Here is a 57,671-nt window from a genome sequence, read left to right on the forward strand (position 1 = left end):
ACAATCCGAAATCATAAATCTAAAATCACAAATCAAAAATCCCACATCAAAATGGATAAAGTAAAAGCCAAGAAACATCTTGGACAGCATTTCCTTACGGACGAAAACATAGCAAAGAAAATCGCAGATACGCTCCATTTTGAAGGCTATGATAATGTTTTGGAAATAGGCCCGGGAATGGGAGTATTGACAAAATACCTGCTTGAAAAACCGGTAAACACTTATGTGATTGAAATCGATACAGAATCGGTGGATTATCTGAATGCAAATTATCCAAAATTGCACGGTCATATCCTGTCACAGGATTTTCTCAAATACGATATCAATAAAACCTTTGAAGGAAAACAGTTCGCCATTATAGGCAACTTTCCCTATAACATATCTTCGCAGATTGTTTTCCGGGCTTTGGAATTGCGAAATCAGGTGGCAGAATTTTCAGGAATGTTCCAGAAAGAAGTAGCCGAAAGAATCTGTGAGAAAAAAGGAACTAAAACCTACGGCATATTATCTGTACTGGCACAGGCGTTTTACGACGCGGAATACCTTTTTACTGTACATGAAAATGTATTCAATCCGCCGCCTAAAGTAAAATCAGGTGTGTTGAGACTTAAAAGAAAAGAAAACTTTACGCTGCCCTGCAATGAAAAGCTCTTTTTTACAGTGGTAAAAACCGCTTTCCAACAACGAAGAAAAACATTGCGAAACAGCTTAAAATCCCTAAATCTTTCGGAAAATTTAAGAGAAGATACTATCTTTGACCTCCGTCCGGAACAGCTGGATGTACAGCAATTCATAGCAATAACCCAAAAAATAGAAGCCGATGCAATTTAAAATCAGTAAGGAGCTTATTCTTCAGATTGAAGAATTAATCTTAAGCAAAAAAGACCAGCAGCTGGAAGCCTTGCTTAACGATATGCACCACGCTGATATTGCCGAAATCCTTGACGAACTGGATTTTGATGAGGCCACCTATATTTTCAAAATCCTTGATAGCGAAAAAACAGCCGAAATTCTTCTTGAATTAGAAGACGACCTTCGTGAAAACATCCTAAGCAGGCTTTCTCCAAAAGAAATTGCAGAAGAGCTGGATGAGTTGGATACGGATGATGCGGCCGACATTATCGCTGAGCTTTCTACCGACATTAAAAATGAGGTAATCTCTGAACTTATTGACGTTGAGCACGCGAAAGACATTGTTGACCTTTTGCGCTATGACGAAGATACTGCCGGAGGTCTTATGGGAAAAGAGCTCGTGAAGGTAAACGAAAACTGGAACGTATTAACCTGCGTGAAAGAAATGAGAATACAGGCGGAAAATGTTTCCAGAGTACACTCTATTTATGTGGTTGATGATGAAAACAGGCTCAAAGGAAGGCTTTCGCTTAAAGATCTTTTGACGACTTCTACCAAAACACCAATCAGTGAAGTATATATCCCGAAAGTTGATTACGTGCGTGTCGATACGGAAGATGTTGAAGTAGCGCGTATCATGCAGAAATATGACCTGGAAGCTATTCCTGTCGTAGATGAATTGGGACGGCTTGTTGGAAGAATTACGATTGACGATATCGTTGACGTTATCAAGGACGAAGCCGACAAAGATTACCAGTTAGCGGCGGGTATCTCACAGGACGTTGAGGCAGATGATAGTATTCTGGAGCTCACAAAAGCACGCTTGCCATGGCTTGTTCTGGCGCTTTTGGGAGGCTTTATATCTGTTCGTGTACTTGGACTTTTTGAAGGAGCAATGACAGAGCATGGAAACCTGTTTTTCTTTACGCCACTAATTGCGGCGATGGCAGGAAACGTTGGAGTGCAATCTTCTGCGATTATTGTACAGGGTCTTGCTAACAATACGTTGAGTGGTTCGCTTTTTAGCCGATTGATTAAAGAGATTTCCCTGAGCCTTTTAAACGGGGTTATTCTCGCTTCCATATTGTTTATTGGTAGCCATTTCCTTCTGAATGTAGAATTCATAATCGGGGTTATTGTGACCAGTGCCTTGATTTCCGTTATCATTATAGCATCGCTTATCGGAACGTTTGTTCCTCTTTTATTGAATAAGTTTGGAATAGACCCGGCCCTGGCAACAGGCCCGTTTATTACGACCAGTAACGACATTTGCGGAATATTAATCTATTTTTCTATCGCAAAACTTATCCTCGGTTTTTAAAAGCAAATCGCTTCGGTATAGGATTGCATAGTATGTAACCATAAAAATTCTATCGAAGAATGGTGCCTGAAGAAATAAAAATACTACACATTGACAGCAATCATCCTCTGTTGCTAAGTCAGTTGCAAGAAGCCGGTTTCACAAACCACGAAGATTTTAAATCTTCAAAAGAAGAAATAGAAGCCAAAATCCACGACTATAACGGAATTGTAATTCGCAGCCGTTTTAAAATTGACAAAACCTTTTTGGATAAGGCAACCAAACTGCAATTTATTGCCAGAGTAGGAGCAGGTCTTGAAAGTATTGATTGCGATTATGCGCTTTTGAAAAAAATAAGCCTGATTGCGGCTCCGGAAGGAAACCGAAATGCGGTTGGTGAACACGCCTTGGGAATGCTGCTGTCACTTTTCAACAAACTGAACCAGGCCGACAGAGAAATCCGTTCCGGACATTGGAACCGTGAGAAAAACCGCGGACACGAACTGGACGGCAAAACGGTAGGTATCATCGGATATGGCAATATGGGAAAATCCTTTGCCAAAAAACTACGCGGATTTGATGTTGAGGTGCTTTGCTATGATATTCTGGAAAATGTTGGCGATGCCAATGCAAAACAGGTGTCATTAGAAGAACTTCAGCAAAAATCAGATGTGTTGAGCCTGCACATTCCGTGGACTCCGGAAACGGACAAACTGGTCAATGCAGACTATATCAATGCTTTTGCTAAACCATTCTGGCTCATCAATACATCAAGAGGCAAAAATGTAGTAACCGCCGATTTGGTACAGGCTTTAGAAACAGGCAAGATTTTAGGAGCCGGATTGGATGTGTTGGAATATGAAAAACTGTCTTTTGAAACGCTGTTTGAAGAAGATAAAATTCCGGAAGCTTTCCAATATCTTCTGGAATCAGACAAAGTCCTGATGTCGCCGCATATTGCCGGTTGGACTTTTGAAAGCCATGAAAAATTAGCGCAGACCATCGCAGATAAAATCAAGGAATTGTATTTTGGTAAAAATGCAGAGGTAAAAACACCAAACCGGGTTACGGGAATTGGAGGCTTCTTCTTTAAATCCGAAGACCCGAAAGCATTGAGAGATTGGTATAAAAAACATTTAGGATTGAATACAGACGACTATGGCTGTACATTCTGGTGGAAAGATAAAGAAGGATATGACTGTGCTACACAATGGTCACCTTTTAAAAGTGACACCAATTATTTCAGTCCGTCCGAAAAACAATTCATGCAGAACTTCAGGGTAGAAAATCTGGAAGAACTGTTGGTCACGCTAAAGCAGGAAGGCGTTCAGATTATTGGGGAAATGGAAAGCTATGATTATGGAAAATTCGGATGGATTCTTGATATAGAAGGGAATAAGATTGAATTATGGGAGCCTGTAGATAAAGTCTTTCTTTAATAATGACATAAAATTCATACAAAGAGATTGTCCATCCAATATTTTTGTTAATTTTAGCAATTATAAACATCAAAAACAAAAATAAAATGGAATTAGAAAGACCAGAAAACTATGGTGTTATCCCTGAATTTAGGGTGGACCCAATCGTAGTTTTGCTTTTAGGATTTATCACCTGTGGATTATATTTGATTTATTGGAATATTAAGGTAGCACAAGTATTAAATGCTGTAGCAGGCAAAGAAGTTATTTCTCAGCCAATTGCTATTTTCTCAGGATGCTGTATGCCGGTAAATCTGTATTTCTACTATTTGGCAGGAAAAGAAGGTTTGCCTAAAGTTTATGAAAGAACTGGTGAAAGGGAAAAAGACCAGTCAACACTATTGTTAATTCTTGGTTTCTTGTTCCCGATGGTAGCCGCAATGATTGTTCAAGGTGATATCAACAAGTTATACAAGTAATAGAAAGATTCAACTGAAAATATTTGGAATTATCGGGGCATTATTGACCCTGATAATTCCATTTTTTTTAATGCTGCACAATCACGATCATCATTTGGAAACAGACCAGTCTTTGTGTCCGTTTAAGATGTTGACAGGTTTTCCGTGTCCGGGATGTGGCATCACCAAATCATTGGTCTATTTGTATGAAGGCGATTTGCAAAAAAGCTTATCCTATCATCTCTTTGGACCTTTTGCTTTTGTTTTCTGCATAGTCGTTATCATAGTATTGACGCTGGAGCTAAAAACACAAAAAGAATACTTCAATTCTGTTTTTTACAGTAAAAAGATAGCCTACTTCTTAGGCGCAGTTCTAATTGTATATCATATAGTCAGATTGGTGTATTTCGTACGTGAAAATACCTTTGATGACATTTTAAGACAGTCTATCTGGAAGTAGATACCAATAAAAAAGCCTGAGAATTTCTCAGGCTTTTCTTTTATATTGAATTTTTTGTGTCCATGCTTTGCGACTCTGTGCCTTTGCGTGAAATACAGCTCGCAAAGATGCTAAGCCGCAAAGTTTTATGCTTGTTTAAGTTTCAGAACTATAATTTTTCTCCTTTTTCGGCCAGTTTTCGTTCCAACTCTGCCTGGAATTCTTCCATTACCGGTTTCATCGTACTCTCCGGAATGTCCGCAATTCGAATGTACATCAATCCGTCAACCGCATTGTTAAAGAGCGGGTCCACATTAAATGCCACAACCTTGGCGTTCTGCTTGATGTATTTTTTAATCAATACCGGAAGACGCAGGTTGCCCGGTTCCAGCTCATCGATAAGCTTGTCAAATTTGACAAGGTCGGCTTCGGCTTCATCAAAAATAAAATCCTTATCTGCATCTTTCAGTTTTACCTTGAATTCCTTTTTAGGATGCACATATTGTGCAATATAAGGATCGTAATAATGCGATTTCATAAACTCAATCATCAGCGACTTCGTAAAATCAGAAAACTGATTGCTGATACTTACACCGCCAATCAGGAATTTATGTTCCGGATAGCGCAGTGTCGTATGCACGATTCCTTTCCAAAGCAGGAACAACGGCATTGGTTTTTGCTGGTATTCTTTGGTGATAAAAGCACGGCCCATTTCTATGGACTTGCTCATCATATCATACAATTCCGGCTCAAATCGGAAAAGCTCCTGAAGGTAAAATCCGTCAATTCCATATTTAGGGAAAATCTCCGCACCAAGTCCCATACGGTAGGCACCTGCAATTTCTTTGGTATCATCGTCCCATAAAAACATATGGTGGTAGTATTGGTCGAATTGGTCCAAATCAAGTGACTGGTTGGTTCCTTCGCCCACTTCCCTGAAGGTAATCTCCCTCAAACGTCCCAGTTCATGCAGGATGTTTGGAATGTGATTCGCTTCCGTGAAAAACACTTCGTAGTTTTTGCTTTGCAGCAATCGGCAGTCAGTTTGTCTCAAAGCATTCACCTCGTTAACAATCTGCTCATGATTGGCTGGCATGGCAATCTGTTTCGGACTTCTCGGGATTTTTAAGTTTGATGTGTCCAGTAGCTTGGTTTCCTTCTCAAAAGGATTAGCCAGCATATAGGTCTTTTTTCTAAGAAATTCAGAGTATTCTTCGATTTTGTCGTATTCATTCTGTTCGTTTACAGAAATCGGTTTTCCAATTCGTACTTTGATAACACGGTCTTTCTGTGTCAGCAATTCCGAAGGTAGTTTTGCAGTTCTTAACGTATCGTCAAGTTTGGAAAGAAAATAAAAAAGCTTGCTGTTTTTAGCGTGGAAATAAATGGGTATTACAGGAACTTTAGCTTTTTTAATCAGCTTAATAGCACCTTCTTCCCAAGGCTTGTCTACCACCAGTTTTCCATCTTTATAGGTAGAAACTTCACCGGCAGGAAACATTCCCAAAGGCTTTCCGTCGCTTAAATGGCGCAGTGTTTCTTTAATTCCGATTACGCTCGATTTGGCATCCTTATGATTCTCAAAAGGATTTACGGGCATGATATACGGTTTCATAGGGTCAATCCTATGCAAAAGAAAATTGGCAATAATCTTGAAGTTAGGCTCCCTTTCCAGCATAAGCTTTAAAAGCAGGATACCGTCAATTCCGCCTAGCGGATGGTTTGAAATGGTAATATAGGCGCCATCTTTTGGGAGGCGTTTTAAATCTTCTTCCGGGATTTCAAATTTAATTTGGAATTCGTCCAATATAGCATTGAGGAATTCGACATTTTGTAGATGTTTGTTCCGGTCGTAGATTTTATTCAGTGTGGAAATTTTAAGTATTTTCATTAGCAGCCAGCCTGAAAAAGTTCCCAAAACTCCGTATTTATCTGTGTTTATTGCTTTTGCAACTTCTTTAGCGGTAACTAACCCCATCTATCATCTGTTTTGTGCGAAAAAAACAAAGATAGCAAAATTGAGTTAACACATCCATTTTTTTCATCCTATCAGACCAGAGATTTTGCCTGTAGAAATTATCTTTTTTTACTTACTTTTGAAAAAGTCAAAATCTACAGCAACTATGAGAATTATCTCCTACAATGTCAATGGAATAAGAGCCGCCATTACGAAAGGCTTCCTGGAATGGCTTCAACATGCCAATCCGGACATTATCTGTCTTCAGGAAATCAAAGCAACGCCAGACCAGATTCCGCTGGATGAATTTGAAAAAGCAGGCTATCCTTATAATTATTGGTTTCCGGCGCAAAAAAAAGGCTACAGCGGAGTGGCTGTTTTGTGCAAGACAAAACCCAATAATGTGGTTTTTGGTACCGGAATAGAACACATGGATGCGGAAGGAAGAAACCTTAGGGTTGATTATGACGACTTTTCGGTGATGAGCCTTTACCTGCCTTCAGGAACCAATATCCTCAGATTGGACCATAAGTTTATGTATATGGACGATTTCCAGAACTACATCAACGAACTTAAAAAAGAGATTCCTAACCTTTTGATTTGTGGCGATTATAATATCTGTCACGAAGCTATCGATATCCACGACCCGATTCGAAATGCCAAAGTATCCGGATTCCTTCCGGAAGAAAGAAGCTGGCTGGACCTTTTTATGAAAAGCGGCTTTATCGATTCTTTCAGGCATTTTAACAAAGACCCGCACCATTATACGTGGTGGAGCTACAGAGCCAATGCCCGAAACAATAACAAAGGCTGGAGAATCGATTACATCCTGGCAAGCCGTCCTATCGAAAACAGATTGAAAAGAGCTGTAATATTGCCGGATGCCAAACATTCTGACCACTGCCCGGTTCTGGTAGAAATTGATTAAATAAGCTAAAAACGAGTAAGAATAAATAAAACCAATTCAAAATCATGATTAAAAAAGTATCGCTTGGAGTATTAGCCCTGGCATTGACTACTTCCTGTGTTTCGTCAAAAGTTTATAAAGAACTCGAAGACAAATACGCTAACCTGAAAAAAGAAAACAGAAGTCTTTCTGATGAAAACCAGAACCTGACAAAAGCGAAAAACCAGCTCGACCTTGAAAGCAAGGATTTGAAATCGCAGCTCGAAAAACTAAAAGCAGAAAGAGATAAGCTTGCGGCAGACTATGCAGCAGCAAGTGCCAACCTGAATACGTTAAAATCATCATATGCCGCACTGGAGAAAAACAGTGGTGATGCTTTAGATACCAATATGAAGAAAAACCGTGAACTGTTGGCGCAGCTTGAAGCAAAAGAAAAAGCCCTGGCGGCAGAACAGGAGCGCTTGAACAAATTGCAGGCAGAATTAAAAGAGCGTTCTTCAAGAGTTGATGAATTGGAAGGAATGATTGCTGCAAAAGAAGAAAGCATGAGAAAGCTAAAAGAAACGCTTTCCAAAGCCTTAAACAGTTTTGAAGGAAAAGGTCTTACAGTAGAGCAGAAAAACGGAAAAGTATATGTTTCTATGGAAAACAAATTGCTTTTTGGTTCAGGAAGCTGGTCTGTTGGAGCAGAAGGAAGAAGAGCCGTTGTAGAAGTAGGGAAAGTATTGGGTGTAAATCCTGATATTTCTGTACTTATTGAAGGACATACAGACAATGTGCCTTATGGCGGAACCGGACAAATCACAGACAACTGGGATTTATCTACCAAACGTGCTACGGCTATCGTAAATATCCTTGCAGAAAACAAAGCCATTGACAAAAAGAACCTTACTGCTGCAGGACGCGGAGAATATGCTCCTTTGGCTTCTAACGAAACAGCAGAAGGGAAAGCCAAAAACAGAAGAATTGAGATTATCCTAACTCCTAAATTGGATGAAATCTCTAAGATGCTGAATGAATTGTAGTAAAAGAGGCTAAGTTGCAGAGGTACTGAGGCGCTAAGGTTTTATGTGTCTGGGCGATAAAGCTTTTTATTTATAATATAAAGACTCAGGACATTTGTCCTGGGTCTTTTTTATTTAAAAACTGCCAAACCTTAGTACCTCAATTTTCCAATCCCTTAAAAACTTAGTACCTTAGCGCCTTAAAAGAACCTTAGCAACTTAGCGACTCAGTCACTTAGTACCTTAAAAAAATGAACTATAATACACTTCCAAACACCAACCTTAAAGTTAGTGAACTATGTCTCGGAACCATGACTTTCGGACAGCAAAATACCGAAGCAGAAGGACATGCTCAGATTGATTTTGCGTTGGATAAAGGAATCAATTTTATCGATACGGCAGAAATGTATCCTGTTCCGGCACGCGAAAAAACAACAGGCGAAACCGAAAGAATTATAGGGAGCTGGCTCCGTAAATCAGGAAAAAGAAACGATATTATCCTGGCTTCCAAAATTGCAGGACCAAACCGCGGGATGCAATATATAAGAGAAGATTTGGCATTCAACAAAGAAACCATAAAAGCCTCTGTTGAAAAAAGCCTGAAGCGACTTCAGACAGATTATATCGACCTGTACCAACTGCATTGGCCGGAACGAAAATCGAATATGTTTGGGCAACGAGGTTTCAAAATTCAGGAAGATGCCTGGGAAGATAACATGAAAGCTATTCTGGAAGTATTTCAGGAACTCATCCAGGAAGGGAAAATCCGTGCCATAGGTGTTTCCAATGAAACACCCTGGGGAGTAATGCGCTTTTTGGAAGAAAGCAAAAAACACAATCTGCCCAGAATAGCAACCATCCAAAATCCTTACTCTTTGCTCAACCGTACTTTTGAAGTAGGGCTTTCAGAAACAGCCTATCGTGAAAATGTAGGTTTATTGGCCTATTCGCCATTGGCATTTGGCGTATTGTCAGGTAAATTCCTGACCGGAGAAAAACATCCCGATGCAAGATTAAACCTGTTCCCAAACTTTACAAGATACAATTCGCAACAGACCAAAGAAGCGACGGCTTTATATCAGGAAACAGCAACCAGATTCGGACTCACGCTAACAGAAATGTCTTTGGCGTTTATCCGTCAACAGCAGTTTGTGACGGCAACTATAATAGGAGCGACAAACCTGAAGCAGTTGGAAGAGAATATCAATTCAAGACATACGGTTCTTTCAGAAGAAGTGCTAAAAGCCATTGATGAGATTCAGTCCATACGTCCTAATCCCGCTCCATAAAATAAGAAAGCCTGTTTTTAAAACAGGCTTTCTTTTTTATATAATCCGGTGTTTTATTTTTTCCCCAGTTTTGATGTAAACGTATTTCCGGATGTGTCTTCTATTGTAACAACATAAATTCCTGTTTGCAGCGAACTGATGTTGATGGTGTTGACAGGTGTGTTTTCCAGTCTTTGTTCTATCAGGAGCTTACCGGATAAATCAACAATAGAAACTTTTTGAAGTACAATTCCGGTAGTGCTTGATAAGAAAAGTTCAGAATCTGCCGGATTAGGATACATAGAGAATCCATTTTTTGTAAAATCGTCATTGCTCAATGCCGTATCAATAACCCTGTAGACAATGTCCTGAGAAGTTCCGGTAACGAACAGTTCACCGCTGGAGTTTTCTCCAAACGAAGTAAAGGAGTTAGAACCGGAGAAATTGGCAGAATAGGTGATGTTGCCAGACGTATCAACCATTCCTATACGATTGACGCAATAGTCAGCAAAGAAATATTTGTTCTGCATGGCCGGGTAAGTGCTGCCTGTATAAACATAGCCCCCGGTAATAGAACAGCCGCCTGTTGAAGCATGTGTATATTGTGCAACGGGAAAAGTCATGGTTGACATAGCGGCGCAGCCAGTTGTATTGTATGCGGCATTGCCTTCATAACATCTCCAGCCATAGTTTAGTCCGGCTGCAGTTGAACTGACCTTGTTGATTTCTTCAATCTGGTCCTGACCTACATCTGCAATCCATAAATCGCCATTAAGTCGGTTAAAAGAAAACTTCCATGGATTTCGTAATCCAATAGCCCATATTTCATCGGCTCCCGGTGTAGCACCCGCATAAGGATTGGTTGGCGGAATTCCATAAGGAGAACCGGAGTTTACATCAATACGCAACATTTTACCCAAAAGCTCATTGATATTTTGAGCCCTGTTTCCCGGGTCACCACCGCTTCCGCCATCACCCATTCCGATATACAGATAACCGTCAGGACCAAATTTTATGGTTCCGCCATTATGGTTGGAAAAAGGCTGGTTAATTGTCATTAGGATAGTACCGGTTGTATTGGCAACATCAGGATTACTACTTACAGAATAGCGTGCGATTACAGTATTCCCTGCCGTATTGGTGTAATTAACGTAAAAGAAACCGTTAGTGGCATAATTAGGATGGAATGCCAGCCCCAAAAGTCCTCTTTCGCCACAGCAGCTTACAAGGCTTGTGATGTTAAGAAAAGGTGTGGCATTTGTAGTACCATTCGAATTCAAAACTTTGATGACTCCGCTTTGTTCCACAATAAACAATCTCGTGTCACCTGCGTTGGCAATTTCAATAGGATTGTTGAATCCTGTAGCAAAAGGCACTATTCCGATTGTCTGCGAAAACGCAAAGGTTGAGAATAGTAATACTAATAATCGTAGTGTTGTTTTCATTTTATAGCAATTAGGGTTAGGAAGTAAATTTATAAAATAAAATTTGAAATTATTCATAATGAAACGTTTACATTTTTAAAATATAAGTATTTTTTTAATAAAAAAGCCCCGTTATTGTAACGGGGCTCTCTTGTTTTAAAGATTGTCAATAATCTTGTTTTTTGGATATTTGACCGTATAGCTAATACGTATTTTCCTGGTTTCATTTGGTTTCAGGTTCAAATCCCAGGTCAGGATTCCTGTTTCGGCATTGACTTTTGCATTGTCGCTTTGCTTCAGTTCGATTTCAATTTCTTTATCGGAACTCAACGGATATTGGTCTTTGAGTGTTAGTTGTATAGCCTCTTTTTTGTTGTTTCGCACAGTGGTTTCAAAAGTAAATGTCTGGACTTTGTTGGCTGACAGGAACTTTGTACCCGATTTGTCGACTACCTTTTCACGTTTGATGGAAATTTTCTTATCTCTTCCCATGCTCAGGTTCAGGGTGTCCGAAGTCTGGTTCGGGTCCACAAACGTTTTGCCTACATACATTCCTTCAAAAATAATATTGGCTTCGCCTTTTAGCAGGTTGTATTTAGAATAGTCACTGATTTCCGCGAGAAGAAATGCTTCCTTGTCGGCTGTTGGTGCGGCATAATATTTATAGGTGGCCGGCAGTTTTATTTCTTTTAAAGCAACACTGTGTTTTTTGCCGTTAGACAAAATATCATACGGAATATCAATATCAAAGGAAATGTTCAATTGGTTTTCTGTGATAGCGGTAAAGTTGGAAACGGAACCTCTAATCATCACTTTGTCTTTTTTGGTAGCGATGCCCTGAACTACCACTTCCTGCAATTCATTGATTGGAGCAGCATTTTGTCTATAATCCTGTACATATCCATATCTTAAAAACCAGGCCTGTAGCAATGGAGCCTGATTATTTTGGTTAGGAAGGCCGGAGGACAAAGTCAGTTTCACATTTTTCCAGTCAATTCCGGTGCTTTGTGTGACTTGTGCCTTATACATCATGTCGATTGGCGAGGCTATGCTGTTGGCCCTCAAATCATAAAATGGCGCCCAGGTTGCACTGTTGGTCAGATACGAAATTTCTAATGGCACATTTCCGGCCACTTCATTCATAACCTGAAGGATTAATTTTCCGGACGAAATTTTTTCTTCGTTTTTGTTGTTGACTTCCAATCTGTCATTTAATTTTTTAAGTACCTCGGCGAGTTTCTGTTCTTTTTCAGCCAAGGCATTTATATTGTTGCTTAATTCTGCCCTTTTTGTCTTGTAGTACTCTACCATTTTCATCAATTCAGTGACATTCAATCCAGAGTTTTGTCCGGAAACCTGTTGGTTTTTATCCAACAGTTCGATGGTTTTTCCTTCAGAAATTCTGGAATTGGAAAGTTTAGCAATTTCTTTCTGGACAATAAGAATACTGTCTTTCACTTTTTTTACCGAAGGAGAATTGGTGTCAACCTCATATTCAGAAATATAATTGTCTGTGAATTGTACAGACAGTACAGTTAATGTAGGTGATGTCCCAATTTGTATTGAATTTTCGTTGACCCAGTTGGCTACATTTTTGACTACAATTTCGTGGGTTCCTGCTGGAAGGTTTACACTGGCGGTTTGTGAAATTTCTGCCGCATTGAAATAAACAGTTGCCGCTTTTACTTTGGCTGTCGTAAAAACAGGTTTTTGGGCATATAAGGTTGCCTGAAAGAATAAGAATAGTATAAGAAACTTTTTCATAATTGAATTTTAAGGATTAGTCTTTTCTAAGTAAGAGAGCAAAAAGACGGAAAAGGTTGGGACGAAAGGAAAATAAATTTCTTTTTCTGCTTTGCGGCTCTGCAGCTTTGCGTGAAATAGTTGCTCGCAAAGCCGCAGAGCCGCAAAAATTCCTAATAATGGAAATAGTGAAGGTTACCTGTCAGGAATAACTTTCCGATATTATTAAAAAATATGCCCCATGAAACGGATGAGGCATATTTCGAGTTAAAAGTTACTTTTCAGCAGTATAGCCTTTAATTTTTGCAAAGCCTAAAATGGACGACGCAATAGCATTTCCTAAATCATCCTGTTTTTTGCCTTTTTTATTTTCAGTATCAATATAATCCTGACGCTGTTTTGCCAACTGTGCCATTTCTTTTTGTATCGCTTCTCTTTCCTGTGTTTTTTGGTCTACAATCGCTTTGATTTCCTGTGTAGATTTATTCTGCAGTTCTTTCGGAAGTTCTTCTTTTTTGATTTTTTGCAAAGCCGATTTGTCTTCTTTTACACGGTCAACCAAATCCCAGGATTCGTTTTTATACACGGCTTTTGATTTGCTCACGGCGCGTTCTGCATAGTTGGAAGAAGAAACAGATTCTGCATTTTTGTCCTGTGCTGCCTGCATGGCTTTCTTCTCATAACCTTGCGCTCCGTAACCCATATAAGTGGAATTCAGTCTTTCATTGCATTTACTGATTCTTTCATCATAAGGTGTCACGATATAGCGTACTTTTTCATCCGAGTTGATGTTGAAGTATTTTCCCTGACCTTTGTCCGCGCCATCTTTCCAGAAAGTATCAATACCTTCCATAGCACTGCCACAAAAAATCGTATTGACATAAATATCGTTTTTCAAAGCATCGCTTATAGCTTCTTTATAGTTGATGCTTCCCTGGTTGAAAGGTTCGTTTCCTGCAATGTATAGCAATTTCATATTCGTTTTGTCTTTTCCCCAGGAAAGTTGTTTTGTAGCGTCCTGGATTACGGCACCACAATATTCCGAGCCTCCGTTGGTTCGAAGTGAAAATAACTTTTCAGAAATGAGGTCCAAATCAGTTGTGAGCGGTGCTACCTGACGGATATAATTTGAAGTGGCGGACAAGCCGTCGTTTCCATATTCATAGAGTGCAATTTCTATTTTCGGATTTTTTCCTTCATATTTTAAGGTTGTCAAGGTGTTTACAATATTCCAAAGCCTTGATTTTGCCTGGTCAATCAGTCCGTCCATGCTGTTGGAGGTGTCTAATAACAAGGCTACCTGGATTTTTGTATTATCATCAGCAGTAGTTGTATTCAGAGCCAGTTCAGGACCCGGATTGTTTTCCGGATTGGGATTTTCTTTCGGTTCTTTTTTGAAGAAATCGCAGCTGCCAAAGCAGAAGGTTGTGCCTAATAATAAGGAAGCAAAAATGATTTTCGTTTTCATGATTTGTGTGTTTTTAAGATTATTGCAGTTTTTTAATGTCGTTTTCAACCGTTAAAATCATCAGGCAGGTTGCAGTGCAAAACACCGGACTTGTAATGCAATGGTGTCCGTTCCAGCTTCCGTCATTGTTCTGGATGCTCATGATTCTGCCGCTCACATCGTCATACCATTTTTTCCATTCCTCATCCTGATTGACAATCATGGATTCTCCGGTTTGCAGGAAGCTTAAAAATTCTTCACCGCCGTTATTGCCGAAACCGCTGATTACTTCCTTGTTCATGGCTTTTACTTTTGCAGAATTATACACCTTATCGGCAACATCATAAATTTCAGCCTGTTCTTCTGAAACACCTGCCTTTTTTAAGTTCTCTTTATTTAAGACAGCATTCTTGTCTAGTTTGCCCTCGCGTTTTGCCTGATTGATAATGGCTTTCGCTTCCTGAGATTCTTTGGCGCTACCGCGTACGGAACTGCTCACGGCATACAATACGATTCCGGCTCCGTCTTCCGCTTTTACACTTTCACTTTCAGCATTGTAGTTGCTTTTCTGATATTCGCGGGATTTTTGAAGTTTTTCTTTATTGACTTTAATATCCTTGTTTTTTGCAGCAGTTTCCAAACTTGAACTGGCAAAAGACGATTGCAGTACTCCGGCCCATCCGGCACCTTTTACCTTTCCGGTTTCATCATACGACTTCTCAATTTTATTGACGCAAATTTGTATAGCTTCCTTCACTTTTGTTTTTAAGGAGGCATCTTTCAACATTGGATAGACCTGATTCAGAAATTGAAGTGTGAGTACGGCGTCAATGTTTTCACCTAATTTGCTTTGTATTTGTGTACCGCGGACTTCAGTAATGAAATTCGGATTGTTTTTTGTCTTTTCGATTTCTGTCAAAAGATAATTCAGGCTTTTTTTCAGGACATCGCTGTATTTTCCGGATTCCAGATTGTAGCCACAACGGTATAACGCCATGGCTGTCATTGCGGTAGTGGCCGGGTCAGAACTAACTGCATGTGGGTCCATAACATTTTGACGTGCATGCGAACCGGCTCCCCATCCGCCATCTTTATTTTGGGCTTTAATAAGCCAAAGCTCACCCTGCATAATTTTGTCGTCAATTTTGGCATCTCTTTTGGCGGCTGCAAACCCTTCAGAAGGCTGTTCGCCCATGACTGTCATAAAAACGCAAGGTTTTTCTTCTTCTTCAATTTTTTCTTTAGGTAAAGAAGCCAAATCTTTTCCTTTTGAAACCTCGTTGTCCTGCAGTATGGAACGATTGTTTATGATTCCTACAGAGACGCAGCATGCTGCCAGAAATACTGCTGCTGAAATAATTCTTGTTTTCATAATTATAAGGTTTTAATTGATTTCTAGAGTAAAATTATGGTTCATCAGGATTGGAATTTTCTACACATGGTGAAACCGCTTTTTCAATTGGTGAAAGGAATAGGATAAGAAGCCAGAATTATTTTACTTTACATTGCAGAAAATTCGCAGAAGCGGCAAGTGATTCTGTAATAGGATAGTTATATGATGAAAACAAAATGGACCTTCTTCTTTTTTCTTTTGCTGTTCGGTATGAAAACCGTTATGGCACAGGACACTATTAAGAAAAAAAGTAAGCAGAGCCAGAAAGAGTATAATTTGAATCAGGCAGCGGCTGAATTAAAGAAATCATTGTCAGAAGATGAAAATGATTTACAGACTGCCCAAAAATATGAAGCACTGGCGAAACAGCTTTCGGCAAAAGGACAGTATGCGAAAGCAGAAGAATATTTAAAAAAAGCCCGTGACATCTATGCAAAGCGGAACAAGAAAAAAGAGGCTGCCATTACGAATCGTGGGATTGCTAAAGTACAGGAGTCACAAAATAAAACACAGGATGCCATTGTGAGTTATGAAATGGCGAGCCAGACTGCAACGGATAAGGTTGCGGAAAAAATTAATTATAATGATGCCGAGCGTTTGAAAAACAGCGCACCGGAACAAAAGAAGGATTATATTTCTTCTAATATTCAAATTCTGGAAAAAGAAGGCGAAAAAGAAGAAGCGGCAGATGCCTATCAGCAAATGGCAAAGGCAAATATTGATAGGAATGACGCTAAAGCGGCTATTGAAAATTATAAAAAGGCATTGGAAAATGTAAAGCACAAACCGGAAGAAGCTATTAAGATTAAAAACGAAATAGCAAAAGTTTATGCTTCAGAGAATGAGTTTGACAAGGCCATCGAGATTAATAAAAAGCTGATTAACGAAGCCAAAGAAAAAAATGATTCCGAAACCCAGATTGTGCAGATGCAGGAATTGGCTGCAATTTATTTTAAGCAGCAGGAGGCAGAAAAAGGAATCTCTGTTTTGAAAAAGGCCTATGAACTTGCCATACAAAACGGAAAGACAATTTTGGCAAAAAATAGCTTAGACCAGCTTATCAGCGAATATAATGCGAAAGGCAACGGCGAAAAAAGCATTGAACTGTATGAAAATTTCTTTGAGAATTTTGAAAGTCTTATCAAGTCTGATAATTCTCTGGTTGACTCAAAAGTCTTTCAGGTAACGGAAGACCGAATCAAACATTTGGAAAAAGAGCGTGCCTTAAAAGACGAACTGATTAGCAAAAAAAACACGTTTAATTATTTTCTTTTAGGTTCTGTCGTATTGATGGTACTGCTTTTTGTTTTTATTGTCAAAGCATTGTATTCGATTAAAACCAAGAACAAAAAAATTGCCCTGCAGTCGTTGAGAAGAGAAATGAATCCACATTTCATCTTTAACAGCCTGAATTCTGTGAACCAGTTCATTTCAGAAAATAAAGAACTGGAAGCCAATAAATACCTGACTTCCTATTCGAACCTGATGCGAAACATGATGGAAAATTCCAACAAAGATTTTGTTACGTTGAATAATGAAGTAGAGCAGCTCAAAAAATACCTGGATTTGGAACATCTGCGTTTTAATGAAAAATTTGACTACGAAATAACCATAGATGACGCTTTGGATGGTGATGCCGTTTTAGTTCCAAATATGCTTTTGCAACCGCATCTTGAAAATGCAATCTGGCATGGGCTCCGTTACAAAGAAGGCAAAGGATTTTTGAAATTGGATTTCAAGCTTAAAAACAATATCGTAAAGGTAATTGTTGACGATAACGGAATAGGGCTCGCCAAAAGCAAGGAATTGAAAACTACCAATCAAAAAGTACATGAATCACGTGGAATGACCAATACGCGCGAAAGGATTAGCCTGTTGAACGAGCTTTATAAAAAGAATATTTCTCTGAAGATTTCAGAAAAAGAAAACCCCGAAACGGGCACGCGAATTGAAATTAGCTTTCCATTAATTGACCGGATTTGATGATGATGTTGCAAAAAATACGAAGTGTTATAGTAGAAGATGAAACGGCAGCCCGTGAGGTCTTAAAAAATTATGTGCAGAAATATTGTCCGCAGATAGAAATTATAGGCGAAGCACAGAATTTTAAGGAAGCGGTTCCATTGCTTCATGAGCTGAAGCCGCAACTGGTTTTTCTTGATGTGGAAATGCCTTTTGGAAATGCTTTTGATGTTTTGGAAGCCTGTAAGGACCTGCAATTTGAAACAATTTTTGTAACGGCCTTTTCAGAATACTCGCTTAAAGCATTAAATCAGAGTGCGGCATATTATTTGCTAAAACCAATCAGCATTGAAGAACTCATTACGGCGGTAAACAAAGTACAACAGCATCTACTGAACCACGAAATTTTTAACAGAAACAGAATCATTGTAGAAAATTTCAGGGAAACGAAGCCGGAAAAACAACAGGTCATTCTTCCTACTTTAGAAGGTTTTGAAGTCGTAAAGATGGAAGAAATCGTCAGGCTTAGGGGGAATGGAAATTTTACCGACCTTTATCTGGCCGGCGGGCAGAAAAAAATGGTCTGCCGGTTTTTAAAGCATTTTACTGAAATTCTTCCTTTTCCGTTTGTACGCGTACATAAGTCGCATATTATCAATGTTAATTCCGTAAAGTCTTACCATAAAGGAGCAGGCGGTTATGTAACGCTGACAGATGGTTCAGAAATAGAAATTTCTCCGAGTTATAAAGAAGAATTTTTGAAAGTATTTAAATAATTTCTTTATCACCCTGCCAGGGTTCCAAACCCTGGCAGGGTGATAAAACTAAAAATCAAACTCTTCATCAATCGCAATTGTATCTACCGCAGTAGAATCCGGAGCTTTTATTCGTAAGAAGGAACGGGCAGGGCCTGTAATTTCTACAGGAAAATGTTTCTGTAACGTATCGTCCTGAGTAAGCAAACCACGTCGAATCATCAGGTTGGTCATGTATTCGTTTCGCTTTTCGGCAAAAGATTTTAATTTCCCCTGATTGTCAAACTGCCACATAAAACCCCGTGGTCTTGGAACGATACTGGCCAAAAATAAAGATTCGTTCAGGTTTAGCTGTGACGGATGTTTTCCAAAATAGAAATAAGCTGCTTCTCCAATTCCGTAAACATTAGGTCCCCATTCAATAATATTGAAATAAACCTCCAGCATTCTTTCCTTACTGGCGATTCTGTTATTTTCCAGGATATAAACCAAGAGAATTTCTTCAAGCTTGCGCGAAAGTGTTTTTTCTCTTGTAAGGAAAACATTCTTGATTAATTGCATGCTGATAGTACTGGCCCCGCGCGAAAAACGTTTGGTTTTGATATTTTTGATGATAGACTGCTTGAAAGCCTCATTGATAAAACCGCGATGTGAGAAGAAAGACGGGTCTTCAGAAGTCAGTACCGCTTTGCGGATGTATGGTGAAATCTGGTCTAAAGGCGTATAATTCGGATTTGACATCCCAACTTCTATCTGTCTTTGGCGAACGCCATTTATGATGGCCCTGTAGGCAAAGTTACCGTTGAGTTTGCTGAGGTTGGCCTCGCCATATTTGGTGATTTTTAGGTTTTCCTTATTCAGTTTGCTGTCAAAAACCAATTCACCAGGCTTGTTTTTATTGTAAAGGAAGTCCAGGTCATAGCTAAAGTTTCCTTCTGCTTCCATGCCTTCAAAATTGGTAAAGAGTCCTTCCGGAAGCGAAACAATAAAGTCCTGTGCTTTCATTTTCGGAATCTTGACCTTTAGCGCATAAATCTGGTTTTTATCTTCTTTGGTTTTCTGATAGAATACATACGGAGAAAACTTCATCTTGTTTAACGTAACCGAAGAAGTGCTGTCTACTGCTACAAAATCTTCACCAAAGAGCAGGTTATAATCGAATTTTGCCTGTTTTATGACCACATCTTTGTTGGCGATTTTCGGATGGTTCACGGTGAAGTTTACAATAGAAGTAAAACCGTCTATATGCAGCTCGCCACCATCCATTTCAATGTTTGAAACATTCAGGCGGATGGAATCAAACCCGGCTTTCATGTTAAACCGCTCATCAATATAGGGAATGCGGATTTTTCCGGTATCAAGATTAAAGAAGCGAAGGTCTGTTTTTTTACGCCTTGGGTCGGCAAAACCTTTTATTTTCCAATGCTGCTGAAAGTTATCTGCCGTAACGCCAATAGAAGTTTCAAGTTCTTTGTCTTCCAGTCGGAGCTTTTTCAAATCCAGATTTACTTTCCTTCCCATATCGTCCATCCGGAGCGAAACGTTTTCCAGATTCATGTCGGTTGGAACCAGATTTAAAGCCTGGTTCAGCAGGCGGTAAGCTCTTTTGGCGTAATTGGTTTCAATATTGGTAGTGTCTTCGTTGGATTTTCTTTTTAAAAACGCATCGAAGTTGCGTCCGTTTTCGTCTTTTACCAGTTTTACAAATCCGTTTTTGACATGAAGTGTTCCTAATTGTACATCACCGGTAAGCAATTTCCAGAAATTGATATTGGTCTGTATACTTTCCACATTAAGAAGTGTGTCGGCATGTTTTGGAACCAGCAGGACATTTTCTAAGGAAATTCCCGAAAAACCCTGAAATGAGGCTTTTTTTATAGAAAAATTACTGTCGTAATCGTGTTCCATCTTATCAGAAACCTTAGCAATTGCCTTTTGCAATATGGAATTTCTGAAAATAAAGAATGTGCCTATGGAAAGCACAAAAAGCACGCCGACTATTTTTGCGGCCAGTATTGCTTTTTGTTTTCTGGATCTCATTTAAGATTTCTTGGTTTATTTAAAAAACAAATATAGCGGATTAATAGAAAACCAAAAGTCAGTTAAAGACTAATTAACAGTGGTAAAGTGGAAAAAACCAAAGTGTAAAAATTCGTCTAAAACAATTTTTGTGTTTTGAAACAGTTTATTAAATTCTATAAGTGTTTGAAAAACAAGACAATATTAGAATTTAATCAACTTAATTATTAACAAATTTAATGTCACAGCATAGAGGCGAAGGAAATTTGTCCTCTTTTTCTAGGAAGTTCATCCCTAATTGTCATAAATATTTTCTATAATTTAGTTTGTGTTTAAAATTCCACTTTTTTATTCACTATCATTTAACCATTCTTGCGTGCTTCTATTTTCTCCAAGCCCAACTGTGTCAAACTCGTCTTTTCCATCTTTTCTAATTACGCCAAAGTCTTTTAAAACTTTGTTGATTTCCCAATCTCCCCATTCAGACAAATAAATCCTTTTTTGTTCTTCCCAAATTAAAGCTATTTGTCCTCCTTCACCACCAAAATAATCTGCTTCAATATAGGCAATTTTAATGTCACCAACCTGCTTTAATAATTCTACTTCAATATTTTCAGCCAGGTATTCAAATTTTCCAATCGGCTTTGATTTTGTCAGTTTGTTTATTTCATCAAATAATTCTTTTGTAAAAGGAATTAAGCACAATTCCTGACCAATATCCACCATAGTTGCATTTGTGTAAAAATCTGTCAAATTTTTATGATTAGATTTTTTTGTTATAAATGCTTGTAAAGTATATCCCATAAGTAAAGATGTTAGTTATAGTTATTCTTTTGTGAGTTCAAAACTCCATTTTAATTCATCTTTTGGGTCATCAAATTCGTCCATAAAACACCAATTGTCGCCCAGTTCGCTTATATCTGTTATACAGTCAAAAGTATACCCTTTCTTTAAATCGGGTGTGTCTTCTATGGCTGATTTAATAAAATTGCATTTAAAAAAAATGGAAAATCGCCCTATATTAACTGCAAAAATTTCTGCTGTATTAGTGTTTAACATAAGGCTATAACCACTTAATGTAAACTTATTTTCCTCAGGAATAAAGGCTCCATAATCTTCAAATAAAATACAGCCACCTTCGTTATAAACGGAATAGGAATCTGCCCATGTTTTAAAAGATTGAATTAAATTATCTTCAATCTTAAGTTTTAAAAATTTTATTAAAGTATAGTTTTTGGGATTTTTTAAAACCTTGTCTAATAGTTCTTTCATACAAGTATTTGCGTGTAAATCTTCTTTTTTGATGAAAATTTTTGTGTTAAAAAAAGTTTTCTTTTGTCAATCAAGTTTAAGGTTGCCAAGCAATATGGAATTTAAAACACTCATCAATGGTTTAAAAATTCGTGTCATTTATGTTGCAACAGTTGTTTAATGTTATTGGTTGTCTTGTGTTTACGGTTGGTTCGTTAAAATTGCCACTAACATAATTATTCCCGGAGCATTTTAAGAGAATAAAACGCCAAGGCCACAATAATAATTCCCATCAAGACCCAAAGCCAGATTTTATTTTCAAATAAGGGAGATTTTGTTTCGGTTTTAAATTCCGGATTTTGTTCTTCTTTTGAAACTGTAATTACAGATGGATTTTTTGGAATGTTTTCTTCAAAATTTTCAATATCATATTGCGGCTTTTCCGCTTTTTTATTCCCGTAAAACAAGCTGTAATTTCCTTTTTCCGTAAAACGGGCAATCAGGAAATAAATAGCGTTTTTAACTTCGACTCCTTGAATATCTAAGGGTTGGTTGTTATTATTTTCTATCGTGATTCTTAGTTTTTTTGCAAGAGTGTTGTCTGTAGAAAATCCTTTTTTCTCTAAAGAACTCAATGTTCCTTGCGTAAGGATGTCGTAATTGTAATGCCATTTATCCTCGATTTTTACACTGTCGCGTAAAATTTCAATAGTGACCGGTCTGTAATAGTCAAAAGTGGCTCCTATGTTGATTTTTATTGACGAAACAGGAACTTTATGGGCTAATTCTACTTCAATTACAGACGTTTTTTTCTTTACATCTATGGTTTTTTTAAGGGTTTTGATAGTAGCAGTTTTAAAGCTGCCTTCTTCTTTTTGTTGTTCCCAGATTTTTGCTTCGGTTAGTTTTGGCTGTTCCGAAGCTTTTATTTTTATTCGGTAGAATTTATATTTTGAATCCGGAAAATCAACTTGGGTGAATTTATAATCGGTCTGGCTGTTTTTTATGGATAGAATACGGTAATCTTTTTGGATTAAAAACCATTCCGTTTGGTTGTTGCTTGCTTCCAAATCTAATTTCCAGTCAAAATTTTCCTGTTCAAAACCCAGTTTAATCTGGTTGATCTCTTTGGCCTGTAATAGTTCAAATGTATAGAAATAGTCAGCATTTTTATTGGAAACATTGATTGTTTTAAATTGAATTGCAGTTTCAGAAATTCTGTCTGATGCTGTTTTTAAAATATAAGGTGTTTCCGTTTTATTATTTCCGAAGATTCTCACGTCAGAAAAATCAGGATTGAATTTATCAAAAGATTCTTCCGGCAGTATGATTTTATGCCAGGTTTCCGAAACATTTTCAAGTGTCCTCCTGTACTGAAAATCTTGTGTTTGCGAGAAAGATTTCAGGCATAAAAAAAGCATCAGGACCAATCCTATTTTATTTTTTGTCATCATCGAGAATCAGATGTTTGTATTTGTTATATAAAAACGAGATAATCAGAAGCAGAATACCAAGCGATACAAAAACAATTGTTTTTCGGATAGTATTTAGATGTACGATGTCATAGAAGAACAATTTTAATAATGTAATTCCAAAAAGAACGATGGCCAGAATCCGAAGGTGCTTTTTACTTTTCCAGATTCCGTAGCTGATAAGAATCAGTGAATAGCTTCCCCACAAAATGCTCAATCCAAGTTTGTTGTTTTCGTATATATTGAAAGCATTTAGCCAGATTAGCATTTCGGCACTTAAAATCCAGATTACTAAAATAGAAAAGAAGATGTCGAAAAGCATCCTGTTTTTTTCCTGCCTGTTTATAAAATAGATGTAGATTCGGTAGACAAAAATTGCCAGAACCAATAACGAAATATAATGCGCGATTACGCCAAAAAATCCTGTGGAGGCGTAGTCTGCCGGATTCATATAACTATGTATGAGACTCGCCTGTGCGAATAGTCCTGTGGAAATAAAAAGGAACAATGTAAGGCCCGAAATCACCAATGTTGTGATTTCCAAAGCAGTATTTCTGATTTTCTTTTCAATTGCAAAGAAGATAGCTGAAAGGTATAAAAGCGTGAAATTTAAGACCCAGACAGTTTTATAATCCATGAATTTCTCATTATAGAGCGTATATCTCTCCGCATAGCCATTTCCACTTGTGTCTGCTTTTGATGTCAGGTATTGCAATTCCCAGTAGTTGCTGATTTCCATTTGAATTGCCTTATAAAGCACAAACAGGAAAACGCCAGGCACAAAATAATTCATGAGCAATACGTCAAACTTTAGTTTGGTATTTTCTTCTTCTCTGAATTTTCTTTGGAAGTAGAAGATAAATCCAAATGCTACAACAAATAAAAGGGAGTTCAGGAAGTCCGCATTGAAAACAGGCGTTGCATTCCTGTAATTCCACCAATCTTCTACCAGGCTGAAAAAAGCCAGAACCATTACCACATAAGAGAGTTTTTCGTAAAGCGGTACTTTTTTACTTCTTCCGAGCCAGAAGAGTAAGGTTGCCTGAAATGCCCAGGCCAAGGTGACCCACTGTCCGTTTAACTGGATTGGAACTGCTATGGTAATGAATGTCAAGACCAGACCCAATATCAAATAAAAGAGACTTTTGTCGCCTAATTTTTTCTTATAGATTAGTATACTCACTCCAAAATGGATGATGGCATTCAGAAGTGTAAATACTCCCAAATAATTTGTGGCAACCGGATGTTCATTTAAGATTGCAATACCGATACCGTAGAATACAAAAGAGTTTGAAAGAACAGAAAAGATGTCTTTTGCTTCGTAGATTTCTTTTTTTATCAGTTTGTAAGATAAAAATGCGGTATAGAAAATAACAAAGAAAATGAACAGGAAAGTCAGCCCGATATTGAAGTGTAAACTGACATAGAAGCTCGAAAAATACCAGCTTGTAAAAATCAGCCAGGTGGCAAAAAAGGAAGTCAGGTTAAGCAATCGCCAATATTTTTTGAAAGCTATAATCAGTATTCCGATGTTGATTAGCGTCATGTACGAAAACAGAATCAATACCTTTCCGGAACCGTCACTTAATAAAAATGGTACGGAATAGGCACCCACTAGTCCAATAATGGCAATGACCTGCTGGTCGTATTTCAGGGCCGCAAAGACAGTGAAAATGGTAAAGATTACCATGACTATGAAAGCCAGCGATTGGGGTATTAAGCCATATAAACTATAGGCAAGAAACGTAATAAAATACATGATTGCCATAGAGCCGCTTAGCAAGACAGCGCTAAAGCTTTCAAATTTCTTTTTTAATTTCAGGGCAAAGCCCAATAATCCGAGTCCCATGAGGTAACCCAAAATGATTCGGGTCAGTGGACTTATCAATTCGTTGTCGATGGCATATTTGGCACCAATTCCAACTCCAATTATCAGGACAAGAACCCCGATTTTATTAATCAGATTCTCGCCAATAAATTTTTCCCAGTTGGATGGTTTTTTGATTTTTGGCTCCGGTCTTGCGGCAATTGGTTTTGGAGCAACACGGATATCCTGCTGTACTCTTGGCTTTTCAGGAATTGGTTTTTCTTCAGTATAGGAAACTCTTTCGACTTTAGGAGCAGAAAAAGTTTCCGGCTGTAGTAATTCTATTTCTTTTTTCAGGTCTGAAATTTCCTTTTGAAAGCTGTCCTGTCTTTTGATTAGAAAATCCAGTTTCTGATGAAGCAGGTTGATTCTGTCTTGATTGTCGCTCATAAGTTTCGGATTATATCTTTTAAAGATATATAAAAAATGATAACATTTTGTTGTTATCCAAACAATTCGCTTACGACATCTTCAATTTTTGAAACGAGACGGATTTTTATAAAAGTATTTTTAAGGGTGATTTTATTGTATTTTGAAACAAATATGGTTGAAAATCCTAGTTTTTCAGCCTCCTGAATTCTTTGGTCAACGCGATTAACCGGACGTATTTCACCAGAAAGGCCCACTTCGCCTGCAAAACAAAAATCTTTTCCAACAGGAATGTCTTCGTTAGAGGAAAGTATGGAAGCTACAACGGCCAGGTCAATAGCCGGGTCGTCTACGGAGATTCCTCCCGTGACGTTCAGGAATACATCTTTGGCGCCGAGTCGAAATCCGGCCCTTTTTTCCAGTACGGCCAAAATCATGTTGAGTCGTTTGGCATTATATCCTGTAGTACTGCGCTGCGGTGTTCCATAAACTGCAGTGCTTACCAATGCCTGAATTTCTATCATTAAAGGACGCATTCCCTCCAGCGTGGTTGCAATTGCGGTTCCGGAAAGTTCTTCTTCTTTGTGGGAAATTAAAATTTCGGACGGATTTGAAACTTCTCTCAATCCGGTGCCTTGCATTTCATAGATTCCCAATTCGGCGGTTGAGCCAAAACGATTTTTCAGTGAACGCAATATTCTGTAGATATGATTCCTGTCACCTTCAAACTGCAGGACGGTATCCACCATGTGCTCCAGGATTTTTGGACCGGCAATATTTCCGTCTTTTGTAATATGTCCAATCAGAATAACCGGAACATTTGATTCTTTGGCAAACTTTATCAGTTCTGCCGTAGTCTCGCGAATTTGTGAAATGCTTCCTGCAGAAGATTCGATGTAATCTGTATGAAGCGTTTGTATGGAATCGATGATTACGATTTCCGGTTCAATGGCTTCAATCTGTTTGAAAATATTCTGCGTTTTTGTTTCGGTAAGGATATAGCAGTTGTCATTTAAAGGATTAATCCTTTCTGCCCGCATTTTTATCTGCTTCTGGCTTTCTTCTCCGGAAACGTATAAGGTTTTGTAAGGCAGTTTTAGAGAAATTTGCAACAACAGCGTGCTTTTCCCTATTCCGGGTTCGCCACCTAAAAGAATCAGCGACCCGGGAACAATTCCACCGCCCAGAACGCGGTTTAGTTCGCCGTCTCTGGTGTCAAGTCGTATTTCTTCGGCACTGTCAATTTCATGGATTAATAAAGGTTTTGACACTCTTTTTGAATCCGCTGAAACCGTACTTCTCCAATCCTTTTTGTCTTCTTTCTGTATTATTTCTTCGGCAATAGTATTCCATTCCTTGCAGGAATTGCATTGGCCCTGCCATTTAGAATATTGGGCACCGCAGTTTTGGCAGAAAAAAGTCGTTTTTGTTTTTGACATAGAATTATTTGCTCTTCATTTCGTCTGCTTTTTCAAGCATCATATCTTTTGTTAGGTCGCCAATTTCATTTTTAGTATAGGCATTTTGATACGATTTGAATGCCTTCTTGAAATCTCCCGTATGTTCATACATCATTCCCAGTTCATAATCTGCCAGCATGGATTTTGGATAGCTCTTTTTGGCAAGTCCGGATAATTTTTCAAATTCGGCATAAGCCTTGTTTTTTAAGATGGCTGCTTCAATCGCTTTAAAATCATTGACGCGGATAGGCATTTTTATTCCTAATGATTTTTCAATAATCTCATATTTGTTTGCCAGATAATCTACATAGCCGCCAGGAAGTGTTGCAATTTTTTCCTGAAATTCGGTAGTAGAAATAGGCTGGTATGCCGAGAAAATCTGGTACAGGGCATTCGGAATAGCATAAGGCACCAGTGAATAGTGTGTTGCATTTTTGAACTCGTCAAAACGGTAGTTAAGATTAGGATTGCCAACCTTTTTTATGTTTTCATCGAGGTCTTTGATTCTTTTCTGCATTTTTTTCAAATCACCGTCGGCAGTAGCCAGATAATAAAAAATAGGCTGTTTGAAAAAGGCCAGTCTTTCCGCAATTCGGGTTTCCATTTCCGGAGCAAATTCCGGGCTAAGGGAAATATAGGCGTTAAACAGCGGTTGGTCTTTATAAAGGTAAAAGTTTAAAAAACCGGCAGTAGTATCATGTCCTGCAATAACTCTAAAAGGGGCGATTCGGTATTTTTTCTCCAGGGCAGGAATAAGTTCAGAACCTATGAACTCATAGAAACGGGAACCGCCTTCTTCCGGAAGTCCGCTTTCTTTGTCGAACTGGCTGTCAACAAATCGTTCTCCTTTTTTATTCTGGCTGATACCAACCATTATGACAGGTGGCAGGTCGTCCCAATAATTAGAGTAGGATAAAGTACCGTTAAAAGCGTCAAAAAGATATTCGCCATCCAAAAGAATCACAAGTGGAAATTTTCTATCCGGTTCTTTTTCATAGGCTGGAGGAAGTGAAATAGTAATCTGACGTGTACCGTTGAGTTTTTCTGATTTTACTTCTTCAATGCTTTTTTGCGCAAACAAGCTAAAAGAAAAAATACAAAAAGCAGTGGTAATGAAATTCTTCATTCGTAAGAGTTTTAGGGTTTCGTTAGTTGAGACGGAAGAGCCTCTAATAGGAAAGCAAGATAGTAATTTATTTTTTCCTATTCAGAATAGGCAAAAGCAAAAAAGAAAGCCCTCCTAAAATAATTATCTGAACGGTTTGTGAGGTCCATATAATCCAGCCAAAAGCAGTTCCTGCCTCTTTTGGTACGCCATATAAGGCTAAAATACCGGCAATTAGTACCGGAAAAACACCAAACCCGCCGTTTGAAAATGAAATAGCCAGACTTCCTATTACGAAAGCTGTTACGACCACCCCAAAGCTAATACCGCTTGTTTCTTCCAAAGCAAAAATGGCCGTGTAAAAAGTCAAAACGTAGGCCAGCCATATAATGGCAGTATAGAACAAGAAAGGCCATTTTTTTTCCATTTTCCATACGCTGAAAAGCCCTTCTGTTAATCCGGAAATTTTTCCTTTAATCATCAGAATCCATTTTGATTTTGAATAGATAAAAAGAAGGATGGCTGAAAGGAAAACTACAAAGGCGACAATTCCGTAAACTAATAATTTTTCTACCGGAATGGTGTTCAGAAGGAAAGTCTTTAATATGTCAAACTGCAACAGGACGGCTGTTGCAATAAACAGCAAAAGAATTATAAAATCGATAACCCTTTCGGCAATAATACTGCCAAATGCCTTGTCAAAAGGAATATCTTCATATTTTTTCAAAACCAGAGCTCTTGAAACTTCTCCGGACCTCGGGATTGTCATATTCATAAAATAAGCAACCCAGACAGCCATGAAGTTATTTTTAAACGGAGAATGGTATCCCATGTGTTCCAGCATGAATTTCCATCTGTAGGCTCTTGCTGCGTGGCTGATGAATCCGAAAATTAAGGCAATAAAAATATAAGTGTAATCAGCATTCCTGAAATAGCTTTTCATTTCTTCCAGCTGTTCAGGAGTAAACGAATTATAGGTATATATAGTCAAAAAAACTCCCAATAAAATTGGGAGAAGTATGGATAATGTTTTGCTGATTTTTTTTCTCAAAAGTTTTCTAAGTTAAGGAGTTGTCCTTTTCGTTAGGGAAAACCAGTGTAGGCTTAAAGGTTTTTGCTTCCTCAAAATCTAAAATTCCGTAAGAAATAATGATGATGATGTCACCTTTTTGTACCATTCTTGCCGCAGGGCCGTTTAGGGTGATTTCGCCGCTGTTTCTGTTTCCTTTAATGGCATAAGTTTCTAATCGGGCGCCATTATTAATATTGACGATAGAAACCTTTTCTCCTTCAATAATATTAGAAGCTTCCATCAACGCTTCGTCGATTGTAATGCTTCCTATGTAGTTTAAATCTGCTCCAGTCACCATAACACGGTGAATCTTGGACTTAACAACTTGAATTTGCATGATGCAAAGGTAATTATTTTTTAATTCAATGAAATATTATCTATCAGACGGATACTGTTAATGAAAACAGCAATGAAAGCGCGGTATTTTTTAGCATTGTCTTTTTTGTCTATTGGCAATAATTGCTCCTCGTCAGCAATCTGGAAATATTCCAGTCGGAATTCCGGATTTTTTTCAAAAACGCTTTCTACCCAATCGGTAATTTCTTTTGCACTTTCCGTGCCAAACTTTTCTTTGGCAGTTTTTAAGGTCTTGTATATCAGGGAAGAATCTTCTTTTTGTTGGGAGGTAAGTCTTTCATTTCTGGAGCTCATGGCAAGTCCGTTAGACTCTCTGTATATAGGGCATCCAATAACATTTACCGGCATTTGGTGTTTTTCGACCATTTTTTTTACAATCTGAAGCTGTTGGAAATCTTTTTCTCCAAAATAGGCATTGGTCGGGTTTACGATTTCGAAAAGTCGCTTCACAATTGTGCCGACACCGTCAAAATGTCCGGGCCTGTGCTTGCCTTCCATCTGGTTTTCGAGTCCATCGAAATCAAAAGCTTTTGCTGTGGTATTGCCTTCGTAGATGTCCTCTACGCTTGGGGCAAAAATGATGACATCCTTACTGACAGTTTCAATTTTTTGGGTGTCCTTTTCCAGAGTTCTTGGATATTTTTCAAGGTCTTCAGGGTTGTTAAATTGTGTCGGATTTACAAAAATACTGACAACCGTTACCTGATTTTCTGTAAGTGATTTTTCAATCAGTGACAAATGTCCTTGGTGTAGCGCACCCATTGTCGGGACAAATCCAATAGTCGTATTTTCTTTAGTAACCGACCTTAAATGTTTTTTGAGATCTTCCTGTCTGTTGAAAATGAGCATCAGCTTAAGATTAAATTGAATGCAAACTTACCATTTTTGTTAATAACTGCATAAATTTTTGTAATTTTGCATGTTTTTATATGCTATAAATAAAAGTTCAAAACAATATGGAGGATAAGAGGATATTGTATGTATCATCTGAGGTAGTGCCTTATTTGGCTGAAAATGAAGTGTCTATAATGTCGTATGACGTTCCGAAAATGATTAATGATCAGGGAGGACAGATTAGGATTTTTATGCCACGTTATGGAAACATAAACGAAAGAAGGCACCAACTGCATGAAGTTATAAGACTTTCAGGAATGAATCTGGTAGTGAATGATTTAGACATGCCATTGATTATTAAGGTAGCCTCTATACCAAAAGAAAGAATCCAGGTTTATTTCATCGATAATGATGAATATTTCAAACGCAAGGCAACTTTTACAGACGAAGAAGGTGTTTTATATCCTGACAATGATGAAAGAGCTATCTTTTTTGCAAAAGGAGTCGTGGAAACAGTAAAAAAACTCAACTGGGTGCCGGATATTATCCATGTGCATGGCTGGTTGGCCGGAATGCTTCCAATCTACATGAAGCATTATTATAAAGATGAGGCCCTGTTTTCTGAAACAAAAATAGTAACCTCTGTTTACAGTCAGGGTTTTGAAGGGAATCTGGATATGGAGATGATGAAAAAAGTGGCCTTTGATGGGATTCCAAACGAGTCCATTGAATATCTGGCAGAACCTAACTATGAGAATGTACTTAAGGCATCTATAATGCACTCAGATGCAGTGATAATAGCCTCTGAGGACCTTTCTTCAAGTTTAACAAAATTTATAGAATCATCGGGAAAACCTTTTTTACCTTTCGCCACGAAAGATAAGTTTGCAGAAGCTTATACTAATTTCTATAGAAATCAAGTTTTATAAAAAACATTCAAAAAAAATATGCTTAATAATTCGACTTATAAGAAGCTTCTTTTTCTTATCGTGGGTACCGGTTTTCTGATTTCGTGTGATAGCGAATACAATTCTATAGGTGCTGATATTGTAGACGACAACGATCATTTTGGATTTATAAAAAATGATGGAGCGTCAATTGTGGCTTTTAACCAAAAAACAAATGCCGTACAATCCAATAACCTTCCTGTTAATCCTTTAGGGGTTTTTAACAATGGTATTTTTGGAAAAACCACTGCCAATTTTGTGACACAGGTAGAATTAAAAAGCGAAAATCCGACTTTTAGAGAAGTGCCTAGTGTAGAAAAGATAAAATCTGTCGTTTTAAATGTTCCTTATTTCGCGACTTATCTTGAAACCGGAACCGATGGAAGTAATAAGTATGAGTTGGATTCGATATATGGAAATATTGAGAATAAATTAAAGCTTAAAGTTTATGAAAACGGATACTACTTAAGGGATTTTGACCCGAATGGAGGTTTTGTTGAGGGTCAGAAATTCTATTCCGATCAAAATGCGGTTTTTAATAATGCGAAAGGACAACAATTGAACGATTCAGAGCTTGTTGAGCAAAATGATCTTTTTGCTTTCAGTCCGGATGAACATGTGACCCGTCAGGAAGGCGGAAAGATTTTGAGAGAAGCGCCTAGTATGAAACTGGATCTGAACAAACAGTTTTTTTATAATAAGCTTATTGCCGGAAGTAGTAATCTGGTTAATAACAACGTTTTTAAAAACTATTTTAGAGGATTGTATTTCCAGGTAGAAGAAATTAATGGAAGCGCGATGTCAATGCTGGATTTTTCCAAAGGAACAATCACCATGACTTATGAAGATAAGAAAATAAAAATCGTAAATGGAGAAGAAGTCGATGATGGGGTTCAGGAAAAGACAATTATTCTTAATTTAAAAGGGAATACGGTAAGTTTATTAGATTATACTGCTACGGGCGCGAGCCAGACTTATGATAATGTGGTGGCGAATCCTGTTACAGGCGACCAAAAGCTTTATTTAAAAGGAGGTAATGGATCTGTAGCAATGATTGATTTGTTTGGAGGAGGAAACTCGGCCGAGTTGGAAGCATTGCGTGCAGAGGCAATTTCAGGTAACTGGTTAATTAATGAAGCGAACCTGGTGTTTTATGTTGACCAACCTACCATGCTGAATAATTCTGAGCCCAATAGGATTTACGTCTATAACGCAAAGGATAACCGTCCATTAACAGATTATCTTTTTGATGTTACGATCAACGGAGCGAAACCTAAATATGCAAAAAGAGTTTTTGGCGGAACGGCAAAACTAACCGGTGTCATAGGAGACGATGTTAGAAAAGCTATACAATATAAGGTAAGGATTACGGAACATATCAAAAATGTTCTGTTTAAAGACTCAACAAATGTACGTCTGGGTGTTGCAGTTACAGAAGATATTTCAAAATCGACAAGCTTATCATTAAGAACGCCACAAACTGCCTTTACTAAAGTGCCACTTTCTTCAGTGATGAATCCGCTTGGAACTGTGCTTTACGGAAGTGTACCGGTACCTTCAAATGAGAACAAGCGACTAAAGCTTGAAATTTATTATACCAAGCCTAACTAATAATAAGATAGAACTATGTGTGGAATTGTTGGATATATAGGTCATAGGGATGCCTATCCTATAATTATTAAAGGATTAAAGAGATTAGAATACAGAGGTTACGATAGTGCGGGGATTATGCTTTATGATGGCGAATCAATGAAAGTAGCTAAAACCAAAGGTAAAGTTTCTGATTTGGAAGAAAAAGCCAAAGAAATTTCTATCAATGGAAATATAGGAATAGGACACACACGATGGGCAACTCACGGTGTTCCAAATGATGTAAACTCTCACCCGCATCTTTCTAATTCAGGAGATTTGGTAATCATCCATAATGGAATTATAGAAAATTATGAGCCTTTAAAAAAGGAGTTAATCAACAGAGGATATGTTTTTAAATCAGATACAGATACGGAAGTATTGGTTAATCTTATTGAAGACGTACAGAAAAAAGACAATCTTAAATTAGGAAAAGCAGTTCAGATTGCTTTGAATCAGGTAGTAGGGGCTTATGCTATTGCTGTTTTTGATGTTAAAAAACCGGATGAAATTGTGGTTGCCCGTTTGGGAAGTCCTTTGGCGGTTGGTATTGGCGAAGATGAGTATTTCATTGCTTCAGATGCTTCTCCGTTTATCGAATATACCTCCAACGCGATTTATCTTGAAGATGAAGAAATGGCCATCGTCAGAAAAAATAAATCAATTAAGGTAAGAAAAATTAAAGACGATTCATTGGTAGATCCTTATATTCAGGAATTACAGATGAACCTTGAGCAAATAGAAAAAGGAGGCTATGAGCATTTTATGCTTAAAGAAATTTATGAGCAGCCAAGTGTAATTAAGGATACTTACAGAGGAAGGCTTTTGGCAAACAAGGGAATCGTTCAGATGGCCGGTGTCGAAGACAATATTGAAAAATTCCTCAATGCAGAAAGAATCATTATTGTAGCCTGCGGAACTTCATGGCATGCAGGATTGGTTGCTGAATATATTTTTGAGGAATTTGCAAGAATCCCGGTTGAAGTGGAATATGCTTCTGAATTCAGATACAGAAACCCAATCATCAATCCTAAAGATGTGGTCATTGCTATTTCCCAATCTGGTGAGACGGCAGATACGCTAGCGGCAATCAAGCTGGCAAAAGAAAAAGGAGCATTTGTCTTTGGAGTATGCAACGTAGTAGGTTCGTCTATTTCGCGTGAAACGCATGCAGGTGCTTATACCCATGCCGGACCGGAAATTGGGGTGGCTTCTACAAAAGCATTTACAACCCAGATTACAATCCTTACATTAATATCGCTTCGTCTTGCTAAGGCAAAAGGAACGATGTCTAATTCGGATTTTCACAGATATCTTCAGGAATTGGAAGCGATTCCTGAAAAGGTAGCGGAAGCATTGACAACAAATGATATTGCTAAAACTATTGCGTCAATTTATAAAGATGCTCCAAACTGCCTTTATCTGGGAAGAGGTTATAATTTCCCGGTGGCATTAGAAGGTGCCTTAAAGCTGAAAGAGATATCTTACATTCATGCAGAAGGCTATCCGGCTGCAGAAATGAAACACGGCCCAATTGCTTTGATTGATGAAAAAATGCCGGTTATTATTGTAGCTCCAAAACAAGGGCATTATGATAAAGTGGTGAGCAATATTCAGGAAATCAAATCACGAAGCGGAAAGATTATAGCGGTAGTTACAAAAGGAGACACTCAGGTGAAGGAATTGGCAGATCACGTTATCGAAATACCGGATACTGCAGAGGCTTTAACTCCTTTGTTGACAACAATTCCTTTGCAGCTTTTATCTTACCATATTGCCGTAATGAGAGGCTGTAATGTAGACCAACCACGAAACTTAGCGAAATCAGTAACTGTGGAATAGTCAATTTTTTGTATAAAAAATTATCAAAAGCGAGAAATTTTCTCGCTTTTTTTATTGATACCATGCATGCATATTAAATTTATTTGTAATTTGGCGATATAAACTAACAAATTCAAACCATGAGAGTGTATCTTATTATTTTGTCATTGCTTTTCTGCGGAGTAGCCTTTGCCCAGAATTCAATTTCAGGAGTTGTTACTGATGAGACCAATCAGCCACTTCCCGGAGTAAGCGTTAAGGTAGTTGGAGAGTCAACAGCCTCAATTACGGATGTTGAGGGGAAGTTCCTGCTCAAGCCAACAAAACAGCCCCCGTATATGGTTGAGATTTCGAGTGTTGGCTATGCCACACAAACTATCGAAGTCAAGACATCAGGACAAAAATTAGAAGTGCAGCTTTTGAGTCAGGATATCAATCTTGATGAAATAGTAGTGTCGGCTTCCAGAACACCGGAAAGAATCTTGGAATCGCCTGTAACCATTGAAAGAATGGGTATCAAGGATGTCAAGAATACTTCTTCGGCAACTTTCTATGATGGTTTGGAAAACCTGAAAGAGGTTCATTTTAACACCAGTAGTTTGTCATTCAAATCAATCAACACCAGAGGATTTGCCACAGTTGCCAACACCCGTTTCATGCAGTTGGTTGATGGAATGGATAACTCTTCACCGGCTTTGAACTTTGTTTTAGGAAACCTGATTGGTCTTTCTGAGCTTGATGTGCAAAGCGTTGAATTACTTCCAGGAGCTTCTTCAGCTTTATATGGAGCAAATGCTTTTAACGGAATCTTGTTTATGAATAGCAAAAGCCCATTTGATTACGAGGGAATAAGCGTTTATGCGAGATATGGTAAAACCAACCAAAAACTGGCAGGAACAAACGATTACTATGACTTTGGTATTCGTGCTGCCCATAAGTTTTCAGATTATTTTGCAGCCAAAGCCAATTTCACTTACCTAAAAGCTACCGAGTGGATTGCAGGTGATGAAAGAAGTATGACAAATGGTGGTCTTGGTCATGGAATCAACCAAAACTATGACGGTTTGAATATTTATGGTGATGAGGTAACTACGTTTATTCCAAACGTAGGGCAAGTGAGCAGGACAGGTTATTATGAAGAAGATATTAATGATAACTCTATTGAAAGCGTAAAAGCGGATTTCTCATTGCATGTAAAACCGATGAAAGATGACTTCGAGATAATCCTGCAACATAAAGTGGGTATCGGAAGTACTATTTATCAGGGAGCTAACAGATACAGGCTTGAAGATTTTATCATGCAGCAGAGTAAACTGGAAGTTAAAAACAGAAATTTCTTTGTTAGGGCTTATATGACTACAGAAGATGCCGGTAACTCATATGATATGCGTTTTGCAGCATGGAACGTAAACAGGGCATGGAAAACAGACCAGGAGTGGTTTACTAATTATGCAACGGCATATCAATTGTCAAGTGCTGTTATGGGTGCAAGTACAACCCAGGCTGCCGGAATTGCAAGACAATATGCAGATTATAACCAATTGCCTGCGGCGTTAGTTGGCTTGCCTCAGTTTGCTACACAGCCAACAGGAGGTCCAAGATATATGCCGGGATCGCCTGAGTTCAATAATGCATTGGCAACCGTAATCCAAAATCCGGATCTTACAAAAGGAGCGAAATTTATTGACCAGTCACAATTGTACCATGTAGATGGAAACTACAATTTCAAAGAAATTATACAATTTGCGGAAATTCAGGTAGGGGGTTCTTTCAGAAAATATAAATTGGATTCTCAGGGAACTATCTTTACGGATTTTGACGGGCCAATCAAATATGATGAATACGGTATCTATACGCAGGTTCAGAAGAAATTTATGGATGACCGTTTGAAATTTACAGGGTCAATCCGTTACGATAAATCACAGAACTTTGACGGACAGTATTCTCCAAGGATCTCTTTCGTATATTCTGCAGGAGAAAGAAAAAATCACAATTTCAGAGTGTCTTTCCAGACAGGTTTCAGAAACCCGACAACTCAGGATCAATACATCGGATTGGATTTAGGGCCATTTGCATTGGTGGGTTCTGCTGAGGATAACTTAGACCGTTATGTGGAAACTATGAATGTAAGTGCTGCGGGTCAGGCTTTAGGAGCTCCGGCTACCGTTACTTTGTCTGGTAGAGATGCCTACAATTCAAATGTATATTCAGTGCCTTCAGTTCAGGCATTTGCATTATCGCAAAATCCTGCAGATTTGGAGATTGTAAATATTAAGTTAGTAAAACCTGAGCAGGTAAAAGCATTTGAAGTAGGATATAAGTCGGTTACAGATAATGGTATTGCTGTTGATTTGAATGCTTACTACAATATTTATAATGATTTCATGAGTACTTCCCGTGTTATCCGTCCTTATTACGGAACAGTTGGTTCTGATTTGTCAGACCAGAATGTTCTTCTAGGTTTGCAGGCATTGTCTAATGGTGACCGTAGAGTATACCAGGTCTATACAAATACTACAGAAAATGTAACTTCTTTTGGTTTTGGTGTAGGGTTATCTAAGAAAATCTACAAAGATTTTGAATTTGGAATCAACTACAACCATGCTCAGTTTGATTTCGACCAGGCAAAAGACCCTTCTTTTATAGCAGGTTTCAACACGCCTAGACATAGAGTAAAGGCTTCTCTTGGAAATCAGAACCTGTTCAAGAATTTCGGATTCAATCTGAATGCAAGATGGAGTGACGAATATCTTTGGCAATCTTCTTTTGCTGACGGTATGATTCCGGCGGTAACGGTGTTTGATGCTCAGATGAACTATGCGGTTCCGTCTATGAAATCAGTATTTAAAATAAGTGCGTCGAACCTTTTCGGAAATGATTACCTACAGGTAATTGGAGCCGGAAGAATCGGACAACAGTATTTAGTTTCTTGGATTATCAATCCATAAAAATCAAGGCTAACGTTATAAAAATACAATTATGATAAAAAATTTTAAATGGCTGCTTTTAGTTTCATTAAGCTTAAGCATTGCCTGTTCAGATGACGACTCGGATTCTACAGGAGAAGTTCCTGTTTCGCCCGGATCAGCCGATTTTTCAAAATATATTGCTTTAGGAGATTCCTTTGCGGCTGGATATAGTGATAATGCACTGTTTAAAAAAGGTCAGGAAAATGCATACACGACCATACTGGCACAGCAATTTCAATTAGTTGGCGGAGGTGCATTTGCAGTTCCTTATATGAATGATAATATTGGTGGATTGCTATTTGGAGGAACTCCAAATCCTTCCTTTGGCCCAAGAATTTATCTTCGAGGGTTTTTGAATGCTTCTACGCCAAATGTTCAGCCTGTAGCTGGACCTCCAACAACAGAAGTTTTTTCACATTTAACAGGACCATTCAATAATTTGGGTGTTCCGGGGGCAAAAAGTTTCCATTTGATAACTCCTGGCTATGGAAATCCTGGAGGTTTGGCAACAACCCCGCCTACTTCAAATCCGTATTTTGTAAGATTTGCATCTACACCAGGGACATCGGTTATTGCTGATGCTGTTGCTCAAAGTCCTACATTTTTCTCGTTATGGATTGGAGGAAATGACGTATTGGGTTATGCCAGTTCAGGAGGAGCTGGGGTTAACCAAACCGGAAATCCAAATCCAGCAACTTATGGGGCTAATGATATTACTGATCCGGCAGTTTTTGAAAATGTGTACAATAATTTAGTAAATGCATTAACTGCTAATGGAGCAAAAGGAGTGGTGGCAAACCTTCCTTACATCAATACGCTTCCTTATTTTACTACAGTTCCTTATAACCCGGTTCCGGCTTTGCCGCCGGCTAGTGCAGCGCAACTAAATCAGATTTTTGCAGTAATCAACCAGATTGCGGGTAGTAATGCGCCTAGATTTAGTGTCTTGACTGCGGATGATGGTAATCCTGCGACTGTAGAAGCTACAAACCCATTGCTTATTATTGATGAAACTTTGCCAAATCTAGCTCCACAAATAACAGCTGCCCTAACTCCGGTATTCGGAGCGCAAACAGCAGGTTTTGTAGGGAATTTATATGGAAGAGCACGTCATGCGAAAAAGATAGTGCCAACGCCGCAGAATCCTGATGTAGTGCCTTTTGTTGATTATGTGCTTTTGCCAACAAGAGCTCTTATAGGAACTACCCAGGCTGGAGTGCCGGCTCCTTTCAATACTGTAGGTGTGACATACCCTTTACAGGATGGAGCAGTTTTGACAAATGCGGAAGTCAAAGATGTTAAAGATGCAACAGATGCTTACAATGCTACTATTGCAAGTGTAGCTGCTGCCAAAGGTCTGGCGCTTGTAGATACAAAGGCGATAATGACACAACTGCTTAACGGAGGAATCCGTTTTGGTAACTATCATATGACAGCTAGCTATATCACGGGAGGGACTTTTTCTTTAGATGGAATCCATCCATCAGCCAGAGGTTATGCCTATATAGCTAATGAGTTTCTTAAGGCTATTGGGGTTACATACGGTTCTTCTATACCGGCGGTAAGTCCGGGCAATTATCAAATTCAATATCCTGAATCTTTGAATTAAAATAAATTTCCAGATATAAAAGCCATTATGTGAAAGCATAATGGCTTTTTTTCGTTTTTGGAATTCTGCATAGTTGTTGTCTTAATATTCGTTAAACAGACAATCCTGTATTTTTTTCGTATTTTTTTATAAAAACATTATTAAATTTTCATTTTTAAAACTATCTTTGCGCTCTGAAAAAAGAGGTGTTTTTCATAAACCTAAATAGCTATTTAATAAATACATAAGTAATGTCAAAAGTAATAGGAAAAGTTGCTCAAATCATTGGTCCGGTAGTTGACGTAGTTTTCAACGGAAAGGATGTTGAACTTCCAAAAATTTATGATTCGTTAGAAATCACTAAAAAAGACGGTACACTACTAGTACTTGAAGTGCAGTCTCACATTGGAGAAAACACTGTTCGTACAATCTCTATGGACTCTACAGATGGTTTAAGCAGAGGCTATGAGGTTGTTGGTACAGGAAACCCAATCAAAATGCCGGTAGGTCCGGACGTTTACGGACGTTTATTCAACGTAATCGGTGACGCTATCGACGGTTTGGGAGATTTGCCAAAAGATGGCGATAACGGATTGTCAATCCACCGTCAGGCACCAAAATTTGAAGATTTATCTACATCTTCTGAAGTTTTATTCACAGGTATCAAAGTAATCGATTTGATTGAGCCTTATGCAAAAGGAGGGAAAATTGGATTGTTTGGTGGTGCCGGTGTTGGTAAAACAGTATTGATTCAGGAGCTGATTAACAATATTGCAAAAGGTCACGGTGGACTTTCAGTATTCGCTGGAGTAGGTGAAAGAACACGTGAAGGAAATGACTTACTTCGTGAGATGTTGGAGTCAGGAATTATCAAGTATGGTGAGGAATTCATGCACTCTATGGAAAATGGAGGATGGGACTTGTCTAAAGTTGATAAAGTAGGGATGAGAGAATCGAAAGCAACTTTCGTTTTCGGTCAGATGAATGAGCCACCAGGAGCTCGTGCACGTGTGGCACTTTCTGGTCTTTCTATCGCTGAGTATTTCCGTGACGGTGCTGGTTCAGATCAAGGAAAAGACGTTCTTTTCTTCGTGGACAACATCTTCCGTTTTACACAAGCAGGTTCTGAGGTATCAGCACTTTTAGGGCGTATGCCATCAGCGGTAGGTTACCAACCAACATTAGCAACAGAAATGGGTGCGATGCAAGAGCGTATCACCTCTACAAATAAAGGATCTATTACATCTGTACAGGCGGTTTACGTTCCTGCGGATGACTTAACTGACCCGGCTCCGGCAACAACATTTGCCCACTTGGATGCAACAACAGTATTGTCTCGTAAGATTGCCGAGTTAGGTATTTACCCTGCTGTGGACCCGTTGGATTCTACTTCAAGAATCCTGACACCACACATCTTGGGTGATGAGCACTACAACTGTGCACAGAGAGTAAAAGAGATTCTTCAAAAATACAAGCAGTTGCAGGATATTATCGCGATTCTTGGTATGGAAGAACTTTCTGAAGAAGATAAACTTGCAGTATCAAGAGCTCGTCGTGTTCAACGTTTCTTGTCTCAGCCTTTCCACGTAGCGGAACAGTTTACAGGTATTCCTGGAGTTTTGGTTGATATTAAAGATACTATCAAAGGATTCAACATGATCATTGATGGAGAATTGGATCACCTTCCGGAAGCAGCTTTCAACTTGAAAGGAACTATCGAAGATGTTATCGAAGCTGGACAAAAAATGTTAGCTGAAGCTTAATTTTAATTGCTTCAAGCCTAAAGCTTAAAGCCTAAAGCAAAGAAAAATGTATTTAGAAATTATATCGCCAGAAGCAAAATTATTTTCAGGAACAGTAACTTCTGTTACGGTTCCGGGAGTTGATGGAGAATTCCAAATGCTGAACCATCACGCTGCAATTATTTCTATCCTGACAAAAGGAGATATCAAGATTGCTGCTGACAGCTTTGAATTTTCAAAAGAAGCAGAAGGCAAGTTTTTTTTAGGAGACGATAAAAAATATCATTTATCTATCGAATCCGGAACATTAGAAATGAATGACAATAAAATCAATATTCTTGTAGAGTAGTCTGATTTTATTCCAAGATAAAAGCCTGGCATAGCCGGGCTTTTTTGTTTTAAATGGTTATGGAGTTTATATTAAAATAAAGCCAATAAGTTTATATATTTTCAGTTTGCGTCTCTGCGCCTTTGCGTGAGATAGTTGCTCGCAAAGGCGCAGAGGCGCAAAGAGATTTTTAGTGAAAGGATTTCTTTTTTTTTATTGTTTGGTATAAAACTTCTTTACGCTATGTATTAAAATGTACAACTTTCAAACAGCATAAAAGTTGCTTACATTTGCTACTATGAAACGTTTTCCAAAATCCTTGCAGCAAAAAATCGAACAAAGAAAACAGGGCAACTCGTTCAGGGTTTTGCCTGAACCCAATAACCTGATTGATTTTGCTTCCAATGATTATCTGGGATTTTCAAAGTCTGAAGCTATCTTCCAACAGACACATCAGTATCTTTTACACCAAGGCATAATTCAAAATGGGGCAACCGGCTCAAGGCTTTTGTCAGGAAACCATGCTCTATATAAGGAATTGGAAGAACATATAGCCCGTTTCCATGATACAGAAATGGCTTTGGTGTTTAATTCTGGTTATGATGCCAATTTGGGGTTTTTCAGCTCCGTTCCGCAACGCAATGATTTCATACTGTATGATGAATACAGTCATGCATCAATACGGGATGGTATCCGGCTTTCTAATGCCAGGTCGTTTAAATTTGAACATAACAATCTTGACGAACTGGAAGCCTTGGTTTTAAAATACAAATCCGAAAATTCAGATATCTATATCGTTACGGAATCTGTTTTTTCCATGGATGGTGATTCGCCTGATTTAGAAAGGCTCACTATTATTTCAGAACAACACGGTTGCTTTTTGGTTATTGATGAAGCCCATGCCTTAGGCGTTTTTGGAGAATCAGGCCAGGGATTAGTACAGGATTTGGGTGTGCAGGACAAGATTTTTGCAAGGATAGTCACTTTTGGAAAAGGTTTGGGAGCACATGGTGCGGCCATTTTAGGTTCGAAACAACTCAAGGATTTTCTGGTGAATTTTGCCCGTAGCTTTATCTATACTACGGCATTACCGCCGCATTCTGTAGCCGGAATTTTAATTGCCTATAAAAATCTGGAAATCCAAAAGGCAGCAATCGAAAAATTGCGGAATAATATCCTGCATTTTAATCAGGAGAAACAGCGATTAGGATTAAAGCCGGTTTTTGTCCGAAATAAATCAGCCATACAGTCGGCTATAATACCCGGCAATGACAAAGTAAAAGCGATAGCCGGCAAATTACAGCAAAACGGATTTGATGTAAAGGCAATCCTTTCGCCTACAGTTCCTGAAAATCAGGAAAGGCTCCGGTTTTGCCTCCATAGTTTTAATTCCGGAGAAGAAATCACCAAGGTTTTGGAAACACTTGCTAACTATCTGTTTTAGGCTTTCGGCGTTTAAACCATTGTGCATCTTCCTCGCCAAACAGGTAGGCATAAGGTTCTGTGTCCGGACTTAGCTCAAACAGCTTTTTTAATATGGCAATTGTGGGTATAATCAAAATCATTCCCACTACTCCCCAAATAGCTCCTCCTATCAACAGTCCTAAAAAAGTAATAAACGCATTCAGGTTTACATTCGCACCAGTAATTTTAGGTGTCAGGAAACTGCCTTCCATAAACTGAATCAGCGTAAAAGAGACAATAACGGCAAAAGGATAAAACAAGCTGTCTTTGGTTATCAAAGCGTAGGCAAACGGCATTAAGGCACCCATAAAAGGCCCTACATAGGGTATAATGTTCAACAACCCGGCAATCATCCCAAAAAAGATGGCATGTTTGATTCCCAAAGCAAATAAAACAGCCGTATTTACGATTCCCAAAATAATCATCACTTTTCCTGCGCCTACAATATAGGCATGGACAATTTTTCGCATAGAAACCATATGTTCCATAAGTACTTTGTTGCGCTGTTTGTCAAATACTTTCGTAACAAAAACGGCAAGATGGTCTCTGTAAATCAATAAGAAAAAGATAAAAACCGGTAAAAGGATGATGTTGGATAAGGTTCCTATTGTTGTAAAAAGCAGTTCGGAAATATTGGTATTCCCGGATTGGATAAGCTCCATGACTTTTTTAATCTTGAAACCGTCGCCCATACCAATATCATAGCCAATAAAATTCTCAATACTTGTATTGATTTTTATAGCAAAATTATTCAGGCTTTCTTCCATATTCATTTCCACGTCATTTGTAAAACTTTGCAATTGGGAAACAATAAAGAAAATTAATCCCAAAGCCAGCAGAATGATGAGAAGCAGTGCAATAAAGGCACTTAGTGACCTGGGTATTTTCCATCCTTCAAGACGATTGCAGAATGAAGTCATGAGCATGGCTATATAGCCGGAAACAAGCAAAGGAACTAATATTGCTTTCGCCATTATCATAAAAAAAATAATTATGATGATAAGCAAGGAAATATAAACGGCTTTCATGTAAGACGGTACTTTTGCTATGGGCATACTTTTGCAGATTATGAGGTTATTTCTTTCAAATTTAGCAATTAAAAAAGCGGTTGTTTTCAAAAACTATAATAAAATCTTACGGGATTCACATGTTTTGAGGTTAAAATGGCGTAGAAAAACTATAAATTGTCTGTTTGTCGCGGAAATTAATCTCAAGTCGTACCTTTGAAATATTCAATCTGCATTAGGCATAGAACCATCAAACATGAAAATTTTTGTCACAGGAATAGGAACCGATGTAGGCAAGACCATTGCTTCAGCAATTATTACAGAAAGTCTGGAGGCCGATTATTGGAAGCCGATTCAGGCCGGCGATGCCGATAATTCTGATAGCCATAAATTAGAAAGGCTGTTAACCAATTCAAAAACAAAAATCCATCCCAACAGCTATTTGTTGCAGACGCCTGCCAGTCCGCATTTTGCAGCGGAAAAGGAAGGTATAACCATCGAACTGGAAAAGATAAAAGAACCAAAAACAAAGAACAGTCTTGTAATTGAAGGTGCCGGAGGTGTATTTGTGCCTTTAAATGAAAAAGATACTGTTATAAATTTGATTCAGAAAGATTACAAAGTTATTGTTGTTTCGAGGCATTATCTGGGAAGTATTAACCATACGCTATTGACTATTGCTGCATTGAGAGATAAAAAACTTGATATTGCCGGAATCGTATTCAATGGAAACGAAAACAAAGCCACAGAAGAAATAATACTAAGTAAAACCGGATTAAAATGCATTGGCAGAATTGAGGATGAGCCTTATTTTGATAAAAATGTAATTCGCGAATATGCCGATTTATTTGCCAATAATTTGAAAGCCTTATAATAAGATAGCGTATGACCCTTTCAGAAAGAGACCAACAGCATAACTGGCATCCTTATACACAACATAAGCTGGCAAAGCCTGCTATTGCAATTACAAGAGGCGAAGGCGCTTTGTTATGGGATGAAAACGGAAAAGAATATATTGATGCGATTGCCTCATGGTGGGTGAACCCTTATGGACATAGCAACCGGTTTATAGCCGATGCTATCCACAAACAGCTTACATCCCTGGAACATGTTTTGTTTGGCGGATTTACGCATGAGCCAGCAGTTCTGCTTTCGGAAAAACTTATGGAAATTTTGCCGGACAACCAGAAGAAAATATTTTATTCTGATAATGGCTCGACTGCCGTTGAAGTCGCATTAAAAGTAGCGTTGCAATATTTTTACAATAAGGGAGAGAAACGAACAAAAATTATTGCTTTTGAGAATGCCTTCCATGGTGACACATTTGCGGCAATGGCGGCTAGTGGGATATCTTTTTTTACGGAAGCTTTCCGTGGTTCGCTTATTGAAGTAGTCCGTATTCCCGTTCCCGTAAAAGGAAAGGAGCAGGAATCGTTTAAGGCTTTGGAAAAGCTGGTTAAAACAAATGAATATGCCGCGTTTATTTTTGAGCCACTGGTTCAGGGTGCGGCAGGAATGGTAATGTATGAAACTTTTGCTTTGGATAAATTAATGGCTATCTGTAGGGAGAATTCGGTTTTTACCATTGCAGATGAAGTCATGACCGGATTTGGGAAAACCGGACAAAATTTTGCCTGTAATTATCTTGAAAATGCTCCGGATATGATGTGTCTTTCTAAAGCTTTGACCGGAGGCACAATTCCAATGGCCATAACAACTTTTACTCAAGAATTGTTTGATGGGTTTTATAATGACGATGTTAACAAAGCATTGTTTCACGGACATACTTTTACTGCGAATCCTACAGGCTGTGCTGCTGCTTTGGCAAGTCTGGAATTGTTGCAGAGTAAAGAAATGCAGGACAATATCCGGCGGGTACATCAGAAACATACAGAATTTCAGAAAAAAATCAGCAGCCATCCAAGAGTAAAGGAAACGAGAACTCTGGGAGTGATTTTTGCATTGAAAATTAAAACGGAAACATCAGAAAGCTATTATGGCGACTTCCGGAACAAACTATATGATTTTTTTATAAATCAGGGTATCGTCTTGCGTCCTGTTGGCAATATTGTCTATATCCTGCCGCCCTATATAATTTCGGATAAGCAATTGGAAAAAGTATATGCTGTTGTGGAAGAAGCCTTAGAAATAGTTTAAATTTGTTCCGAAAACATTCCGGCAAGATTTGCTTTGCCTTAAAATAATGATTCTGTTTTGTCTCAAAAAATAGCCATTACGTCCCTGTCTTCGATTTCGCCTTTAGGGAATTCTCCGGAACAAATCTGGCAGAATTATCTAAACGGAGCAACTTCAATTTCAGAATACCCGATAGGGAATACAAAGGCTTTGGCTGCCATGCTTCCCATATATCTCAAGAATGAAATCGCAAAGTTGAGGGATTCTGAAAGTAAGTATAAAAATTTGGACGAATCTGTTTTATATGCAATACTGGCTTCCCGAAAAGCTATAGAAAATGCAGGATGGAAACAGGGGGATGATTTTGGTATCAATATTGGCTCATCGCGTGGCGCCACCCAACTATTTGAAAAACATTTTCAGGAATTTCTGGAAACCGGAAAAACCCATACTCTGGCATCGCCAACTACTACTCTGGGAAACATTTCTTCCTGGATAGCCCATGACCTCAATAGTAAAGGTCCGGAAATATCTCATTCCATAACCTGTTCAACAGCCTTACATGCCGTGCTTAACGGAATAGCATGGTTGCGTTCAGGTATGGCAGACAAGTTTTTGGTAGGCGGTAGCGAGGCTCCCCTTACGCCATTTACTATCGCCCAGATGAATGCCCTGAAAATCTATTCTAAAAGCCATGATGAATTTCCATGCCGTGCTTTTGATAGGGAAAAGAACCAAAATTCAATGGTGTTGGGAGAAGGAGCATCGGTAGCCTGTCTGGAAACAGGAGAAAGGCAAAATGCACTTGCTTATATTGAAGGCGTTGGCTATGCGACAGAAATTTTAGAACATAGCATTTCTATTTCTGCCGAAGCCCAATGCTTCCAGAAATCGATGGCCATGGCTTTAGGAACGACAGCTATCAAAGATGTAGATGCGATAGTCATGCATGCCCCCGGAACAATTAAGGGTGATTCTTCTGAGCTAAAAGCAATTGAACTGTTGTTTGGAGACCATCTGCCAATGCTAACCACTAACAAATGGAAGATTGGGCATACTTTTGGCGCTTCAGGAATGTTGAGTATTGAAATGGCCTTATTGATGATGCAGCACCAAAAATTTATTGCCGTGCCCTTTGCAGAAAACCAAAAAGAAAAGAAAGCAATACGTAAAGTTTTAGTCAATGCTGTTGGCTTTGGCGGTAACGCGGTCAGCATCTTGTTGGCAAAGCCTTAAACAAAAAAATCCCATAAACAAGACGATTGCTTATGGGATTCTGAAGTGAATTATCTAGTCTTAATTCATGATGACTTTTTTGGAAACTGTTTGGTTGTCATCCAAAGTTATTTTTGCTACAACTACCTGTGTTCCTACATTTATTCCTGTAGTTGTGAACTCATTATTGTTAACTCCTTTTTTGAAGAAGATTTCTTTACCTGTCAAATCAAGAACCTGAACAGTATCGATTGTGAAATTATCTGCTTTGATAGCAATCTGGTCTCCTTTTTTGTAAACGATGATATCATTTGCATTTATTTTAGGAGTATCAATCCCAAGAGCTTCATTTACATAACGGATTTCAAATCTTGAATTGAAAGTACCGGCTGTAGTTGAGAAATAGTATCTGTCATTCTTAATGTTGTGTACTGTTCCAGTCAATCTGTCTACAAGGAAAACTTTCTGGTCTTCAAATAAACCGTCAACGCTTTCAATCCCGATGCTGTAATCACCGGCAGTAGCAGCCATATATCCTAAAGGAACAACATCTGCAGTGCTGAAAGGCAATGATCTTCCCTGAATAACCAATTTGTTGGCATCAAGCAATGAGTAAAGAGCAGTTCCGGAAGCATATGTTATTCCGTCGTAATCATCATCCATACTGTTTGTAGCTCCTGTAACATAACCTACAAGAATTTCATTGTAAGCCCCGGCAGCATTAGTGATATTCAACCACAATCTGTTCTTTTCAATAACAGTTTCTTCTTCTCCGTTTCCGTTTTCGCTGCTTTGAATAGCGTTAGGGTTGGTTCTGTAGAATTGCCCGTTACCTGTAGATTCCGTAACTCTCATAGCGTTGTTGAAAACGATATTACCGCTGTTTTTTGCCTCTACAAAGAATCCCTGACCTGAAGCAATGTTTCCTTTGAACTTGTTTGAAGGATTATTTCCACAAGTTGTACAGTTGCTTGTATCACCATTACCTGTTGCTCCTGTTGCATTGTAAGAAATGTAGCTGGCAGGATTGTAGTTGTATACTCCGTTAGCATCCGGAGTTGAGCTTACCGCAATATTGTGTGTCCAGAAATAGAATGTACCTTTAATTGTTCCTTTGTTTGCTTCATAGAACTTATCTGCACTGATAGCGGAAGGATATGGATTTCCAATCAGGTTTGATTTTAATGTAGTTCCAACCTTAGCATCGATTTTTTTAACTCCGTTATTTGGAGCTCCAATGAATTTTGTTTCAAAGATAACCGGAGCTGTAAGTGAATACTGTTGAGGAGCTCTTACAATATATCCTTTTCCTGTTTGCATAGCTGCGGCTCCGTTCATTTCTGTAACCCATCCGTTTCCGGCAGCATTGTAGCTTAGGTATTTGTCTGCTAATGTGTTTGGAGACAAATCACGTAATGTCCAGTCAGCAGCTGCTACAGGTGAAGACCAGTAAGTAAAGTCATAACGGGTAACAGGAGTTGTATTTCTTCTTACAGTTACTTTTCCGCTGTTTGATGCATTATCATTAACCTGAATAAGGCTTGCATTATTTTCTACTATAAAGTTTGCAGTTGGAGCAACAACTACTTCATTTTGTACAAGCAGGTTTACACCAGGATTTACTTTTAGAGTCTTATTTGGGTTTACTTTACAAGAACAAACATTCAAATTGCTGTTTAGTTGCAAATCACCATCTATTACAATTGAAGCTCCTTCAGGAGAAGTACTCCATGAAGTTCCGTTATAAGTAGCATTAATTGCTGTCAAAGATAATTTCACGTTAGCATATCCACCTACTTCTCTGGTAACTACTTCAATAGTTGAATTGCTGTCAAGAGCATAAGTTCCCACTACTGTTGGCGTTGGATTGCTTCCGCTCCATCCGCTATTGTAAAATACAACTGTTCCGTTAACATAAACTCTTGTCTCATCATCCCAGTTGTCCATAGAAAGCTGGTATTTTCCACATGGGAATCCTTTTCTTTTGTGAACCATTGTAAAATCGTCAACACGAACAGGGCATCCAATCCATCCGGCAGAGTAAGATGGAGAAGTTTCATTGTTCCATCCGTTGTTTGCCATATCCTGAGTGTTTAACCCTAAAGTGTTTTGTGTATAATATCCGGCATAATTTGCAAGAGCAGGAGTCATACTTCCAACATTATAACCGTAAACATTCCATGCATTGTTTCCAAAAGCTGTTGGGTCTCCGGAAGGTGTTGTTACATTTACAGCTACTGTTACACCGCTTGTTGGTGTAGAACATGGTGTAGAGTTGATTCTTCTAACCCAGTAAGTTGTTGTAGCAGCAGGAGAAACAGTGATTGAAGCACCAGAACCTGAAATAACGTTAGAACCTATTACAGTTCCTGTTCCCCATTCGTATGTTGAACCTGAACCTCCGTTAGCAGTCAACGTAGTTGAACCTCCGGCACACAATGTAGTAACTCCTGTGATTGATGTTGGTGCAGTTGCAGTTGGCGCAGCCACTGTAATTTGCAATGTCAATCCTGTAGTTGTAAAATTACACGGAGCAGCACCTTTTCTTCTAACCCAGTATGTAGTTGTAGTTGAAGGAGAAACAGTGATTGAAGCTCCAGTACCGGAAATAACATTTGAACCTACAGTTGTTCCAGTTCCCCACTCATAAGTACTTGTATTTACACTTCCACCACCAGCAGTCAAAGTAACCGAGTTACCGGCACAAATCGTGTTGTTTGTAGCGTTTGAAGTCAATGTTGTTGGAGCTGTTGGTGAATTGCCACAAGTATAGCTGAAAGATACCTGAGAATCACCATTTTTTTCATAATACTCCAAAACAAAATTTACAGTTGTTGAAGTTGCAAATGTTTTTGTAGTTGAACCTGATGTATATCCGTGGTCAGTCCAGTCACTAATAGAATATCCTGACTCTCCGTTGATTTTTAATCTATATCCGTCATCTCCGCCCACTGTAAAAGTATAAGTTCCGGCAGGGAAGGTTTTGGTCATTTTGTATACAGTATAGAAATTATCCGTTGGCTGTTGGCAAAGAACTGTTGTCTGTCCTGCTACTGCTCCTGAACCTACGTTTCTATCGAAAGTTTCGTTTTCTGTAACATATCCTAAATATGTTGTAGCTGCCGGAGTTCCAGAGTAAGAGTAAACATAACCATTCCATGAACCGTTAGGAGAAACAGAAGGATTTCCTTGTGGTGTACAAGCTGTTGTTACAGTTCCCGTAATTGTTGGTCCTGAAGCATTGTGAGAAGAAGGAGCACTGTCATTATAACCATGTCTTATTCTGATTCTTGGACCAGACCATCCGTTAGTTCTTCCGTAAAATGTTATTCTAATGTAAACTGTTTCACCAGACTGTACAGTGATACCAGTTAATGGAACAGATACTACATTAAAGTTTGTATTTGTAGTAACTAAGCTGTTGTTGGTAGTTAATACGGTTCCGTTTGATGGAAAACTTGCATCTTTTGAATAGTATACCTGCATTCTGCTAGGACCATTGCTATCATAGTTTTGGTATTCAAAATTGAATTGGTTCAAGTCGATTTTGTTTCCACTGTTAGCAGAAATTGATACTTGAACGTATTTTGAATAATCTGGAGTTGTTCCAGAAGGCCATTGAGCCGTATTGAATGCATTTCCGTTGTTATTCCAGTTGTCAACCATAAAATCTACATTCGATCCTGTGATGTTTCCAGCAGAAATATTTGAAGCTATTATGTATGGTGAAGCAGTTTTATTGGCTCCATCCCAACGTACTAAAGTTGTCTGTGAAAAACCAAAAAGTGGTAGTAAAAAAACGAATAACAAAAACAATTTTTTCATAGGTCAAGGGGTGTTTGTTCTGATAGGGTAGGGCAAATGTATGTCCGGGATATCTATCAAAAGAAGCTTTCAAAGGCCTATTTTTCAGGTTTTCGATGACGTGTATTTTTTCATCGTCGAAATGCAGAAATCAACGAAAACGTTTTCGTAAAAAATGTAAGAAAAAACCCAGTTTTTTGAAAAATGAGTGTAAAAATGAAGGAAAAGAGGGTCAGTCCAGTTTCTCTAATTCGATGGCTTTTTCGTAAATCAGATTGCTTTCGAATCCTTTTCGGAGGAAAAAATCGCAGAATTTTTTCCGCTTTTTCAAGCTGTTTTTTTCCAGAATCGTATCCCAGAATTTTTCTGTGGAAGAATGAAAAGTATCCAGATACTCGTCTGCTATTTCTTTTAGGGCAGTTTCAATGTTGTATTTGGATATGTTTCTTGCTTTCAGCTCATTAATGATTCGTAATCTTCCCCAATGTTTGATTCGGTGTTTGCCACGGGCAAAACTACACGCAAAGCGTTCCTCGTTTAGGTAATTATTCTCAATCAGATGCACGATTACAGCATCTATAATGGATTGGGAAGAAGTAAGTGTTCGTAGTTTTTGCAGGATTTCCTCATGACAGCGCTCCTGATAGGCACAATAGGTTTCTGCCTTTTTGGTGATTTCTTCAGGAGTATAGTTTTTCTGTTCGGGTTTTTGGCGCATGAGAAATTGTTTAACGGTTATAAAAGTATAAAAGATATTGTTCGGCGTAAAATTTAAGCATATAAATAATCCGGTTGTCAGGTTGAAGGTAGACTGATATTTTATTCTAATACAGAAATATGATGGAAAAGATATTTGTTTATATTTAACAAGTATTTCATCTATACAGTTTTGATACACAATGATATATTGTGTGGTAACACACCTTTATCCCTTTTAAAAACACTATGCGTATGAAACATTTCTACTTTTTATTCTTCCCTTTTTTGTGCATGGCACAAGCACCTGTTATTGAGTGGCAAAAATCATTGGGCGGTACCGGTAATGATTATGCCAACTCCGTTCAGCAAACGGCAGACGGAGGTTATATTGTGGCCGGATATACTTCTTCCAATGATGGAGATGTTTCGGGCAACCACGGAGGAGACGATATCTGGGTGGTTAAACTGACGGCAACAGGAGCAGTGGCCTGGAGTAGAACATTAGGTGGCTCCGGAAACGATGTGGCCAGTTATGTCCAGCAAACGGCTGATTTAGGATATGTCATTGCAGCAACTACTTATTCCAATGATGGAGATGTTACAAGAAACCAGGGCAATAGTGATGCCTGGGTAATAAAGCTGGATAATGCAGGGGCTATCCAATGGCAGAAAACATTTGGAGGAGCTCATATTGATGCCGCTACTTCCATCAGGCAAATTGCAGATGGGAGTTATATTGTAGGATGTTATACGTTATCTGAAAATACTGGTGATATCCTTGGAAACAGAGGAGGGGCCGATTACTGGATAGTGAAGCTGACTTCGTCCGGCAATATAGAATGGAGCCGATGTTTGGGAGGACAAAGCTCTGAATACATGCGTGCTGTGCAACCAACTGTGGATGGAGGTTATATTATGGGCGGATATACCTCGTCAATCGATGGTGATGTTTCCGGAAATCATGGAAATGTTGACTATTGGGTGGTAAAACTGGACAACATACAGGAAATCCAATGGAAAAAAACATACGGAGGAACCGGTACAGATATACTTACTTCTATTGTTCAAACCACAGATGGAGGATATATTGTTGCCGGACATGTGTATTCACAAGATGGAGATATTGCGGGTTCCGGTTTCCACGGCCCTCTATACAATGATTATTGGGTAGTGAAGTTGAGCAGTACAGGCGCAATACAATGGAAAAAAGCATTAGGGGGTTATGGCAACGACCTTGCCCAATCTGTCCAGCAAACAGCAGATGGAGGATACATCGTATTTGGATATGTCACAAGTAACGACGGCGATGTTTCTGGAAATAACGGATATATGAATTATTGGATTGTAAAACTTAGCAGCCAGGGAGTCATCCAGTGGCAAAAAGCCTTAGGAGGAAGTAATCAGGAAGGATTTAATGCCATTCCCAATGCGGCAGATGGCACGCATTCTATACAGCAAACCACAGATTTGGGATATATATTGGCAGGATATTCAAAATCGAATGATGGTGATGTTTCCGGAAATCACGGCGGTTTTGATTATTGGGTGGTAAAACTTGCCAATCCTTTGGGAACAGACGATTTTTTATCAGAAAGCATCAGTGTCTATCCCAATCCCGCTTCAGAACGCGTCTTTGTCCATACAGGCGCGAGTTCTCAATTAAGTCAACTATCGCTTTACGATTTGCTTGGACAACATTTACGTACCACAAAAGAAAATTCAATTTCGGTTTCCGGACTTTCTCAAGGTGTTTATTTACTTCAGATAAAAACAGATAAGGGAGAAGTTACTAAAAAGATGGTGGTGGAATAAAAGTTGCGATAATCCAAACAATTCCCTAGAACTTTTTAAAAAGGCAGTTTTGCCAAGTGCTGCCAAGAAATTAAAATATGAAAAGAAATTTTGTCTTACTATTAATAGCGATTGTCTTGATTTCTTGTTCTGTAAACAAGCAAAATGTTATTCATTATCGGTCAGAAAGATTGTGTGGAGGTATTAAAAATATGTATGAATATATCAAAAACTCAAATGAAATAAAAGATTACTTTTTTGAAAACCCATTAAGTCCAATACAACTGAATTGTGAAATTGATACCTTAGTAACCGAGGGAATTCCTTTTCCTTTTCTGCAATCTGAAGTTGCGAAAATCATAGAGAAAGAAGAGAAAGTTTCTTTTGCTGAAGCATATAGAAGACTTGAGTTTAAATTTTTGTCAAAACCAACTATAAAACTAAATCCAGCCTGTATAGAACAAATCAATGCTAACAAACCACAAGTCAAAATACAATATTATTATTATCCGGAGTATGCATTATTGACAGCTCAAATTTCAAAAATAAAATATATAGAAGAATATGGAATAGGATACCTAATTTTAGCGAAAATTGACTTGAATGGAGAAATAGCAATACTAAAGACAAGTTCATGGCAAGAATAATACAGAATATACATTAATTTGTGCCGGCAAATGAAGTTGGCTACTATACTTACCTTACTTTAAGATGAAAAACTTTTACTTGTCAATTTTTATGTTTTTAAGCACATTCTATTCATCTGCTCAAACGACAGAAGAAATTGAAAATGATTTTCGTTTTTTATTAACCAGAAACTTTATTTTAAATCATGGGAGTGACCTCTTTGATGAATACCCTTTATTAAAGGGTGAAGCGTGGTATTCAATAACTGGATGTATTTGTCTTTTATATATAAAAGAAGATACAGTTAAAAAAGTGGCTATAGAAAGGCTAACGGGAATTTCTACCCAATTATTCAATGAAGGAAAACCGGTTTTGTTGACCTATGGAATGGATAGTGCTTATTCTGCTATGAAAAAAAATAAAAACGTAGATGATGATAATAATATAATATATCTAAGCATTGCCGATTGCGTTATCTCAGAAGCTGAAAGCATAGCAAGCGATATATTCAATGCACAAACAATAAAGTTACTAGCTCAAAAAAAAGAATGATAAGAGTTGTCTGGTACTATTGCCAACCTAGTTTGAAATCTTTAAATTTTTATGTGTTCTGACAATTGCCTGTTCATTTTTATAATCAATCCAGGCCTGACCTTTCCATTTTCGCATCAGGTTGTCAAAGTTCCTCATGATAAAGATATTGTATACTGCTTTTCCCAGATTGCTTATTTTTCTTGGAAACGCACGAAGACTCATAGAGAATCCCGGCGTTACATATTTCATATAATGCCAATAACCTTCAGGCATATAAAGCATTTCACCATGTTCCAGATTGCATATTAATCCTTTGGCTTTTTTTAATGCCGGCCATTTTTCCAGATCCGGATTGTCAAAATCGATGTCTTCTCTGGAGATTAAGGCGTGGGGTACCTTATACAGATAGGGCGTTTGGTCCGGAGCAAAAAGGATACATTGCTTTTTTCCGTGAAAGTGGAAGTGAAGGATATTTGAATAGTCGATATCGTAATGTATGAATACTTTTGAGTTCTCTCCTCCAAAGAAAAGCATTGGAAGCTGCTTGACGAGTTTCAGCCCGATGTCCGGCCATTTAAAGTCTGATTTAAGGGAAGGCACTTCCTTCATCAGGTTATAAAGAAAAATTCTGTAATTGGTAGGCTTGGTTTGCAGCAGGTCAATATAGTCTGCCATTTTCATTTTGGCATGGGCCTCATTAAAACCATCTTTGTGTGTTACCGGACGGTCGTCATACAAAGGAACGGTTTTATCGCCGGCAATTTCTTTAATATAATTAAGCTTCCATTTTTCGTATGCCGGCCAGTCTTCTGTCAGCTTTTCGATGACCAATGGCTTTTGTTTTTTTACATAATTAGTATAAAAATCTTCTTTTGAGATAGTTTTTACGCGCTCAATTTCAGTCAAATGCAACGGCATACAATACATAGTTTGATAAAAACAAAGTTAATAAAGGATTATCAAAATGTAAAATGCAAGGACTTAAATTTTTCCCATAAAAATACCGCATATCTGATTTTGACATGCGGTACTTTCAAATTTAAAAAACTGAAAAACTAATTTTTAATCAGCTTTTGGGAAAACTGTTTGTCGTTTTGTGTCGTACTATTTACGATATAAATCCCACTGCTTAGTTTTGAAATATTAATCGTATTGCTGGTACTTTCCATCACTTTTTGCCCCGTAATGGAATAGATAGCCGTATTTTTTATTTCGAACTGATTGCCTGAAACACCAACGTTCAGAATGTCATTGGCCGGATTCGGATAGATAAAAACAGGATTAGATGCTGTTTCCGGATTATGGATTCCCAATTGCAGATTCAGAATTTGATATTTCATCACGCCTAAATCTGTTGTTGCTATATAGGCATTGATTGTCGTGCCGTCAAAATCATAGTCCATGGCACCTGATTGAATGTAGTTGAGCTGTTGCGGACTAACATAAGTCCAGTTGGCACCACCGTCTGTAGTGTAATAAATTGCAGCGTCGATATTAAGTGCACTGTGAACAGAAGCCACCATAACCCCGTTGTTTACGGGAGAATATTTGATTCTTTTTGCATTGACACCGTCTAAAATTGCTGTCCAGTTTTCACCGGCATCAGAAGTGGAATAAATACCGGAACTGGTTATGGCAGTGAAATGATTTGCATCCAATGGATTTCTTGCCATATCCCAGATCAGGTCTGCCTCATGGTCGATTGTAAGTCCGTTTATTTTTTCAACCCACGTAAGACCGCCGTCTGTAGATTTGAAAACCTTGGATGATTTTGCAATAAAAATTTCATTTGGATTGGTCGCAGAAACAGAAATTCCTGTCACAACTCCATAACCAAATTCGCTTGTTTCCGGAGTTGTAATTTCGTCCGTAATGATTTCTTCCGGATTAGTAAAATTGATTTTGTAAAGATTACCGCCTTCTCCGGTTCTTAATGAAACATAAATAATGTTGGAGTTGTTTGGGTCTACAATCAATTCCTGCATATCATCAGCAAAAGCATCCATTAAAACAGTTGTTGATGCTCCATAATCAGTGCTCATGTTAAGGGTGCTTCCAAAGAAACCCATTGAAGCATATGTGAAAACACGCCCGGCAACTACAGGATCAGCTACCATATAGTTTCTTTTCGGATTGAAAGAAGTTGGTGGTTCAATATCGTGAATGGAAGTTACTCCTGTAGTAAGGTTTTTACGCAGACGGCCTCCCTGACTACCATAATATAGATGTTTTTCCGATTGATATTTCGCATGGGAAATACTTACAACATTATAAAAAGGAGCCTTGATTTGTGTTAGTGTAGTGCCGCCATCGTTGGAAAATTGCGGGAATAAATCGGTTGCAATGGCTATCTGATTTGGGTTGGACGGGTTATATGAAGCATTCAATCCGTAATAATAGGATGTAGAACCTTCAGGATAAGGTATGTTAGTCCAGGTCAATCCGCCGTCATTGGTTTTTGCAATTTCATTTTCTTCAAGTGCAATGATGTGGTTTGGATTTGTTGGATGGAAAACAATTTTGGTAATATTGTTCAGGGTTTGGTCTGTCCAGGTAATTGGAATAATGGTCCATGTTTCTCCCGCATCGGTTGAGCGATAGATGCGTTCCGGATGAATTCCAAATCCGATGCTGGTTCCAATCAACATATCATTACTGTTTAGAGGATTAAAAGCTATGGCGCTGAATGTAAATCCGGGTAGTTTTTCAGTCCATGTAGTCCCGTTATTTTCAGAAATTAATAGTCCGCCATTAATTCCATTAGGGCCCAATGACCTTCCCAAGTAAATTTTAGAACTGTTCACCGGACTAAAAGCAACATTGTCAATATGAACGTCGTCGTGGTCAGGGCTAAAATAAATCAGGTTCCAGAGCGCTCCCGAACTTTTGGTATGAAAAACTTTGGTTCTGGCTATTAATCCTTCCAGATAAGAAGTATGAATGATGAGGTCGGTTCCGGCAGTATCATAAAACGAATAGGAAACCACCTGTGCATTATCCTGCGGGTTAGGAATAGCATAGAAATGAGTAATGGCATTTGTGGCCAGGTCAAAAAGGTAAACACCGTCTTGTGTGCCGCTGTTAATAATTGAAAAACTCAGTCCGGTTTGACCGTACGGTTTAATGTCTCTGAGTTGTGCTGTCGGGTTTGGAAAGGAATATTTTACGCTCCATGTGGCACCATTATCAACAGAAACAATAATATGGTTTCCCTGTGTGCGTCCATAGATTTTGTTT

Annotated in this window: 43 protein-coding genes and 1 pseudogene (1 of these 44 cut by a window edge); 24 read left to right on the plus strand and 20 right to left on the minus strand. The window is 38.4% G+C overall.

All coding sequences use genetic code 11. The annotated features are described in order from the left end of the window. Positions 1 to 51: 51 nt before the first annotated feature. From rsmA to ASG38_RS12630, 5 genes and pseudogenes are all read left to right on the plus strand, one after another. Complete coding sequence (rsmA, locus tag ASG38_RS12610; protein ID WP_056071533.1) at positions 52 to 831, plus strand: 16S rRNA (adenine(1518)-N(6)/adenine(1519)-N(6))-dimethyltransferase RsmA; 780 nt, start codon at positions 52 to 54, stop codon at positions 829 to 831. After that, complete coding sequence (gene mgtE / locus ASG38_RS12615) at positions 821 to 2,173, plus strand: magnesium transporter (protein ID WP_056071536.1); 1,353 nt, start codon at positions 821 to 823, stop codon at positions 2,171 to 2,173. The genes rsmA and mgtE overlap by 11 nt, the downstream gene beginning before the upstream one ends. A gap of 59 nt (positions 2,174 to 2,232) precedes the next feature. Then, positions 2,233 to 3,180 (plus strand): annotated as a pseudogene (locus ASG38_RS12620) (2-hydroxyacid dehydrogenase); the annotation flags it as partial. Positions 3,181 to 3,677: 497 nt separating this feature from the next. After that, positions 3,678 to 4,049 carry a DUF4234 domain-containing protein gene (locus ASG38_RS12625; RefSeq protein ID WP_056072496.1) on the plus strand — a complete coding sequence of 124 codons (372 nt, stop codon included), beginning with the start codon at positions 3,678 to 3,680 and terminating at the stop codon, positions 4,047 to 4,049. A 70-nt stretch (positions 4,050 to 4,119) separates the two neighbouring features. After that, positions 4,120 to 4,488, plus strand: a complete 369-nt coding sequence (locus ASG38_RS12630; RefSeq protein WP_235498592.1) for a DUF2752 domain-containing protein — start codon at positions 4,120 to 4,122, stop codon at positions 4,486 to 4,488. A gap of 148 nt (positions 4,489 to 4,636) precedes the next feature. Here ASG38_RS12630 and ASG38_RS12635 read toward each other — a convergent pair whose 3' ends face one another. After that, entirely contained in the window at positions 4,637 to 6,445 is a 1,809-nt protein-coding gene (locus ASG38_RS12635) for a lysophospholipid acyltransferase family protein (RefSeq protein WP_056071542.1), read from the minus strand. A gap of 145 nt (positions 6,446 to 6,590) precedes the next feature. On the opposite strand from ASG38_RS12635, the gene ASG38_RS12640 reads away from it, so the two are divergent. From ASG38_RS12640 to ASG38_RS12650, 3 genes are all read left to right on the plus strand, one after another. Continuing rightward, positions 6,591 to 7,352, plus strand: coding sequence for an exodeoxyribonuclease III (locus ASG38_RS12640; RefSeq protein ID WP_056071545.1), 762 nt, complete (start codon positions 6,591 to 6,593; stop codon positions 7,350 to 7,352). A 44-nt stretch (positions 7,353 to 7,396) separates the two neighbouring features. Further along, entirely contained in the window at positions 7,397 to 8,356 is a 960-nt protein-coding gene (locus ASG38_RS12645; RefSeq protein WP_056071548.1) for an OmpA family protein, read from the plus strand. Between the two features lie 230 nt (positions 8,357 to 8,586). Further along, positions 8,587 to 9,624, plus strand: a complete 1,038-nt coding sequence (locus ASG38_RS12650; RefSeq protein ID WP_056071551.1) for an NADP(H)-dependent aldo-keto reductase — start codon at positions 8,587 to 8,589, stop codon at positions 9,622 to 9,624. 53 nt (positions 9,625 to 9,677) lie between these two features. Here ASG38_RS12650 and ASG38_RS12655 read toward each other — a convergent pair whose 3' ends face one another. The 4 genes from ASG38_RS12655 to ASG38_RS12670 form a co-directional block, all read right to left on the minus strand. Then, positions 9,678 to 11,048 carry a sorbosone dehydrogenase family protein gene (locus tag ASG38_RS12655; RefSeq protein ID WP_056072498.1) on the minus strand — a complete coding sequence of 457 codons (1,371 nt, stop codon included), beginning with the start codon at positions 11,046 to 11,048 and terminating at the stop codon, positions 9,678 to 9,680. 135 nt (positions 11,049 to 11,183) lie between these two features. Continuing rightward, positions 11,184 to 12,791 carry a DUF4139 domain-containing protein gene (locus ASG38_RS12660; RefSeq protein ID WP_056071554.1) on the minus strand — a complete coding sequence of 536 codons (1,608 nt, stop codon included), beginning with the start codon at positions 12,789 to 12,791 and terminating at the stop codon, positions 11,184 to 11,186. 253 nt (positions 12,792 to 13,044) lie between these two features. After that, the gene (locus ASG38_RS12665) at positions 13,045 to 14,238 is read right to left on the minus strand and encodes a VWA domain-containing protein (RefSeq protein ID WP_056072499.1); all 1,194 of its coding nucleotides are present in this window, start codon (positions 14,236 to 14,238) and stop codon (positions 13,045 to 13,047) included. Between the two features lie 19 nt (positions 14,239 to 14,257). Further along, the gene (locus ASG38_RS12670; RefSeq protein ID WP_056071557.1) at positions 14,258 to 15,589 is read right to left on the minus strand and encodes a hypothetical protein; all 1,332 of its coding nucleotides are present in this window, start codon (positions 15,587 to 15,589) and stop codon (positions 14,258 to 14,260) included. A gap of 183 nt (positions 15,590 to 15,772) precedes the next feature. Here ASG38_RS12670 and ASG38_RS12675 point away from each other — a divergent pair, with 183 nt between their 5' ends. Both ASG38_RS12675 and ASG38_RS12680 read left to right on the plus strand, forming a co-directional pair. After that, complete coding sequence (locus ASG38_RS12675) at positions 15,773 to 17,593, plus strand: histidine kinase (RefSeq protein WP_056071560.1); 1,821 nt, start codon at positions 15,773 to 15,775, stop codon at positions 17,591 to 17,593. Continuing rightward, entirely contained in the window at positions 17,593 to 18,348 is a 756-nt protein-coding gene (locus tag ASG38_RS12680) for a LytTR family DNA-binding domain-containing protein (RefSeq protein WP_056071563.1), read from the plus strand. Before ASG38_RS12675 ends, ASG38_RS12680 begins: the two co-directional genes overlap by 1 nt. A gap of 48 nt (positions 18,349 to 18,396) precedes the next feature. Here ASG38_RS12680 and ASG38_RS12685 read toward each other — a convergent pair whose 3' ends face one another. From ASG38_RS12685 to panC, 10 genes are all read right to left on the minus strand, one after another. Next, entirely contained in the window at positions 18,397 to 20,367 is a 1,971-nt protein-coding gene (locus tag ASG38_RS12685; RefSeq protein WP_056071565.1) for a transglycosylase domain-containing protein, read from the minus strand. 327 nt (positions 20,368 to 20,694) lie between these two features. Then, complete coding sequence (locus ASG38_RS12690; RefSeq protein WP_056071568.1) at positions 20,695 to 21,150, minus strand: hypothetical protein; 456 nt, start codon at positions 21,148 to 21,150, stop codon at positions 20,695 to 20,697. Between the two features lie 21 nt (positions 21,151 to 21,171). After that, entirely contained in the window at positions 21,172 to 21,618 is a 447-nt protein-coding gene (locus tag ASG38_RS12695) for a hypothetical protein (protein WP_056071571.1), read from the minus strand. A 215-nt stretch (positions 21,619 to 21,833) separates the two neighbouring features. Continuing rightward, positions 21,834 to 23,051 (minus strand): DUF3999 family protein, encoded by a 1,218-nt coding sequence (locus tag ASG38_RS12700; protein WP_082482220.1) that lies wholly within the window; start codon positions 23,049 to 23,051, stop codon positions 21,834 to 21,836. Continuing rightward, positions 23,035 to 25,326: a DUF2339 domain-containing protein gene (locus ASG38_RS12705; RefSeq protein WP_056071575.1), complete on the minus strand. Its 2,292-nt coding sequence runs from the start codon at positions 25,324 to 25,326 to the stop codon at positions 23,035 to 23,037. Before ASG38_RS12705 ends, ASG38_RS12700 begins: the two co-directional genes overlap by 17 nt. Positions 25,327 to 25,379: 53 nt before the next feature. Further along, positions 25,380 to 26,744: a DNA repair protein RadA gene (gene radA, locus ASG38_RS12710; protein WP_056071579.1), complete on the minus strand. Its 1,365-nt coding sequence runs from the start codon at positions 26,742 to 26,744 to the stop codon at positions 25,380 to 25,382. 4 nt (positions 26,745 to 26,748) lie between these two features. Next, entirely contained in the window at positions 26,749 to 27,891 is a 1,143-nt protein-coding gene (locus tag ASG38_RS12715) for an alpha/beta hydrolase (RefSeq protein ID WP_056071582.1), read from the minus strand. A gap of 67 nt (positions 27,892 to 27,958) precedes the next feature. Beyond that, positions 27,959 to 28,921, minus strand: a complete 963-nt coding sequence (locus ASG38_RS12720) for a lysylphosphatidylglycerol synthase transmembrane domain-containing protein (RefSeq protein WP_056071585.1) — start codon at positions 28,919 to 28,921, stop codon at positions 27,959 to 27,961. A gap of 7 nt (positions 28,922 to 28,928) precedes the next feature. Beyond that, positions 28,929 to 29,279 carry an aspartate 1-decarboxylase gene (panD, locus tag ASG38_RS12725; RefSeq protein ID WP_056071592.1) on the minus strand — a complete coding sequence of 117 codons (351 nt, stop codon included), beginning with the start codon at positions 29,277 to 29,279 and terminating at the stop codon, positions 28,929 to 28,931. 20 nt (positions 29,280 to 29,299) lie between these two features. Continuing rightward, positions 29,300 to 30,148, minus strand: a complete 849-nt coding sequence (panC, locus tag ASG38_RS12730; protein ID WP_056071595.1) for a pantoate--beta-alanine ligase — start codon at positions 30,146 to 30,148, stop codon at positions 29,300 to 29,302. A gap of 107 nt (positions 30,149 to 30,255) precedes the next feature. Here panC and ASG38_RS12735 point away from each other — a divergent pair, with 107 nt between their 5' ends. The 8 genes from ASG38_RS12735 (at position 30,256) to ASG38_RS12770 (ending at position 42,601) form a co-directional block, all read left to right on the plus strand. Continuing rightward, entirely contained in the window at positions 30,256 to 31,062 is an 807-nt protein-coding gene (locus tag ASG38_RS12735) for a glycogen/starch synthase (RefSeq protein ID WP_056071600.1), read from the plus strand. A gap of 18 nt (positions 31,063 to 31,080) precedes the next feature. Beyond that, on the plus strand, positions 31,081 to 32,691 hold the full coding sequence (locus ASG38_RS12740) for a DUF4270 domain-containing protein (protein ID WP_056071604.1): 1,611 nt from the start codon (positions 31,081 to 31,083) through the stop codon (positions 32,689 to 32,691). A 15-nt stretch (positions 32,692 to 32,706) separates the two neighbouring features. Then, entirely contained in the window at positions 32,707 to 34,551 is a 1,845-nt protein-coding gene (gene glmS / locus ASG38_RS12745; protein ID WP_056071607.1) for a glutamine--fructose-6-phosphate transaminase (isomerizing), read from the plus strand. 119 nt (positions 34,552 to 34,670) lie between these two features. Next, complete coding sequence (locus tag ASG38_RS12750) at positions 34,671 to 37,478, plus strand: carboxypeptidase-like regulatory domain-containing protein (protein WP_056071612.1); 2,808 nt, start codon at positions 34,671 to 34,673, stop codon at positions 37,476 to 37,478. Positions 37,479 to 37,509: 31 nt separating this feature from the next. Continuing rightward, complete coding sequence (locus ASG38_RS12755) at positions 37,510 to 39,108, plus strand: SGNH/GDSL hydrolase family protein (RefSeq protein WP_056071615.1); 1,599 nt, start codon at positions 37,510 to 37,512, stop codon at positions 39,106 to 39,108. 230 nt (positions 39,109 to 39,338) lie between these two features. Next, complete coding sequence (atpD, locus tag ASG38_RS12760; RefSeq protein WP_056071618.1) at positions 39,339 to 40,850, plus strand: F0F1 ATP synthase subunit beta; 1,512 nt, start codon at positions 39,339 to 39,341, stop codon at positions 40,848 to 40,850. 46 nt (positions 40,851 to 40,896) lie between these two features. Continuing rightward, the gene (locus tag ASG38_RS12765) at positions 40,897 to 41,178 is read left to right on the plus strand and encodes a F0F1 ATP synthase subunit epsilon (protein ID WP_056071620.1); all 282 of its coding nucleotides are present in this window, start codon (positions 40,897 to 40,899) and stop codon (positions 41,176 to 41,178) included. Positions 41,179 to 41,455: 277 nt separating this feature from the next. Next, positions 41,456 to 42,601 carry a pyridoxal phosphate-dependent aminotransferase family protein gene (locus ASG38_RS12770; RefSeq protein WP_056071624.1) on the plus strand — a complete coding sequence of 382 codons (1,146 nt, stop codon included), beginning with the start codon at positions 41,456 to 41,458 and terminating at the stop codon, positions 42,599 to 42,601. Here ASG38_RS12770 and ASG38_RS12775 read toward each other — a convergent pair. Next, positions 42,585 to 43,676 carry an AI-2E family transporter gene (locus ASG38_RS12775; protein ID WP_056071627.1) on the minus strand — a complete coding sequence of 364 codons (1,092 nt, stop codon included), beginning with the start codon at positions 43,674 to 43,676 and terminating at the stop codon, positions 42,585 to 42,587. The two genes, ASG38_RS12770 and ASG38_RS12775, sit on opposite strands and share 17 nt — an antisense overlap. Before the next feature lie 208 nt (positions 43,677 to 43,884). Here ASG38_RS12775 and bioD point away from each other — a divergent pair, with 208 nt between their 5' ends. From bioD to ASG38_RS12790, 3 genes are read left to right on the plus strand one after another with little or no spacing between them, the layout of a single operon-like run. Continuing rightward, positions 43,885 to 44,502, plus strand: coding sequence for a dethiobiotin synthase (gene bioD, locus ASG38_RS12780; RefSeq protein WP_056071630.1), 618 nt, complete (start codon positions 43,885 to 43,887; stop codon positions 44,500 to 44,502). 11 nt (positions 44,503 to 44,513) lie between these two features. After that, the gene (gene bioA, locus ASG38_RS12785; RefSeq protein ID WP_056071633.1) at positions 44,514 to 45,785 is read left to right on the plus strand and encodes an adenosylmethionine--8-amino-7-oxononanoate transaminase; all 1,272 of its coding nucleotides are present in this window, start codon (positions 44,514 to 44,516) and stop codon (positions 45,783 to 45,785) included. 57 nt (positions 45,786 to 45,842) lie between these two features. After that, positions 45,843 to 47,000, plus strand: coding sequence for a beta-ketoacyl synthase N-terminal-like domain-containing protein (locus ASG38_RS12790; protein WP_056071636.1), 1,158 nt, complete (start codon positions 45,843 to 45,845; stop codon positions 46,998 to 47,000). Positions 47,001 to 47,060: 60 nt separating this feature from the next. Here the strand turns inward: ASG38_RS12790 and ASG38_RS12795 are convergent, their stop codons facing one another. After that, positions 47,061 to 50,804, minus strand: coding sequence for a hypothetical protein (locus tag ASG38_RS12795; protein WP_056071639.1), 3,744 nt, complete (start codon positions 50,802 to 50,804; stop codon positions 47,061 to 47,063). A 211-nt stretch (positions 50,805 to 51,015) separates the two neighbouring features. Beyond that, the gene (locus ASG38_RS12800) at positions 51,016 to 51,501 is read right to left on the minus strand and encodes a regulatory protein RecX (protein WP_056071643.1); all 486 of its coding nucleotides are present in this window, start codon (positions 51,499 to 51,501) and stop codon (positions 51,016 to 51,018) included. 233 nt (positions 51,502 to 51,734) lie between these two features. On the opposite strand from ASG38_RS12800, the gene ASG38_RS12805 reads away from it, so the two are divergent. The 3 genes from ASG38_RS12805 to ASG38_RS12815 all read left to right on the plus strand — a co-directional run bounded on the left by ASG38_RS12805 (position 51,735) and on the right by ASG38_RS12815 (position 54,452). Further along, positions 51,735 to 53,294 carry a T9SS type A sorting domain-containing protein gene (locus ASG38_RS12805; protein ID WP_162239701.1) on the plus strand — a complete coding sequence of 520 codons (1,560 nt, stop codon included), beginning with the start codon at positions 51,735 to 51,737 and terminating at the stop codon, positions 53,292 to 53,294. Positions 53,295 to 53,371: 77 nt separating this feature from the next. Then, positions 53,372 to 53,920, plus strand: a complete 549-nt coding sequence (locus ASG38_RS12810) for a hypothetical protein (RefSeq protein ID WP_056071649.1) — start codon at positions 53,372 to 53,374, stop codon at positions 53,918 to 53,920. Between the two features lie 64 nt (positions 53,921 to 53,984). Further along, positions 53,985 to 54,452 carry a hypothetical protein gene (locus tag ASG38_RS12815; RefSeq protein WP_157486174.1) on the plus strand — a complete coding sequence of 156 codons (468 nt, stop codon included), beginning with the start codon at positions 53,985 to 53,987 and terminating at the stop codon, positions 54,450 to 54,452. Positions 54,453 to 54,479: 27 nt separating this feature from the next. Here ASG38_RS12815 and ASG38_RS12820 read toward each other — a convergent pair whose 3' ends face one another. Together ASG38_RS12820 and ASG38_RS12825 are read right to left on the minus strand one after the other, a co-directional pair. Continuing rightward, positions 54,480 to 55,352 (minus strand): cupin-like domain-containing protein, encoded by an 873-nt coding sequence (locus tag ASG38_RS12820; RefSeq protein ID WP_056071655.1) that lies wholly within the window; start codon positions 55,350 to 55,352, stop codon positions 54,480 to 54,482. Between the two features lie 137 nt (positions 55,353 to 55,489). Continuing rightward, on the minus strand, positions 55,490 to 57,671 hold the 3' portion of the coding sequence (locus ASG38_RS12825; protein WP_056071659.1) for a T9SS type A sorting domain-containing protein. The gene runs 122 nt beyond the window's last position; 2,182 of the gene's 2,304 nt are visible here — the last part of the coding sequence; its start codon lies beyond the right edge, outside the window — the gene reads right to left on this strand; its stop codon occupies positions 55,490 to 55,492.

The sequence above is a fragment of the Flavobacterium sp. Leaf359 genome (genome assembly GCF_001423985.1).
In the GTDB taxonomy this organism is placed as follows: domain Bacteria; phylum Bacteroidota; class Bacteroidia; order Flavobacteriales; family Flavobacteriaceae; genus Flavobacterium; species Flavobacterium lindanitolerans.

What these genes read in the sequence shown, in the direction of transcription:
- ASG38_RS12750 (WP_056071612.1), top strand. Translation starts at nt 34,671, where the DNA reads ATGAGAGTGTATCTTATTATTTTGTCATTGCTTTTCTGCGGAGTAGCC.
- panD (WP_056071592.1), bottom strand. Translation starts at nt 29,279, where the DNA reads ATGCAAATTCAAGTTGTTAAGTCCAAGATTCACCGTGTTATGGTGACT.
- ASG38_RS12665 (WP_056072499.1), bottom strand. Translation starts at nt 14,238, where the DNA reads ATGAAAACGAAAATCATTTTTGCTTCCTTATTATTAGGCACAACCTTC.
- ASG38_RS12815 (WP_157486174.1), top strand. Translation starts at nt 53,985, where the DNA reads ATGAAAAACTTTTACTTGTCAATTTTTATGTTTTTAAGCACATTCTAT.
- ASG38_RS12740 (WP_056071604.1), top strand. Translation starts at nt 31,081, where the DNA reads ATGCTTAATAATTCGACTTATAAGAAGCTTCTTTTTCTTATCGTGGGT.
- ASG38_RS12805 (WP_162239701.1), top strand. Translation starts at nt 51,735, where the DNA reads ATGAAACATTTCTACTTTTTATTCTTCCCTTTTTTGTGCATGGCACAA.
- ASG38_RS12705 (WP_056071575.1), bottom strand. Translation starts at nt 25,326, where the DNA reads ATGAGCGACAATCAAGACAGAATCAACCTGCTTCATCAGAAACTGGAT.
- ASG38_RS12820 (WP_056071655.1), bottom strand. Translation starts at nt 55,352, where the DNA reads ATGCCGTTGCATTTGACTGAAATTGAGCGCGTAAAAACTATCTCAAAA.
- ASG38_RS12735 (WP_056071600.1), top strand. Translation starts at nt 30,256, where the DNA reads ATGGAGGATAAGAGGATATTGTATGTATCATCTGAGGTAGTGCCTTAT.
- ASG38_RS12655 (WP_056072498.1), bottom strand. Translation starts at nt 11,048, where the DNA reads ATGAAAACAACACTACGATTATTAGTATTACTATTCTCAACCTTTGCG.
- ASG38_RS12765 (WP_056071620.1), top strand. Translation starts at nt 40,897, where the DNA reads ATGTATTTAGAAATTATATCGCCAGAAGCAAAATTATTTTCAGGAACA.
- ASG38_RS12680 (WP_056071563.1), top strand. Translation starts at nt 17,593, where the DNA reads ATGATGATGTTGCAAAAAATACGAAGTGTTATAGTAGAAGATGAAACG.
- ASG38_RS12630 (WP_235498592.1), top strand. Translation starts at nt 4,120, where the DNA reads ATGCTGCACAATCACGATCATCATTTGGAAACAGACCAGTCTTTGTGT.
- rsmA (WP_056071533.1), top strand. Translation starts at nt 52, where the DNA reads ATGGATAAAGTAAAAGCCAAGAAACATCTTGGACAGCATTTCCTTACG.
- ASG38_RS12660 (WP_056071554.1), bottom strand. Translation starts at nt 12,791, where the DNA reads ATGAAAAAGTTTCTTATACTATTCTTATTCTTTCAGGCAACCTTATAT.
- ASG38_RS12755 (WP_056071615.1), top strand. Translation starts at nt 37,510, where the DNA reads ATGATAAAAAATTTTAAATGGCTGCTTTTAGTTTCATTAAGCTTAAGC.
- ASG38_RS12795 (WP_056071639.1), bottom strand. Translation starts at nt 50,804, where the DNA reads ATGAAAAAATTGTTTTTGTTATTCGTTTTTTTACTACCACTTTTTGGT.
- ASG38_RS12650 (WP_056071551.1), top strand. Translation starts at nt 8,587, where the DNA reads ATGAACTATAATACACTTCCAAACACCAACCTTAAAGTTAGTGAACTA.
- panC (WP_056071595.1), bottom strand. Translation starts at nt 30,148, where the DNA reads ATGCTCATTTTCAACAGACAGGAAGATCTCAAAAAACATTTAAGGTCG.
- ASG38_RS12695 (WP_056071571.1), bottom strand. Translation starts at nt 21,618, where the DNA reads ATGAAAGAACTATTAGACAAGGTTTTAAAAAATCCCAAAAACTATACT.
- ASG38_RS12810 (WP_056071649.1), top strand. Translation starts at nt 53,372, where the DNA reads ATGAAAAGAAATTTTGTCTTACTATTAATAGCGATTGTCTTGATTTCT.
- ASG38_RS12640 (WP_056071545.1), top strand. Translation starts at nt 6,591, where the DNA reads ATGAGAATTATCTCCTACAATGTCAATGGAATAAGAGCCGCCATTACG.
- bioD (WP_056071630.1), top strand. Translation starts at nt 43,885, where the DNA reads ATGAAAATTTTTGTCACAGGAATAGGAACCGATGTAGGCAAGACCATT.
- ASG38_RS12685 (WP_056071565.1), bottom strand. Translation starts at nt 20,367, where the DNA reads ATGAGATCCAGAAAACAAAAAGCAATACTGGCCGCAAAAATAGTCGGC.
- ASG38_RS12635 (WP_056071542.1), bottom strand. Translation starts at nt 6,445, where the DNA reads ATGGGGTTAGTTACCGCTAAAGAAGTTGCAAAAGCAATAAACACAGAT.
- ASG38_RS12645 (WP_056071548.1), top strand. Translation starts at nt 7,397, where the DNA reads ATGATTAAAAAAGTATCGCTTGGAGTATTAGCCCTGGCATTGACTACT.
- ASG38_RS12700 (WP_082482220.1), bottom strand. Translation starts at nt 23,051, where the DNA reads ATGATGACAAAAAATAAAATAGGATTGGTCCTGATGCTTTTTTTATGC.
- ASG38_RS12675 (WP_056071560.1), top strand. Translation starts at nt 15,773, where the DNA reads ATGATGAAAACAAAATGGACCTTCTTCTTTTTTCTTTTGCTGTTCGGT.
- ASG38_RS12800 (WP_056071643.1), bottom strand. Translation starts at nt 51,501, where the DNA reads ATGCGCCAAAAACCCGAACAGAAAAACTATACTCCTGAAGAAATCACC.
- ASG38_RS12770 (WP_056071624.1), top strand. Translation starts at nt 41,456, where the DNA reads ATGAAACGTTTTCCAAAATCCTTGCAGCAAAAAATCGAACAAAGAAAA.
- ASG38_RS12715 (WP_056071582.1), bottom strand. Translation starts at nt 27,891, where the DNA reads ATGAAGAATTTCATTACCACTGCTTTTTGTATTTTTTCTTTTAGCTTG.
- glmS (WP_056071607.1), top strand. Translation starts at nt 32,707, where the DNA reads ATGTGTGGAATTGTTGGATATATAGGTCATAGGGATGCCTATCCTATA.
- bioA (WP_056071633.1), top strand. Translation starts at nt 44,514, where the DNA reads ATGACCCTTTCAGAAAGAGACCAACAGCATAACTGGCATCCTTATACA.
- ASG38_RS12775 (WP_056071627.1), bottom strand. Translation starts at nt 43,676, where the DNA reads ATGCCCATAGCAAAAGTACCGTCTTACATGAAAGCCGTTTATATTTCC.
- mgtE (WP_056071536.1), top strand. Translation starts at nt 821, where the DNA reads ATGCAATTTAAAATCAGTAAGGAGCTTATTCTTCAGATTGAAGAATTA.
- ASG38_RS12670 (WP_056071557.1), bottom strand. Translation starts at nt 15,589, where the DNA reads ATGAAAACAAGAATTATTTCAGCAGCAGTATTTCTGGCAGCATGCTGC.
- radA (WP_056071579.1), bottom strand. Translation starts at nt 26,744, where the DNA reads ATGTCAAAAACAAAAACGACTTTTTTCTGCCAAAACTGCGGTGCCCAA.
- ASG38_RS12690 (WP_056071568.1), bottom strand. Translation starts at nt 21,150, where the DNA reads ATGGGATATACTTTACAAGCATTTATAACAAAAAAATCTAATCATAAA.
- atpD (WP_056071618.1), top strand. Translation starts at nt 39,339, where the DNA reads ATGTCAAAAGTAATAGGAAAAGTTGCTCAAATCATTGGTCCGGTAGTT.
- ASG38_RS12625 (WP_056072496.1), top strand. Translation starts at nt 3,678, where the DNA reads ATGGAATTAGAAAGACCAGAAAACTATGGTGTTATCCCTGAATTTAGG.